The 55,190-nt window shown below is 67.7% G+C and carries 58 protein-coding genes (2 of these 58 only partly in view); 28 read left to right on the top strand and 30 right to left on the bottom strand.

Going from position 1 to position 55,190, the window contains the following annotated elements:
• Positions 1-394, top strand: the 3' portion of a protein-coding gene (locus tag ABGB19_RS08535) for a sensor domain-containing protein (protein ID WP_347685427.1). The gene continues 248 nt to the left of window position 1, outside the view; the window shows 394 of its 642 coding nt (coding positions 249-642); the start codon falls outside the window, past its left edge; it ends in the stop codon at positions 392-394.
• Between the two features lie 3 nt (positions 395-397).
• Here ABGB19_RS08535 and ABGB19_RS08540 read toward each other — a convergent pair whose 3' ends face one another.
• The 3 genes from ABGB19_RS08540 to ABGB19_RS08550 are packed head-to-tail and all read right to left on the bottom strand — an operon-like array spanning position 398 to position 3,452.
• The gene (locus tag ABGB19_RS08540; RefSeq protein WP_347685428.1) at positions 398-1,543 is read right to left on the bottom strand and encodes a sulfotransferase; all 1,146 of its coding nucleotides are present in this window, start codon (positions 1,541-1,543) and stop codon (positions 398-400) included.
• On the bottom strand, positions 1,540-2,322 hold the full coding sequence (locus tag ABGB19_RS08545; RefSeq protein ID WP_347685429.1) for an SDR family oxidoreductase: 783 nt from the start codon (positions 2,320-2,322) through the stop codon (positions 1,540-1,542). The genes ABGB19_RS08540 and ABGB19_RS08545 overlap by 4 nt, the downstream gene beginning before the upstream one ends.
• 2 nt (positions 2,323-2,324) lie before the next feature.
• Positions 2,325-3,452 carry a hypothetical protein gene (locus ABGB19_RS08550; protein WP_347685430.1) on the bottom strand — a complete coding sequence of 376 codons (1,128 nt, stop codon included), beginning with the start codon at positions 3,450-3,452 and terminating at the stop codon, positions 2,325-2,327.
• An 83-nt stretch (positions 3,453-3,535) separates the two neighbouring features.
• On the opposite strand from ABGB19_RS08550, the gene ABGB19_RS08555 reads away from it, so the two are divergent.
• The 3 genes from ABGB19_RS08555 to ABGB19_RS08565 all read left to right on the top strand — a co-directional run bounded on the left by ABGB19_RS08555 (position 3,536) and on the right by ABGB19_RS08565 (position 6,371).
• A complete protein-coding gene (locus ABGB19_RS08555; protein WP_347685431.1) occupies positions 3,536-4,465 on the top strand; it encodes a helix-turn-helix domain-containing protein in 930 nt (309 codons plus the stop codon).
• A gap of 161 nt (positions 4,466-4,626) precedes the next feature.
• The gene (locus ABGB19_RS08560) at positions 4,627-5,010 is read left to right on the top strand and encodes a hypothetical protein (RefSeq protein ID WP_347685432.1); all 384 of its coding nucleotides are present in this window, start codon (positions 4,627-4,629) and stop codon (positions 5,008-5,010) included.
• Positions 5,011-5,174: 164 nt separating this feature from the next.
• Entirely contained in the window at positions 5,175-6,371 is a 1,197-nt protein-coding gene (locus tag ABGB19_RS08565; RefSeq protein WP_347685433.1) for a glycosyltransferase, read from the top strand.
• 58 nt (positions 6,372-6,429) lie between these two features.
• On the opposite strand, the gene ABGB19_RS08570 is transcribed toward ABGB19_RS08565, so the two are convergent.
• Both ABGB19_RS08570 and ABGB19_RS08575 read right to left on the bottom strand, forming a co-directional pair.
• Positions 6,430-6,852: a hemophore-related protein gene (locus ABGB19_RS08570; protein ID WP_347685434.1), complete on the bottom strand. Its 423-nt coding sequence runs from the start codon at positions 6,850-6,852 to the stop codon at positions 6,430-6,432.
• A 94-nt stretch (positions 6,853-6,946) separates the two neighbouring features.
• On the bottom strand, positions 6,947-9,034 hold the full coding sequence (locus tag ABGB19_RS08575) for a RecQ family ATP-dependent DNA helicase (protein WP_347685435.1): 2,088 nt from the start codon (positions 9,032-9,034) through the stop codon (positions 6,947-6,949).
• Positions 9,035-9,077: 43 nt separating this feature from the next.
• Between ABGB19_RS08575 and ABGB19_RS08580 the strand changes: the two genes are divergently transcribed.
• On the top strand, positions 9,078-10,034 hold the full coding sequence (locus ABGB19_RS08580; protein WP_347685436.1) for a glycosyl hydrolase: 957 nt from the start codon (positions 9,078-9,080) through the stop codon (positions 10,032-10,034).
• Positions 10,035-10,037: 3 nt separating this feature from the next.
• On the opposite strand, the gene dmpG is transcribed toward ABGB19_RS08580, so the two are convergent.
• Genes dmpG through ABGB19_RS08595 form a run of 3 tightly spaced genes read right to left on the bottom strand, consistent with a single transcriptional unit; the run spans position 10,038 to position 12,832 of the window.
• Positions 10,038-11,093, bottom strand: a complete 1,056-nt coding sequence (gene dmpG, locus ABGB19_RS08585; RefSeq protein WP_347685437.1) for a 4-hydroxy-2-oxovalerate aldolase — start codon at positions 11,091-11,093, stop codon at positions 10,038-10,040.
• Positions 11,090-12,034 (bottom strand): acetaldehyde dehydrogenase (acetylating), encoded by a 945-nt coding sequence (locus tag ABGB19_RS08590; RefSeq protein ID WP_347685438.1) that lies wholly within the window; start codon positions 12,032-12,034, stop codon positions 11,090-11,092. Before ABGB19_RS08590 ends, dmpG begins: the two co-directional genes overlap by 4 nt.
• Positions 12,035-12,046: 12 nt before the next feature.
• Positions 12,047-12,832, bottom strand: a complete 786-nt coding sequence (locus ABGB19_RS08595) for a 2-keto-4-pentenoate hydratase (protein WP_347685439.1) — start codon at positions 12,830-12,832, stop codon at positions 12,047-12,049.
• 83 nt (positions 12,833-12,915) lie between these two features.
• On the opposite strand from ABGB19_RS08595, the gene kstD reads away from it, so the two are divergent.
• Both kstD and ABGB19_RS08605 read left to right on the top strand, forming a co-directional pair.
• The gene (gene kstD / locus ABGB19_RS08600) at positions 12,916-14,607 is read left to right on the top strand and encodes a 3-oxosteroid 1-dehydrogenase (protein ID WP_347685440.1); all 1,692 of its coding nucleotides are present in this window, start codon (positions 12,916-12,918) and stop codon (positions 14,605-14,607) included.
• The gene (locus ABGB19_RS08605; RefSeq protein ID WP_347685441.1) at positions 14,607-15,467 is read left to right on the top strand and encodes a MaoC/PaaZ C-terminal domain-containing protein; all 861 of its coding nucleotides are present in this window, start codon (positions 14,607-14,609) and stop codon (positions 15,465-15,467) included. The genes kstD and ABGB19_RS08605 overlap by 1 nt, the downstream gene beginning before the upstream one ends.
• A 21-nt stretch (positions 15,468-15,488) precedes the next feature.
• On the opposite strand, the gene ABGB19_RS08610 is transcribed toward ABGB19_RS08605, so the two are convergent.
• On the bottom strand, positions 15,489-15,839 hold the full coding sequence (locus ABGB19_RS08610; protein WP_347685442.1) for a hypothetical protein: 351 nt from the start codon (positions 15,837-15,839) through the stop codon (positions 15,489-15,491).
• A 126-nt stretch (positions 15,840-15,965) separates the two neighbouring features.
• Here ABGB19_RS08610 and ABGB19_RS08615 point away from each other — a divergent pair, with 126 nt between their 5' ends.
• Positions 15,966-16,100: a hypothetical protein gene (locus ABGB19_RS08615; protein WP_347685443.1), complete on the top strand. Its 135-nt coding sequence runs from the start codon at positions 15,966-15,968 to the stop codon at positions 16,098-16,100.
• 285 nt (positions 16,101-16,385) lie between these two features.
• Here ABGB19_RS08615 and ABGB19_RS08620 read toward each other — a convergent pair whose 3' ends face one another.
• From ABGB19_RS08620 to ABGB19_RS08645, 6 genes are read right to left on the bottom strand one after another with little or no spacing between them, the layout of a single operon-like run.
• Positions 16,386-17,552 carry a lipid-transfer protein gene (locus ABGB19_RS08620; RefSeq protein ID WP_347685444.1) on the bottom strand — a complete coding sequence of 389 codons (1,167 nt, stop codon included), beginning with the start codon at positions 17,550-17,552 and terminating at the stop codon, positions 16,386-16,388.
• Positions 17,552-17,947 (bottom strand): MaoC family dehydratase, encoded by a 396-nt coding sequence (locus tag ABGB19_RS08625; RefSeq protein WP_347685668.1) that lies wholly within the window; start codon positions 17,945-17,947, stop codon positions 17,552-17,554. The genes ABGB19_RS08620 and ABGB19_RS08625 overlap by 1 nt, the downstream gene beginning before the upstream one ends.
• Before the next feature lie 17 nt (positions 17,948-17,964).
• Positions 17,965-18,930 carry a bifunctional MaoC family dehydratase N-terminal/OB-fold nucleic acid binding domain-containing protein gene (locus ABGB19_RS08630; protein ID WP_347685669.1) on the bottom strand — a complete coding sequence of 322 codons (966 nt, stop codon included), beginning with the start codon at positions 18,928-18,930 and terminating at the stop codon, positions 17,965-17,967.
• Positions 18,931-18,959: 29 nt separating this feature from the next.
• Positions 18,960-20,123 (bottom strand): acyl-CoA dehydrogenase FadE29, encoded by a 1,164-nt coding sequence (fadE29, locus tag ABGB19_RS08635; RefSeq protein ID WP_347685445.1) that lies wholly within the window; start codon positions 20,121-20,123, stop codon positions 18,960-18,962.
• On the bottom strand, positions 20,114-21,121 hold the full coding sequence (locus tag ABGB19_RS08640; RefSeq protein WP_347685446.1) for an acyl-CoA dehydrogenase family protein: 1,008 nt from the start codon (positions 21,119-21,121) through the stop codon (positions 20,114-20,116). Before ABGB19_RS08640 ends, fadE29 begins: the two co-directional genes overlap by 10 nt.
• A gap of 24 nt (positions 21,122-21,145) precedes the next feature.
• The gene (locus tag ABGB19_RS08645; RefSeq protein ID WP_347685447.1) at positions 21,146-22,411 is read right to left on the bottom strand and encodes a cytochrome P450; all 1,266 of its coding nucleotides are present in this window, start codon (positions 22,409-22,411) and stop codon (positions 21,146-21,148) included.
• 129 nt (positions 22,412-22,540) lie between these two features.
• On the opposite strand from ABGB19_RS08645, the gene ABGB19_RS08650 reads away from it, so the two are divergent.
• Complete coding sequence (locus tag ABGB19_RS08650) at positions 22,541-23,704, top strand: steroid 3-ketoacyl-CoA thiolase (RefSeq protein WP_347685448.1); 1,164 nt, start codon at positions 22,541-22,543, stop codon at positions 23,702-23,704.
• A 17-nt stretch (positions 23,705-23,721) separates the two neighbouring features.
• On the opposite strand, the gene ABGB19_RS08655 is transcribed toward ABGB19_RS08650, so the two are convergent.
• Entirely contained in the window at positions 23,722-24,105 is a 384-nt protein-coding gene (locus ABGB19_RS08655) for a hypothetical protein (RefSeq protein ID WP_347685670.1), read from the bottom strand.
• A 55-nt stretch (positions 24,106-24,160) separates the two neighbouring features.
• Here ABGB19_RS08655 and ABGB19_RS08660 point away from each other — a divergent pair, with 55 nt between their 5' ends.
• The 4 genes from ABGB19_RS08660 to ABGB19_RS08675 all read left to right on the top strand — a co-directional run bounded on the left by ABGB19_RS08660 (position 24,161) and on the right by ABGB19_RS08675 (position 27,203).
• A complete protein-coding gene (locus tag ABGB19_RS08660; protein ID WP_347685449.1) occupies positions 24,161-24,616 on the top strand; it encodes a nitroreductase family deazaflavin-dependent oxidoreductase in 456 nt (151 codons plus the stop codon).
• Positions 24,613-25,338 (top strand): hypothetical protein, encoded by a 726-nt coding sequence (locus ABGB19_RS08665; protein WP_347685450.1) that lies wholly within the window; start codon positions 24,613-24,615, stop codon positions 25,336-25,338. The genes ABGB19_RS08660 and ABGB19_RS08665 overlap by 4 nt, the downstream gene beginning before the upstream one ends.
• A 36-nt stretch (positions 25,339-25,374) precedes the next feature.
• Complete coding sequence (locus ABGB19_RS08670) at positions 25,375-25,824, top strand: nitroreductase family deazaflavin-dependent oxidoreductase (RefSeq protein ID WP_347685451.1); 450 nt, start codon at positions 25,375-25,377, stop codon at positions 25,822-25,824.
• Positions 25,825-25,916: 92 nt separating this feature from the next.
• Positions 25,917-27,203, top strand: coding sequence for a histidine phosphatase family protein (locus ABGB19_RS08675; protein ID WP_347685452.1), 1,287 nt, complete (start codon positions 25,917-25,919; stop codon positions 27,201-27,203).
• Between the two features lie 8 nt (positions 27,204-27,211).
• Here the strand turns inward: ABGB19_RS08675 and ABGB19_RS08680 are convergent, their stop codons facing one another.
• Positions 27,212-28,117: an SDR family oxidoreductase gene (locus ABGB19_RS08680; RefSeq protein WP_347685453.1), complete on the bottom strand. Its 906-nt coding sequence runs from the start codon at positions 28,115-28,117 to the stop codon at positions 27,212-27,214.
• Positions 28,118-28,134: 17 nt separating this feature from the next.
• On the bottom strand, positions 28,135-28,875 hold the full coding sequence (locus ABGB19_RS08685; protein WP_347685671.1) for an SDR family oxidoreductase: 741 nt from the start codon (positions 28,873-28,875) through the stop codon (positions 28,135-28,137).
• 109 nt (positions 28,876-28,984) lie between these two features.
• Here ABGB19_RS08685 and echA20 point away from each other — a divergent pair, with 109 nt between their 5' ends.
• The 7 genes from echA20 to ABGB19_RS08720 are packed head-to-tail and all read left to right on the top strand — an operon-like array spanning position 28,985 to position 35,017.
• The gene (gene echA20 / locus ABGB19_RS08690; protein ID WP_347685454.1) at positions 28,985-29,740 is read left to right on the top strand and encodes a (7aS)-7a-methyl-1,5-dioxo-2,3,5,6,7,7a-hexahydro-1H-indene-carboxyl-CoA hydrolase; all 756 of its coding nucleotides are present in this window, start codon (positions 28,985-28,987) and stop codon (positions 29,738-29,740) included.
• Positions 29,737-30,612: a cholesterol ring-cleaving hydrolase subunit IpdA gene (ipdA, locus tag ABGB19_RS08695; protein ID WP_347685455.1), complete on the top strand. Its 876-nt coding sequence runs from the start codon at positions 29,737-29,739 to the stop codon at positions 30,610-30,612. The genes echA20 and ipdA overlap by 4 nt, the downstream gene beginning before the upstream one ends.
• Positions 30,612-31,358 (top strand): cholesterol ring-cleaving hydrolase subunit IpdB, encoded by a 747-nt coding sequence (gene ipdB, locus ABGB19_RS08700; protein ID WP_347685456.1) that lies wholly within the window; start codon positions 30,612-30,614, stop codon positions 31,356-31,358. The genes ipdA and ipdB overlap by 1 nt, the downstream gene beginning before the upstream one ends.
• A complete protein-coding gene (gene ipdC, locus ABGB19_RS08705; RefSeq protein ID WP_347685457.1) occupies positions 31,355-32,425 on the top strand; it encodes a (3aS,4S,5R,7aS)-5-hydroxy-7a-methyl-1-oxo-octahydro-1H-indene-4-carboxyl-CoA dehydrogenase in 1,071 nt (356 codons plus the stop codon). Before ipdB ends, ipdC begins: the two co-directional genes overlap by 4 nt.
• Positions 32,426-32,468: 43 nt before the next feature.
• The gene (locus ABGB19_RS08710; protein WP_347685458.1) at positions 32,469-33,122 is read left to right on the top strand and encodes a SatD family protein; all 654 of its coding nucleotides are present in this window, start codon (positions 32,469-32,471) and stop codon (positions 33,120-33,122) included.
• Positions 33,119-33,844, top strand: a complete 726-nt coding sequence (locus tag ABGB19_RS08715; protein WP_347685459.1) for a hypothetical protein — start codon at positions 33,119-33,121, stop codon at positions 33,842-33,844. The genes ABGB19_RS08710 and ABGB19_RS08715 overlap by 4 nt, the downstream gene beginning before the upstream one ends.
• A gap of 57 nt (positions 33,845-33,901) precedes the next feature.
• Positions 33,902-35,017, top strand: coding sequence for an NDMA-dependent alcohol dehydrogenase (locus tag ABGB19_RS08720; protein ID WP_347685460.1), 1,116 nt, complete (start codon positions 33,902-33,904; stop codon positions 35,015-35,017).
• Between the two features lie 15 nt (positions 35,018-35,032).
• Here ABGB19_RS08720 and fadA6 read toward each other — a convergent pair whose 3' ends face one another.
• Genes fadA6 through ipdE1 form a run of 4 tightly spaced genes read right to left on the bottom strand, consistent with a single transcriptional unit; the run spans position 35,033 to position 38,757 of the window.
• On the bottom strand, positions 35,033-36,205 hold the full coding sequence (gene fadA6 / locus ABGB19_RS08725) for a steroid 3-ketoacyl-CoA thiolase FadA6 (protein WP_347685461.1): 1,173 nt from the start codon (positions 36,203-36,205) through the stop codon (positions 35,033-35,035).
• 7 nt (positions 36,206-36,212) lie between these two features.
• Positions 36,213-36,812, bottom strand: a complete 600-nt coding sequence (gene kstR2, locus ABGB19_RS08730; protein WP_347685462.1) for a TetR family transcriptional regulator KstR2 — start codon at positions 36,810-36,812, stop codon at positions 36,213-36,215.
• On the bottom strand, positions 36,809-37,597 hold the full coding sequence (gene ipdF / locus ABGB19_RS08735; RefSeq protein ID WP_347685463.1) for a (5R,7aS)-5-hydroxy-7a-methyl-1-oxo-2,3,5,6,7,7a-hexahydro-1H-indene-carboxyl-CoA reductase: 789 nt from the start codon (positions 37,595-37,597) through the stop codon (positions 36,809-36,811). Before ipdF ends, kstR2 begins: the two co-directional genes overlap by 4 nt.
• Positions 37,594-38,757, bottom strand: a complete 1,164-nt coding sequence (gene ipdE1 / locus ABGB19_RS08740) for an acyl-CoA dehydrogenase IpdE1 (RefSeq protein WP_347685464.1) — start codon at positions 38,755-38,757, stop codon at positions 37,594-37,596. The genes ipdF and ipdE1 overlap by 4 nt, the downstream gene beginning before the upstream one ends.
• 47 nt (positions 38,758-38,804) lie before the next feature.
• Here ipdE1 and fadD3 point away from each other — a divergent pair, with 47 nt between their 5' ends.
• Genes fadD3 through ABGB19_RS08765 form a run of 5 tightly spaced genes read left to right on the top strand, consistent with a single transcriptional unit; the run spans position 38,805 to position 44,551 of the window.
• Positions 38,805-40,361, top strand: coding sequence for a 3-((3aS,4S,7aS)-7a-methyl-1,5-dioxo-octahydro-1H-inden-4-yl)propanoate--CoA ligase FadD3 (fadD3, locus tag ABGB19_RS08745; RefSeq protein ID WP_347685465.1), 1,557 nt, complete (start codon positions 38,805-38,807; stop codon positions 40,359-40,361).
• Between the two features lies 1 nt (position 40,362).
• The gene (locus ABGB19_RS08750; RefSeq protein ID WP_347685466.1) at positions 40,363-41,487 is read left to right on the top strand and encodes an acyl-CoA dehydrogenase family protein; all 1,125 of its coding nucleotides are present in this window, start codon (positions 40,363-40,365) and stop codon (positions 41,485-41,487) included.
• Positions 41,488-41,491: 4 nt separating this feature from the next.
• Entirely contained in the window at positions 41,492-42,448 is a 957-nt protein-coding gene (locus ABGB19_RS08755; protein WP_347685467.1) for an acyl-CoA dehydrogenase family protein, read from the top strand.
• Positions 42,445-43,386 carry an acyl-CoA dehydrogenase family protein gene (locus ABGB19_RS08760; protein WP_347685468.1) on the top strand — a complete coding sequence of 314 codons (942 nt, stop codon included), beginning with the start codon at positions 42,445-42,447 and terminating at the stop codon, positions 43,384-43,386. The genes ABGB19_RS08755 and ABGB19_RS08760 overlap by 4 nt, the downstream gene beginning before the upstream one ends.
• Positions 43,387-43,438: 52 nt before the next feature.
• Entirely contained in the window at positions 43,439-44,551 is a 1,113-nt protein-coding gene (locus ABGB19_RS08765; protein WP_347685672.1) for a pyridoxal phosphate-dependent aminotransferase, read from the top strand.
• A 5-nt stretch (positions 44,552-44,556) separates the two neighbouring features.
• Here ABGB19_RS08765 and ABGB19_RS08770 read toward each other — a convergent pair whose 3' ends face one another.
• The 4 genes from ABGB19_RS08770 to ABGB19_RS08785 form a co-directional block, all read right to left on the bottom strand.
• On the bottom strand, positions 44,557-45,984 hold the full coding sequence (locus ABGB19_RS08770) for a DUF222 domain-containing protein (RefSeq protein WP_347685469.1): 1,428 nt from the start codon (positions 45,982-45,984) through the stop codon (positions 44,557-44,559).
• Positions 45,985-46,047: 63 nt separating this feature from the next.
• Positions 46,048-47,946, bottom strand: coding sequence for an acetoacetate--CoA ligase (locus ABGB19_RS08775; RefSeq protein WP_347685470.1), 1,899 nt, complete (start codon positions 47,944-47,946; stop codon positions 46,048-46,050).
• A complete protein-coding gene (locus tag ABGB19_RS08780) occupies positions 47,943-48,689 on the bottom strand; it encodes a 3-hydroxybutyrate dehydrogenase (RefSeq protein ID WP_347685471.1) in 747 nt (248 codons plus the stop codon). The genes ABGB19_RS08775 and ABGB19_RS08780 overlap by 4 nt, the downstream gene beginning before the upstream one ends.
• A complete protein-coding gene (locus ABGB19_RS08785) occupies positions 48,686-50,056 on the bottom strand; it encodes an MFS transporter (RefSeq protein ID WP_347685472.1) in 1,371 nt (456 codons plus the stop codon). Before ABGB19_RS08785 ends, ABGB19_RS08780 begins: the two co-directional genes overlap by 4 nt.
• Before the next feature lie 122 nt (positions 50,057-50,178).
• Here ABGB19_RS08785 and ABGB19_RS08790 point away from each other — a divergent pair, with 122 nt between their 5' ends.
• Complete coding sequence (locus ABGB19_RS08790) at positions 50,179-51,093, top strand: LysR family transcriptional regulator (RefSeq protein ID WP_347685473.1); 915 nt, start codon at positions 50,179-50,181, stop codon at positions 51,091-51,093.
• 9 nt (positions 51,094-51,102) lie between these two features.
• Positions 51,103-51,858 carry an alpha/beta fold hydrolase gene (locus tag ABGB19_RS08795; protein ID WP_347685474.1) on the top strand — a complete coding sequence of 252 codons (756 nt, stop codon included), beginning with the start codon at positions 51,103-51,105 and terminating at the stop codon, positions 51,856-51,858.
• Between the two features lie 42 nt (positions 51,859-51,900).
• Here ABGB19_RS08795 and ABGB19_RS08800 read toward each other — a convergent pair whose 3' ends face one another.
• Positions 51,901-52,794, bottom strand: a complete 894-nt coding sequence (locus ABGB19_RS08800; RefSeq protein ID WP_347685475.1) for a lysophospholipid acyltransferase family protein — start codon at positions 52,792-52,794, stop codon at positions 51,901-51,903.
• 140 nt (positions 52,795-52,934) lie between these two features.
• Here ABGB19_RS08800 and ABGB19_RS08805 point away from each other — a divergent pair, with 140 nt between their 5' ends.
• Complete coding sequence (locus ABGB19_RS08805; protein WP_347685476.1) at positions 52,935-53,642, top strand: helix-turn-helix domain-containing protein; 708 nt, start codon at positions 52,935-52,937, stop codon at positions 53,640-53,642.
• Between the two features lie 5 nt (positions 53,643-53,647).
• On the opposite strand, the gene hsaB is transcribed toward ABGB19_RS08805, so the two are convergent.
• The 3 genes in view from hsaB to hsaD are tightly spaced (each overlapping or abutting the next) and all read right to left on the bottom strand, a layout consistent with a single transcriptional unit that may run on beyond the window.
• Complete coding sequence (gene hsaB, locus ABGB19_RS08810) at positions 53,648-54,214, bottom strand: 3-hydroxy-9,10-secoandrosta-1,3,5(10)-triene-9,17-dione monooxygenase reductase subunit (RefSeq protein ID WP_347685477.1); 567 nt, start codon at positions 54,212-54,214, stop codon at positions 53,648-53,650.
• Positions 54,214-55,119, bottom strand: coding sequence for an iron-dependent extradiol dioxygenase HsaC (gene hsaC, locus ABGB19_RS08815; protein ID WP_347685478.1), 906 nt, complete (start codon positions 55,117-55,119; stop codon positions 54,214-54,216). Before hsaC ends, hsaB begins: the two co-directional genes overlap by 1 nt.
• On the bottom strand, positions 55,116-55,190 hold the end of the coding sequence (gene hsaD / locus ABGB19_RS08820) for a 4,5:9,10-diseco-3-hydroxy-5,9,17-trioxoandrosta-1(10),2-diene-4-oate hydrolase (RefSeq protein ID WP_347685479.1). It continues 816 nt past the right edge of the window; the window shows 75 of its 891 coding nt (coding positions 817-891); the start codon falls outside the window, past its right edge — the gene reads right to left on this strand; it ends in the stop codon at positions 55,116-55,118. Before hsaD ends, hsaC begins: the two co-directional genes overlap by 4 nt.

Consider the following 55,190-nt stretch of genomic DNA (forward strand, 5'->3'; position numbering starts at 1 on the left):
CACCGACGGTGGCCACTGGCGCGGCGAGTACGACGGTCGGGAAATGTACGTCGAGGAGATGGTCGGCGTCTACCGCGCAGACTTCGACGCCCAGGACGCGTTGGCTCACGCCCGCCAATCCATCGAATCCTGCCGCGGCACGCCGTTTTCGGTGCGGAGCATGGCCGAGCGGAAGTACCTCTTCGAGCTCCTGCCACCTGTGGAATCGGGCTCCCCCGACATCGTGCTGTGGTCGTTCAGGGGCGACGACTGGGCGTGCGACAGCGCCTACGTCGCCGCTCACAACGCGGCGATCGAGATCTCCACATGCGGGCCCGCCAACGGCTACGACGTCGACAAGCTCGCGCCAGACGCGCTCAAACGCATTCAGGCGCTGGCCAACACGACGGCCTGAGGGTCACAGGTCTTTGAAGCGCTCCTTGACCTGCTCGTCGGTCAAGCCGTAGTCGGCAAGCGAGTAGGTGTGCTTGGGCGCGCGCGGGCCCAGCTTGCTCTCCTCGTGGCTGCGCTCCATCGCGAGTCGGGCCCCGTCGGTGAAGTCGATGCCGAAGTGCCGGTACACGTTCTCGACCATGGCGACCGGGTTCTTCACGAACTCGAAGTAGTCCAGGTCGTAGAACTGCGCCGGATCATGCTCGGCGCGAACCCGATTGAACAGTTCCAGCCCCCGTGACCAGGTCTCCATCGCATCGTGCCCGATGACCTCACCGGTGAAGCGGTTCGACCAGCCCGCCGTGGTGTGCTGAGCCAGCGAGCACATCGACGCCATGATGGTCTCGACCGGGCGGTGGCACTGGATCACCAACGCGTCCGGGTAGGTGCGCAACAGCGCGTCGAGCGCGAACAAGTGGCTGGGGTTCTTGAGCACCCAACGCTTCTCGGCTTCGTTGAGTCCGATCAGCTGCAGATTCTTGCGGTGCCGCTGATAGGGCTTCGTCCAGTCCTGCTGCGCCAGCCACTGCGCATACGTCGGGATGTGGGCCAGCGTCTCGTAGGACACCGAGTGCAACGACTGTCGCAGCAGTTGCCAGCACTCCTCCACCTCGTCGGCGGTCATGTAGTGCAGGCCGGTGTAGTCCGGGTTCTCCTCGTGGGCCTTCTTGAACCGGGCGTCGAGCTCACTGAAAACCGGGTTGTCGGGCCAGGTTTCGCGCGGCGGGCGCGGCTGCGGGAACTCCGCCAACCACAACTCGAGGCCCTGGTGGCGCGGGTCGGCGGCCAGCAATCGGTGGATGGCGGTGGTGCCGGTGCGAGGCAGGCCCGTGACGAAGATCGGCTTCTCGATCGCCACGTCGGCATGCTGGGGATACTGCTTGAACGCCGCCTCGCTGACCAGCCTCGCCACCAACGCGTTGCGCACAAAGAACCGTTGCATCTTGCTGCCGAACTCGGTGAGGTCGGCGTCCGTGCGGTAGGCGTCCAGCAGCACGGCGAGCGCCTCGCGGTAGTTGTCGTCGTCGCTGCCGAAGTCGTCCAGCCCGCACGCCTTGGTGGCCGAGGCGTGCAGGTCCTCGACGGTGCCGACGTCGGTGCGGGCCGTCACGCCTTGTACTCCCCGCAGTTGACGTCCAGGGCCTGTCCGGTGATACCGCTCGACAGGTCGCTGGCCATGAACAGGATCGCCGAGGCCACCTCGTCCTCGGTGGGCAACCGCTTGAGATCCGATGCCGCGGCCGTGGCCCGGTAGATCTCGTCGACCGTCGTACCGTACTTGCCGGCCTGGTGCTTGAAGTAACTCTCCAGTGTGCCGCCCCAGATATAGCCGGGCAGAACCGAATTGACGCGGATGCCCTGCTCACCCAGCTCGGTGGCTAACGACTGCGACATCGCCAACAACGCGGACTTGGCCATCTTGTAGGCGCCGTACTTGGCTTGCGAGTGGCGCACCACCATCGAGTTGACGTTGACCACCGACCCGTTGGCCTCGGCGAGCGCGGGCGTGAAGCCCTGGATCAACCGCAGCGCGCCGAACACGGTCAGCTCGATCGCGTCGCGCATGTGCTCGAACGTGGTGTCGGCCAACGGCTTCATCGACGGCACCCGGAATGCGTTGTTGATCAGCACGTCGACGCGGCCGTACGCCTTCATCGTTTCCTCGACGAGGTTGCCGACCTGAGCCCCGTCGGTGATGTCGGTGCCGATCGAGACGGCGCGCCTGCCGAGGTCGGTCACCTGCTTGGCAACGTCCTCCAACCGTTCGACGGTGCGGGCGGCGAGCACCAGATCGGCCCCGTCCTGGGCGCATCTCCGCGCAAGCGTCGTGCCCAGCGCGGGTCCGACGCCGCTGATCACGACGACCTTGCCGTCGAGCAGTCCACCCATGGTCAGCCCACCATCCTGTCTTGAATCTGCTTCTGTCGCAGTGTGATCCGCGCCCGCCAGTCTTCATCGGAGATCTTGTTCGATGCGTAGTGCGGAAGCGCGGCGGCGACCTTGTCGATGTCGACGACCTCGACCGTCGGCCCGTCGGCTTCGGTCAGCTCGCGCGACAACCGCTGCCAGCGGAACTGCAGGTAACCCTTGCGGTGACCGAGCGTCTCGCACCAGTTCGTCACACCGGGATTGGCGTCGGACACCACGATGCGGATCATGCCGTCCGGATCGGCCTGCGCCTGAGTGCCGTTGAGCGACGTCTGGTGGTTGATGTAGTCCAGCGAGATGTACCAGAGGCTGCCCAATTGGAACCCGACGTACGGCGCGTCGCTGACCGGCACGGTGATGATCATCGCCTGATCGGACCTCAGGTCGAAGTGCCCGACCGACGAGTACTGAGTGGCCAGCCCGCCGGGGGTGAGCCGCGGCGCCACCATGGTGTTGACCGGCAGGTTGTTGTAGAACCACTGGGGAAATTGCAGCCACGTCCTGACCCGCTGCACCAGTTGCTTTCCGGCGACGGCGTAGCGCTTCTCGATGAGTTCGCGCGTCGGCGGCGGCGGTGCGGTGCCCGCGGTGTCGGTGCGCGCGATGCTGATGTAGCCGCGCTGCGCCGACCAGTCGTTGTAGACCTCGCGAACCAGCAACTGCGAGGGGCTGTTCGGGGTGACCCGCCATTCGAACGTGCCGTCGTCGGCGATGTCGAGTTCGCGGTCGTCGAACGCCGCTTGGCTGACCGGCACGTTGTCGTCGGTGTACTCGCCGCCGAGCATCTGGAACGACAGGTCGGTGGTGGTGCCGCGGCGTCCCGTGACGACGTATTCGTGGCCGGGTCGCACGCGGGTGCCGAAGTAGAGCGTGTCCGGGTTGTCGAGGCCCATCTTGGTGAACGGCCCGGTGCCGGACTGCATGAACGGGTGGTCCCGGTCGTAGTCGAACGCCAGGTGCATGCATCCGGCGACGCAGCCGGCCAGGTACTGCAGACCTTCGAGCAGGTCGGCCTCGGACTCGATGAACGGTGCGGCGGCGACGAGGCGTTCGGCTTCGTGGATCGCGTCGGTCAGTGGCTGCGAGTACACGCCTCGAAACTAGAACGCGTTCTAGCGGGAGTCAATATACTGACCACTGTGTTCCATATATGTACCGGATGTAGTCTGCTGCCATGTCCAGCCCCGACTCGTCCGGCCGAGCGTCGCCGCCGACCGAGCGAGTCGTGCGCGTCCTCGACTTTCTGGCCGGCCGCCCCGACCAGCGGTTCGGCGTCTCCGAGCTCGCACGTCGCATCGAGGTAAGCAAGCCGACCTGCCTTGGCATCGTCACCACGCTGACCGAGACGGGGTATCTGGTGCGCGACCCGGCGGACAAGACGTACCGGCTGGGACCGTCACTCATCACGCTGGGCCACAAGGCACAGGAGTCGATGCGCGTCAACCCCGCGGCGCGCGAGGAGTTGCGCCGGTTGTCAGCGCGATTCGACGTGACCGCCGCGCTGTCCGCGGTCGTCGACGACCGGATCACGCTGCTGGACCTCGTCGCGCCCGCCGGCGCCAGGCCGGGGGTCGAGGTCGGCCAGAGTTACCCGTTCGCGCCGCCGGTGGGATTGATGTTCGTGCTCTGGGACGACGAGGCCGAGCGCAACTGGCTGGCCAAGGAACCCACGATCCCGCTGCGCACCGACAGCGCACGGCTCGCTCGCGTGATCGCCGAATGCCGCGCCGACGGCTACCTCGTCGAGCGGCTGACCCCGGGCGGGCGCCGGCTGTACGCGTTGATGGCAGGCATGTCCAGCAAACTTCCTGACGAGCTGCGCGCATTGTTGGGCGAGCTGGTCTCCGACATCGGCGAGCGCGTGTACCTGCGCAGCGAGAACGCCGGCGCGCGCAAGCGGCATGACATCAGCGTGATCTCGGCGCCGGTGTTTGACCACTATCAACGTCAGGTGATGGTCGTCTCAATGCACATCGGCAGGGCGTTGTCCGACAGCGAGATAACCGAGCGGGCCCGGGCCCTGGTCAGCACCGCCGATTCGGTCACCGCACAGTTGGGCGGGGCCAAGCCCACCCAAGGGGCATTTAGAACAGCAAACCAATAGGCGGACGACCGGCGCGGTTTCGCGTAACGGCGGGTGGGGTAGTCCTCGATATACGTCGGGGGGTCTTCATGAACCGCCGTCAAGCATTTGGCGGGCAGACATGAACAACAAGTCGATGTAGCGCCGCCGTTGCGGCGCCATCACCGGACAAGGAGTTCATTGTGAGAATCAAGAAGATCGCAGCGACGACCGCGATGGCCGGCGCGCTGGGATTCGCAGCGTTCGGCGTGGGTAGTGGATTCGCGCAGGCCGACCCGAAGTGGCCCGTTCCCAACCCGCCGGGGCCCGGTAACGGCGACATCTGGCTTCCTGGTGATCCGCCGGGTCACAACCCGTTCGGTCCGCCCGGACAGGTCAAGAAGGATCTGCTCTTCAACGTCCCGCCGGGGCACTGGGGCGATCCGGCCTACGTCGGACTTCCCACGGTCTGGCTGCCGCCCGGCATTCCCGGCTTGACCGGACCGCTGCCGCTCGTGTTCAACCCCGCCGCCCCGGCGTGGGGCGTGTGGCTCAGCAACGGCGTGTTCGTTCCGTACCCGGTGTAAGAGCCTCCACACAGCAGCCGCCCTGCCGTTTCGGCAGGGCGGCTGTTCATGTGGAGCATCTCTCACCTTCAATCTATAGCGCACCCGGGGGCTTGCGGCAAGACCGGGGTAGTGCCTCAAAATTGCTGGCCTGGAACGAAACCGGCGAGATTGGGGATGGTCGAATGCGAGTGTGTCTGTCGACGTGGGGATCACGCGGCGATGTGGAACCGATGGCCGCGCTGGCCTTGCGGCTGCGTGAATCCGGTGCGCAGGTACGCCTGTGCGCCCCGCCTGACTTCACCGACCTGGCTGCCAGGGCCGGCGTCCCGCTGATCCCGCTGGGCGAGCCGATCCGCGAGTTCCTGCACGGCGCGAAACCGGCCACCCCCGCGGATGCACCGCGCACCGCGGCGAACCTGATCGCCATGCAATTCGAAACCGTCGCAGCTGCGGCCGAGGACTGCGACGCGGTGGTGGCGAGTGGCCTGATGCCCGCCGGTGTGCGCTCGATCGCGGAGAGTAACGGCATGCGGTACGCCTGTGTGGCATTCCAGCCGGGAAGCATCCCGTCGCCACACCAGACGCCTTTGCCGCGGCCGGGTAAGCCGTTCCCGGCCGGCGAGACCGACAGCCGAGTGCTGTGGGACGTCGACGCCGAGCGGGTCGACGCGCTGTACCGCGACCCGCTCAACGCCCACCGCGCCGAGCTCGGGCTGCCACCCGTGCACAACGTCCGCGACCACGTGTTCACCGACCGGCCCTGGCTGGCCGCCGATCCGACGCTGGCGCCCTGGCCGGGTTCGCCCGACTTCGACGTCGTGCGCACCGCCGCCTGGATTCTGCCCGACGCGCGCCCGCTTCCCGACCACGTGCTCGCGTTCCTCGACACGGGACCGCCGCCGGTGTACGTCGGCACCGGCAGTGTGCGAGCTCCGGGGGAGCTGGCCCGGAGCGCCGTGGAGGCGGTCCGCGCGCATGGCGGCCGGACAGTCGTCGCCCGCAGCTGGGCCGGTCACGCGCCGATCGACGACGGGGCCGACTGCATCGCGGTCGACGAGGTCAACCACCAGGCGCTGTTCCCCCGGATGGCCGCCGTCGTCCATCACGGTGGGGCGGGCACCACGACCACGGCGGCTCGGGCGGGCGTGCCGCAGGTGGTGGTGCCGCAGTACGCCGATCAGCCGTACTGGGCGGGCCGGGTGGCCGCGCTGGGCATCGGCGCCGCCCACGACGGACCGGTGCCGACGGTCGAGTCCCTCTCGGTCGCGCTGCAATCCGCCCTGACGAGCGAGACCCGCGCCCGGGCTCGGGCGCTCGCGCCCACGATCCGCACCGACGGCGCCGCCGACGCCGCGCGACTACTTGGTGCCCTGGCCTGAAACGCACTCATCGCGCCGGCCGTCAGGCCGGCGCGATGAGCTCCAGGTAACTACCGGATCACAGGTCGGTCAGTGCCGCCGAGATCGGGGTCGGCGTCACCTCGATGCCACACTGGCTCGACAGCTGGGCGGCCGGCTCGTTGATGGCCTTCAGCTCCGACTCGACCTGCGGATTCTGCGCGAAGTACACGCGGAACGCGTCCGTGGCCCGCTCCTGCGGCTGCATAGCGATCTCCGTGAGCGCCTCGTTGGCCTGCGGGTTCGCGGCCAGGTAGGTGCTCATGGAGGCGGACACCGTGCTGGAGGTGCCGGCAATCGCGCTCACACTGCAGGTGGTGCCCGGCTCCGGCGTCGGCGCCGGCTCGGCCATGGCGACCGGGGCGACGATCGCGGCGGATCCGAATGCGAGCAGGCCGCCGGCGAACATGCCGTACAGGCCGCGTCGCACGGTCGTTGCGGACCAGTTCTTCTTCGGGTTCATCTGACCCTCCCTTCGGTCTGCGACCACTCGGCCGCAGCCCAGGGCGTAGCCGAGGACCGCGCGGGCCTAAACAAACCCCAGCGCAGCAGGCGTGTCAGCCGGTGCTGGCCACGGCGAACGGAAGAACCTCGGGCGCGCCCGCCGCGCGCAGGACACGGGCCGCCATCGTCATCGTCCATCCGGTGTCGAACACGTCGTCGATCAGCAGTACCGGGCCGTCCGCGGCAGCGATCGGACCCGGGTCGGGCGCGAGCCACGAACCGGTCAGCGCCGCGACCCGAAACGCCGAGTTCGCCGCCGTCACCGGTCGACGGCCGGGCGCGTACTGCAGGGTGCCGAGGTTCGTCAGCCGCCCGAGACGGCTCAGTTCGGTGGCCAGCGACGTGAGCAGCAGCCGATGGCGCTCGGAGTCGAGCGCCATCACCGCGGTCGGTCGCCTCGTCCAGTCCCACGACGCCAACACCTTCACCGCTGATTGCACGACGTCGTCGGAGACCTCGCCGTCGGGTTCGTCGAGCAGACGCCGTAACCGGGCGCCCCAGCCCAGGTCGGTCAACCGGCCGATGGCCCGGCCCGGAGCGGAGCCGTCGGTGATCTTGCCGCTCAGGTTCAGCCCGAGCTTTCCCAGTCCCGACGGCCACTGCTTGCGCGCCGCGAGGTCCACCCCGGGCCGCATCAGCCGTTGCCGCGTCTCCTCGGCCGCGCTCGCGTCGACATGGCCGCTGGCGCGGACCCCGGTGCAGTTGTCACAGCGACCGCAGCGCTCCCCTTCGCGCAGCGACGGGTCATCGAGTTGGCCGCGCAGAAAAGCCATCCGGCAGGCGTCGGTGGACTGGTAGTCGAGCATGGCCTGTTGTTCGCGCTCGCGGGCCTCGTCGAGCTTGCGGTAGCGCGCCTCGTCGTACTCCCACGGCTCACCCGTGCTGACCCAGCCACCCTTCACCCGCCGTACCGCACCGTCGACGTCGAGCACCTTCAGCACCATCTCCAACCGGGACCGCCCGATGTCGACGAGAGGCTCCAGCGCGGGCGTGGACTGCGGCCGCTCCGGCTCCAGCGCGCGAATCACGTTGCGCACCAGCGCTTCCGGCGGGAAGGCCACGGAGGCGAAATAGCGCCAGACGTCGGCGTCCTCATGGCCCGGCAACAGGATGACCTGCGCGCTGTCCGTCGACCGGCCCGCTCGGCCGACCTGTTGGTAGTAGGCGATGGGCGAGGACGGAGCACCCAGGTGGACGACGAAGCCGAGGTCGGGCTTGTCGAAACCCATACCGAGCGCCGAGGTGGCGATGAGCGCCTTGACGCGGTTGGCGAGCAGGTCCGCCTCGAGCTGTTCGCGTTCGGCCGCTTCCGTGGCGCCGGTGTACGCCGCGACCGCGTGTCCACGCTCGCGGAGCAGCGACGCGACGTCGTGCGCCTGGGCGACGGTCAGCGTGTAGACGATTCCCGAGCCCGGCAGCGCATCGATGTTCGCCGCAAGCCACGCCGCCCGTTGGGCCGGGTTGCCCGCCTTGACCACCGACAGCCGCAGCGACTCCCGGTCGAGCCCGCCGCGCAGCACCACCGTGTCCTGGCCTCCGACACCCAGCTGCGTCGCGACGTCGTCGACGACCCGGTCGTTGGCGGTCGCCGTGGTGGCAAGCACCGGGACATCGCTGCCCAGTTCGGCGATGAGGGTGCGGATTCGCCGGTAGTCCGGCCGGAAGTCGTGGCCCCAGTCGGACACACAATGCGCCTCGTCCACCACCACGAGGCCGGCATCGCGGGCCAGCGCGGGCAGAACCTGATCGCGGAAGTCGGGGTTGTTCAACCGTTCCGGGCTGACCAACAGCACGTCGAGGTCGCCCCGTCGTACGCGCTCGTGGATCTCGTCCCAATCGGCGACGTTGCTCGAATTGATGGTGGCGGCGTGCACGCCCGCCCGCTCCGCGGCCGCCACCTGGTTGCGCATCAGTGCCAGCAGCGGGGACACGATGACCGTGGCGCCGCGACCGGCCGCGCGGAGCAGCTTGGCGGCGATGAAGTACACCGCCGACTTACCCCAACCCGTGCGCTGTACGACGAGTGCCCGACGGCGGTGCACCACCAGCGCCTCGATCGCCGTCCACTGATCCTCACGCAGCGTGGCCGCCGGGCCCGCCAACTGTTCGAGGATCGATTGCGCGTCAGCCCGGGTCGCCATGGCCCCTATGGTGCCGGTCGGGTCCGACGGGGAATGCTGGGGTGTGCCCCGGAGATCGGTCGCCCGCCTGCTGGTCGTCGCTCTATTGCTGGCGGCCTGTACTCCTCAACCGGCGGCCCGCCACGACGGCGTCACCGCACCGCACCGACTCGACTGGGGCGTGTTCGTCCCGGACGACTTCTCGGGCTCCAGCGACCTGTCGGTGGTGACGCAGATGGCCGGTGCGCCACCGCGCTACGTGCTGCGGTTCGCGGCGATCAACGATCAGGTGCCGATCGGACAGCTGGCCGCCATCGCCACGAGCGGGGCGGCGCCGATACTGACCCTGGAGTTGTGGCAGCCCGGCGCGGGCGCCGAACAACCGGAGTATGCGCTGCGTCGCATCCTGGCCGGTGACTTCGACAGCCGGCTCGACGCCTGGGCACGAATCCTGGCGGACTGGGAGCAACCCCTGATCCTGCGGACGGGTCACGAGATGAACAGCCCCTACTACCCGTGGTCGATCGGGGTCAACGGCAACACCGCCGCGGAATCGGCCCAGGCGTGGCGCCACATCCGCGATCTGTTCCGCCGCGCGGGAGCCGACAACGTCGCGTTCATGTGGTGCCCGGACGCGTCCTCCGACCGCGTCGACGACATGGCCGCGGCATTTCCCGGCGCCGATGCCGTCGACCTACTCGGCCTGGACGGCTACAACTGGGGCGACGGTGACGGCAAGAGCTGGCGCAGTGGGGCCGACATCTTCGGCGACAGCCTCACGCAGCTTCGCCGGCTCGACCCGCGCCACGACATCCTCATCTCCGAGACGGCAAGCGTGGAGGGGCCCCGCTGCGGCACGGACAAGGCCGACTGGATCTACGGGCTCTTCGACTTCCTGGCCACCCAGGAGCGGGTGACCGGCCTGGTGTGGTTCCAGGCGGTCAAGGAGCGCGACTGGCGGTTCAACTCCTCACCGCAGGCGCAGGAGGCGTTCAAGCAGTCGGTGGCCAAACAACAGTGACCGTCAGCCGGCGGACGCCGCTTCCTGCTCGCGCTTGATCTCCAGCGCGATGTCGATGAGCTGGTCCTCCTGGCCGCCGATCAGCTTGCGCTGGCCGGCACGGTGCAGCAGCTTGTGCGCGGGCACGCCGTACCGTTCGGACTGACGGATGGCGTGCTTGAGGAAGCTCGAGTACACCCCCGAATAGCCCATGATCAGCGCGTTGCGATCGAGTAGGCACTCGGCGGGCATCGCGGGGGCGACGACCTCCTCGGCCGCATCGGCGATGTCGAAGAAGTCGATCCCGGTCTTGACGCCGATCTTGTCGAAGACGCCGATCAGCGCCTCGACCGGCGCATTGCCCGCACCCGCGCCGAACCGACGACAGCTGCCGTCGATCTGCTTGGCACCCGCACGCACCGCCTCGATGGAATTGGCAACGCCGAGGCCGAGGTTCTCGTGGCCGTGGAAGCCAACCTGCGCATCGTCGCCGAGTTCGGCGACCAACGCCGCGACGCGGTCCCGCACGCCCTCGAGCACCAGCGCTCCGGCGGAGTCGACGACGTACACGCACTGGCAGCCGGCGTCGGCCATGATGCGGGCCTGCGCGGCGAGCTTCTCCGGTGGAATGGTGTGGCTCATCATCAGGAAGCCGACGGTCTCAAGGCCGAGCTCGCGGGCCAGGCCGAAGTGCTGGATCGAGACGTCGGCCTCGGTGCAGTGGGTGGCGATGCGACAGATCGACCCGCCGTTGTTCTGCGCCTCCTTGATGTCTTCCTTGGTGCCCACACCCGGCAGCATCAGGAAGGCGATCTTGGATTCCTTGGCGGTTTCGGCGGCGAGCTTGATCAGCTCCTGTTCCGGGGTCTTGGAGAAGCCGTAGTTGAAGCTCGACCCGCCCAGCCCGTCGCCGTGGGTCACCTCGATGACCGGCACCCCCGCGGCGTCCAGCGCGGAGACGATCGCGTGGACCTCGTCCTTGGTGAACTGGTGGCGTTTGTGGTGACTGCCGTCGCGCAGCGACGTGTCGGTCATCCGGACGTCCCAGATCGGGTTGAAGTAGATGCCGTCGGTGCTCATGATTGGCCTCCTGATGACGCGGACAGGGACGCCCCGGCCATTTCCTTGGCGATCTCCTCGCCGACCTTGGTCGCCGCCGCGGTCATGATGTCCAGGTTTCCAGCGTAGGGCGGAAGGTAGTCGCCCGCACCCTCCACCTCGACGAACGTGGTGACGACGTGGTTGCCGCCGTTGACGACGGACGGTTCGTCGAACTGCGGCTCGTTGAGCAGCCGATAACCCGGCACGTAGGTCTGCACCTCGGCGACGACGTCCTTGATGGACTGGGTGATGGCCTCGCGGTCGGCGTCCTCGGGAATCGCGCAGAAGATGGTGTCGCGCATGATCATCGGCGGTTCGGCCGGGTTCAGGATGATGATCGCCTTGCCGCGCTGGGCACCGCCGATGTTCTGCACGCCGGCAGCGGTGGTCTTGGTGAACTCGTCGATGTTGGCCCGGGTGCCGGGGCCGGCCGACGCCGAGGACACCGACGCCACGATCTCGGCATACGGCACGACTCCGCCCTGTCTGGCGACTGCGGCTGACACGGCGTACACCATTGGGATGGTGGCCTGTCCGCCGCAGGTGACCATGTTGATGTTCTGCGCGTCGAGGTGCTCGCGCAGGTTGGCCGGCGGAATGACACCGGGGCCGACCGCCGCCGGCGTGAGGTCGATGGCACGGATGCCCGCGTCGGCGTACCGCGGCGCCGCGTCGCGGTGCACGTAGGCGCTGGTGGCCTCGAACACCATGTCGGGCTTCTCACTCTGCGCCAGCAGCCAGTCGACGCCCTCGTGCGACGTCTCCAGGCCGAGCTTGCGGGCGCGGGCGAGCCCTTCGCTCTCGGGGTCGATGCCGATCATCCAGCGCGGCTCGAGCCACTCCGAGCGCAGCAGCTTGTACAACAGGTCGGTGCTGATGTTGCCCGACCCGACGATTGCGACCGATGCCTTGTCCGGCATGTCTGCTCCTAGCTATTCGAAACTCAGGTGGACTGAACCTAACCCGGTGAAGTCCGCGACGAAATCGCTGCCCGGGGGTGCATCTATCGCACGCGTGCAGGAGCCCGGCAACACGATGTCCCCGGCCTTGAGCCGCACCCCGAAACTCTCGACCTTGCGGGCCAGCCACGCCACCGCGGTGACCGGGTTGCCCAGCACCGCGTCGCTGCGACCCTTCGCGACGACTTCGCCGTTGTTGGTCAACACGGCGTCGATGGTGCGGATGTCGATGTCCTTGGGCGACACGCGCGCCTCGCCGAGCACCCAGCCCGCCGACGAGGCGTTGTCGGCGATGGTGTCGCACAACTTGATCTGCCAGTTGGTGATGCGAGTGTCGATCAACTCGATGGCGGGGGCGAAGGCGGCCGTCGCGGCCAGCACGTCGTCCTCGGTGCAGCCCGCCCCCGGCAGGTCGTCGGCCAGGATGAAGCCCACCTCCACCTCGACCCGCGGGTAGAGGTAGTCGGCGGACTTGACGGGCTTGTCTTCGAAGACGGCCATCTCGTCGAGCAGGTGCCCGTAGTCGGGCTCGTCGACGTTCATCATCTTCTGCATGGCCTCGGACGACAGGCCGACCTTGTGGCCGATCACCTTCGCACCCTCGGCGACGCGCTGGCGGATGTTGATCAACTGGATCTCGTAGGCATCCACGACATCGATGTCGGGGTGCCCGTCGGTCAGCGGGGAGATCGGCACCCGGCTGCGCTCGGCCTGCGCGAGGTCGGCGGCCAACTCCTGGCGCACCTGGTCACTGAGCATCCTTGCTAGGCCCTCTCTTGTCCGCTTGTTCCGTCGACCGGCGCGGTTGTGGGTCGGCCGGGCAATTCTATAACGTGTTCTACATGACTGGTCAGGAGTATGACGTCGTCGTGGTGGGCAGCGGCGCGGCCGGCATGGTCGCTGCGCTCACCGCGGCCCACCAGGGACTTTCCACAGTAGTCGTCGAGAAGGCTCCGCACTACGGTGGTTCCACGGCGCGGTCAGGTGGCGGCGTCTGGATTCCGAACAACGAGGTGCTCAAGCGCGACGGCGTCAAGGACACCGCCGAAGCCGCCCGCACCTACCTGCACGCGATCATCGGCGACGTCGTCCCGGCAGAGAAGATCGACACGTACCTCGAGCGCGGCCCGGAGATGCTGTCGTTCGTGCTGAAGCAATCGCCGCTGAAGCTGTGCTGGGTGCCGGGCTACTCCGACTACTACCCCGAGACGCCGGGCGGCAAGCCGACGGGCCGCTCGGTCGAACCCAAACCGTTCGATGCCAAGAAACTCGGCGCCGACCTGCCGGGCTTGGAGCCGCCGTACGGCAAGGTGCCGCTCAACGTGGTCGTCATGCAGCAGGACTACGTGCGGCTCAACCAGCTCAAGCGTCATCCTCGCGGCGTGCTGCGCAGCCTCAAGGTCGGCGCGCGCACGATGTGGGCCAAGGCCACCGGCAAGAATCTGGTCGGCATGGGCCGCGCGTTGATCGCGCCGCTGCGCCTCGGGCTGCGCGACGCCGGTGTGCCCGTGCGTCTGAACACCGCGCTGACCGACCTCTACGTCGAGGACGGCGTCGTCCGCGGGATCTATGTAGTGGACACCACCGCCCAAACGGGCACCGAATCGGCTGAGCCCGAACTGATCCGGGCCCGGCGCGGGGTGATCCTGGGCTCCGGCGGCTTCGAACACAACGAGCAGATGAGGGTGAAGTACCAGCGCGCCCCCATCACCACGGAGTGGACCGTCGGCGCGAAGGCCAACACCGGCGACGGCATCATCGCCGCCGAGAAGCTGGGCGCCGCGCTGGACATCATGGAGGACGCCTGGTGGGGCCCGACGGTGCCACTGGTCGGTGCGCCGTGGTTCGCACTGTCGGAACGCAATTCGCCGGGCTCGATCATCGTCAACATGGCCGGCAAGCGGTTCATGAACGAGTCGATGCCGTATGTCGAGGCGTGCCATCACATGTACGGCGGCCAATACGGACAGGGACCGGGGCCCGGCGAGAACATCCCCGCCTGGCTGGTCTTCGATCAGCGGTACCGCGACCGCTACATCTTCGCCGGACTTCAACCCGGACAACGTATTCCGAAGAAGTGGCTGGAGTCGGGCGTGATCGTGTCGGCCGCCACGCTCGAGGAGTTGGCCGACAAGACCGGCCTTCCGGTCGACGCGTTCACGGCCACGGTCGAGCGGTTCAACGGATTCGCCCGGTCCGGCGTCGACGAAGACTTCAGGCGTGGTGAGAGCGCTTACGACCGCTACTACGGCGATCCGACCAACAAGCCCAATCCCAACCTCGGCGAGATCAGCCACCCGCCGTACTACGCGGCCAAGATGGTGCCCGGCGACCTGGGCACCAAGGGTGGCGTGCGCACCGACGTACAGGGCCGCGCCCTGCGCGACGACGGGTCGATCATCGAGGGCCTGTACGCTGCGGGCAACGTCAGCGCTCCGGTGATGGGCCACACCTATCCCGGACCCGGCGGGACCATCGGTCCGGCGATGACGTTCGGATACCTTGCGGCACTGCACCTGGCGGGGAAGAACTGATGCCCATCAATCTCGCCGAAGCTCTCGGCGCCGAGCTCCCGGCCGCTGAGTTCTCCTGGACCAGTAGCGATATCCAGCTGTATCACCTGGGGCTGGGCGCAGGCACCGATCCCATGGACAAGCGTGAGCTGCGCTATCTGACCGACGGCACACCGCAGGTGTTGCCGACGTTCGGCAACGTGGCGCAAAGCTTCCACATGACCGAGGCACCCACCGTCAAGTTCCCCGGCATCGACATCGAACTGAGCAAAGTGCTGCACGCCAGCGAGGCCGTTTCGGTTCCCGGGCCCATCCCGCCGTCGGGAACCGGGCGCGCCGTCACCCGGTTCACCGATATCTGGGACAAGGGCAAGGCCGCGGTGATCTGGTCGGAGACGACGGTGACCGCACCCGACGGCGCGCTGCTGTGGACGCAGAAGCGGTCGATCTTTGCCCGCGGCGAAGGGGGATTCGGCGGCGAGCGGGGTCCGTCGACGTCGTCGGAGCCGCCCCAGCGGGCCGCCGATTACGAACTGGCGATTCCGGTGTCGCCGCAGCAGGCGCTGCTGTACCGGATGTGCGGCGATCGCAATCCGCTGCACTCGGACCCGGATTTCGCCGCCGCCGCAGGCTTTCCGAAGCCGATCCTGCACGGCCTGTGCACCTACGGCATGACGTGCAAGGCGATGGTCGACACGCTGCTCGACGGGGACACCTCCCGGCTCGCCAGTTACGGCGCCCGCTTCGCCGGGGTGGTGTTTCCCGGCGAGACGCTCAAGGCGAGCATCTGGAAGGACGGCGACGGATTCGTCGCGGTGGTCACTGCGCCCGAGCGCGACGACGCCGTGGCGCTGGCCGGCGTGGAGTTCGTCCCCGCCTGACGTAGGCGGCCGAGCCAACGGCTAGGAGGCCGAACCGGGAGCGCCGTTCCCGCCGGTACCACCCTGGCCGCCGGCTCCGCCCGTGGTACCCGACGACTCATTGCCGGGATTGCCCGCGTTGCCCGGATTACCAGGCGAGAACCCGTTGCCTTCTGAGGTGTAGGACCGGCCGCCGTTGTCGCCGTTGCCGCCGGAACCACCGGTGCCCCCTGTCCCGTCGACGCCGTCGCTGCCTGTGCCGCCGCGTGTGCCGAAGATCCCCCCGGCACCGCCCGAGGCGCCGCTGGCACCGACACCGCCGTCACCGCCCTTGCCTCCGTTGCCGCCCGTGCCGCCGACAGCGGACCGCCAGCGTCCGTGTTTCTCTCGCAATCCACTTGTGCGACAACACCTTCGGACAGGGTGCCGGGTGAGCACGCGTCCACCGCATATCCTCGCGGCAGTTGGCGCTGCAGCCGCGCCCGGTCCTCGGCGTCGGAGGTGGGTTCCGGTGCCGACGTGGCCGTCTCGGTAGCGGGGGCCTGGGCACTGTCGGACGACGGCCGCGTCGTCAACCAGAAGATCAGGCCGCCCACCACGGCCAGCACTCCGACCGCGGCGCCGGTGACCAGGACCGGTTTCACATCGCGCTGACGCCGGCGCGTCTGCCGCGGGTTGACGGTCAGCGGTTCGTCGAACCTGCCGGTCCAGGTGTCCTGCCTGGCAGGCGGTTCGGCCCGCTGCGGGCCCGGTTGCCATCCGTCGTCGAAGCGCTCGTCCGGCGAAATCGCCTGCAGCGGGCCGGTGTCCGTGTCATCGGGCGCCGGATCGTGGATGTCGTCGTCAAGTGGGGCGGCGGGCTCCAGCCATGGGTCCGATGGCGTCGACGAACTCACCCCACAAAAGGTAGTCGCCGGGCAACGGTCGGCGCACCGGTCGTCAGCCCAGGATCAACCCCGACGTGGGAACGCCGGTACCCGCGGTGACGAGCACGTGCTCGACGTCCGGCACCGGATTGACCGACGTGCCGCGCAATTGGCGCACGCCTTCGGCAATCCCGTTCATGCCGTGGATGTACGCCTCGCCCAGCTGGCCGCCGTGGGTGTTGATCGGCAGCCGTCCGCCCAGCTCGATCGCGCCGTCTTTGACGTAGTCCTTCGCGTCGCCCTTGTCGCAGAAGCCGAGCTCTTCGAGTTGGATCAGCGTGAACGGCGTGAAGTGGTCGTAGAGGATCGCGGTCTGGATGTCGGTCGGCTTCAGCCCCGACTGCTCCCACAGCTGCCGGCCGACCAGACCCATCTCCGGCAGGCCCAGTTCCGGCCGGTAGTAACTGGTCATCGAGTACTGGTCCGGGCTGGAGCCCTGCGACGCCGCCTCGATGATCGCCGGGCGGTGCTTGAGATCCTTGGCCCGCTCGGCCGACGTGATCACCAGCGCGACCCCGCCGTCGGTCTCCTGGCAGCAGTCCAGCAACCGCAGCGGTTCGGCGATCCATCGCGAATTCTGGTGATCCTCGATGGTGATCGGCTTTTCGTAGAAGTACGCCTTCGGGTTGTTGGCCGCGTGTCGACGGTCGGCCACCGACACCGCGCCGAAATCCTTGCTGGTCGCCCCGGACAGGTGCATGTAGCGCCGGGCGATCATCGCGACCTGCGCTGCGGGCGTGGACAGCCCGTGCGGATAGGAGAACGAGTTGTCGACGCCGGTCGAATCGGCGTTCTCCACCAGCCGCATCTGCACCTGGCCGAACCGCATGCCCGAGCGCTCGTTGAAAGCCCGGTAAGCCACCACGCAGTCCGCGACTCCGGTTGCCACCGCGATCGCCGCCTGCTGGACCGTGGCGCATGCCGCGCCGCCGCCGTGGTGGATCTTGGAGAAGAACTTCAGCTCACCGATGCCCGTGGCCCGCGCGATGGCGACCTCGGTGTTGGAGTCCATGGTGAAGGTGACCATGCCGTCGACGTCGGCAGGCGTCAGGCCGGCGTCGTCGAGCGCGTCGAGCACGGCCTCGGACGCGAGGCGTAACTCGCTGCGGCCGGAGTTCTTCGAGAAGTCGGTGGCACCGATGCCGACGATCGCCGCCTTCCCGGACAGCTCACCGGGCATCAGGCTGGTCCTCCGAGGGTCAGGGTCGCGGTGGCGATCACGTGATCGCCGAGGCTGTTGCTGCCAACGACTTTCAGGGTTATCACGTCGTCCTCGATGGCGGTGACCTCGCCGTTGAACGTCACGGTGTCGTAGGCGTACCACGGCACGCCGAGCCGCAGCGAGATCGACTTGATGACCGCGGTCGGTCCGGCCCAGTCGGTGATGTAACGCTGCACCAGGCCCGTGTCGGTGAGGATGTTGACGAAAATGTCCTTGGAGCCCTTGGCCTGCGCCTTGTCGCGATCGTGGTGCACGTCCTGATAGTCGCGCGTCGCGATGGCCGTCGACACGATGAACGTCGGATCGCCGTACAGGGCCAGTTCGGGCAGCTTCGTGCCGACCTGCGGGCTCATCGGGCTGGTGGGGGCGCTCATGAGGCGGGCTCCCACGCGTACAGGGTCCACGCCGGACCGGAGTCTCCCTCTGGGAAGTCGATATACGTTGCGCGAACGGGCATTCCGATGTCCACAGTGGCCGGGTCGACGTTGCGGAGCTGTCCGAGCATCCGCACGCCCTCCTCGAGTTCGACGAGGGCGATGACGAACGGGAGTGTGCGGCCGGGCACCTTGGGCGCATGGTGCACCACGAAGCTGAACACCGTGCCCTTACCGCTGGCGACGACGTACTCCGTGGGCGTCTCCCTGTCCTGCCACAGCGCAGGCACCGGGGGATGGACCAGCGTGCCGTCGGGACGCTTCTGGATCCGCAGCTCGTGGGCGTTCACCCCGTCCCAGAAGAACTTGGTGTCGCGTGAGGACGCCGGCCGCATCATCGAGTCGGCATCGAGGTCGTCCGGCACCGCCGACCCGGCGGCGGCCTCGTCTTCGCCGGCGGGCCGGAACTTCATGATCCGCCACATCATCTCGGCGACGTCTTCGTCGCCCACCTGCCAGGTGATGCGCTGCGTGATGAAGAAGCCCTCGCCGAGCGCCGTCTTCTTCGGGCCGACCACATCGGTCAGTTCGGCCGCGACACTGACCTCCTCGCCGACGCGCAGATACCGGTGATAGGTCTGCTCGCAGTTCGTCGCGACAACGCCGATATAGCCTGCCTCGTCGAACAACTCGAGGATCTTGCCGAGCGGGTCGTCGTCGGGACGGACTCCGCCGAGGCCCATCATCGTCCAGACCTGGATCATGGCGGGCGGTGCGACGGCACCGGGATGGCCGGCCGCCTTGGCCGCCGAATCGTCGACGTAGATCGGGTTCTTGTCGCCCATCGCGTCGAGCCAGTGGTCGATCATCGGCTGGTTGACCGGGTGCCGGCCGACCCTGGGCTTGCTCTTGCCCTCGGCCTTGACGCGCTCGGCGGCCGCCTTGATGTCCTCGATGGTCATTTGCTCTTCGCGCAAGCGCTCATCGACGCTCACCGGGGAACCCTCGGGACCTTCAGGCCCGCCGCCGCGATCATCTCCCGCATCACCTCGTTGACACCTCCGCCGAACGTGATCACCAGATTGCGTTTGGTCTGCGAGTCCAACCACTCGAGCAGTTCGGCGGTGTCGGGCTCGGCGGGATTGCCGTACTTGCCGACGATCTCCTCTGCGAGGCGGCCCGCGTACTGAATCCGCTCGGTGCCGAACACCTTGGTCGCCGCCGCATCGGCGACGTCGATGGTCTCCCCCGCCGCCGCCACCTGCCAGTTGAGCAGTTCGTTGACCCGCCACATCGCCTTGAGCTCACCGAGCGAGCGCTTGACGTCGTCGTGATCGAGCGGGATGTCGCCGTTGCCACCGGGTTTCGACGCCCACGCGTGCACCCGGTCGTAGAGCATGGCGACGCGGCCCGCCGGGCCCAGCATCACGCGCTCGTTGTTGAGCTGGGTGGTGATCAGCTTCCAGCCACCGTTCTCCTCGCCGACGAGCATGTCGGCGGGTACCCGGACGTCGTTGTAATAGGTGGCATTGGTGTGGTGCGCGCCGTCGGACAGGATGACCGGCGTCCAGGAATACCCGGGGTCCTTGGTGTCGACGATGAGGATCGAGATGCCCTTGTGCTTGACCGCTTCCGGATCGGTGCGGCAGGCCAGCCAGATGTAGTCGGCGTCGTGCCCGCCGGTGGTCCACATCTTCTGGCCGTTGACGATGTACTCGTCGCCCTGGCGAACCGCTGCGGTGCGCAACGACGCCAAGTCCGTGCCCGCCTCCGGCTCGGAGTATCCGATCGCGAAATGGATGTCACCCGAGAGGATTCCGGGCAGAAACTTCTTCTTCTGCTCATCGCTGCCGTACTGCTGCAAGGTCGGCCCGACGGTCTGCAGGGTGACGGCGGGCAAGGGCACATCGGCGCGATGGGCCTCGTTGACGAAGATCGACTGCTCGATCGGGCCGTAGCCGAGACCGCCGAACTCCTTGGGCCAGCCGACGCCGAGCTTGCCGTCCGAGCCCATCCGTTTGATGACCGCGCGATACGCCTTGCCGTGCCGGTTCTTCTCCATCTCCTCGGCCTCTTCGGGCGAGATGAGATTCGAGAAGTATTGCCGCAGTTCGGCTTGCAGCTGCTTCTGCTCGGGTGTCAGGTCTATGAACATTGCGCTCCTACCAGGTCGAGCCGGTGCGCTTGCCCGCCCACCAGCCGGGCGAGGTCCTTGATCGTGGAGTAGTACCGGTCCATGGGATAGGTGATGTCCATCCCCATGCCGCCGTGCAGGTGATGGCACAGCTGCATCACCGGGGGAGCCTGCGAGGCGAGCCAATAGCCGAGGATGTCGATGTCGTCGTCGGCGTCACGGCCCTCCGACAACCGCCAGGCCACCGACGAGGCGATCAACGTCAGTGTGCGCGAGGCGATGTAGATCTCCGCGAGCTGGGCGGCGACCGTCTGGAACGTCGACAGCGGCTTGCCGAACTGCTCGCGGTTGGCCACGTAGTCGGCGGTGAGCCGCAGCGCTCCCGCGACCAGCCCCGACGCGAACGCGCCGATCGCGGCCAGCGCCAGCTGGTTGACCCGTCGGGCGGACGCGCCGTCGAGCACACCGTCGACCGCGGCGTCGGTGAAGGTGACCGAGTATTCGTCGCCGTGGTTGGACGTCGGGGTCCTCGTCATCTCGACACCGTCGGCCGTCGGCGAGATCACCGCCACTGCGCTGTCGGCCGTGACCAGCAGCCAGTCCGCCTGCTCGGCGTAGGGCACCGCGACCTTGGTGCCGTTGAGTCTGTCGTCGGAGAGCGTCACCGCGGCCCGGTCGGGCATCGGCGCGCCCGGTTCATTGAGCGCGGCGGTCAGCACGGCGCCCTTCGGCACGCCGGCGAGGTAGCGATCCTGCTGTTCCTCCGATGCCAGGTCGAGCAGGGGCAACAGCCCGAGGCCGAGCGTGGCCAACGCCGGGCTGACGGTGCCGTGCCTGCCGATCTCGGTCAGCGCCGTCGCCACTTCGGGCAGCCCGACGCCGTCGCCACCGAGCCGCTCGGGGACCGCCAGCGCGGTCACCCCACCGGAAACCAGCGCGTCCCAGCTGTTGTCGCGAGTCAGCACCGACGTCACCACGTCGGCGACAGCCCGCTGCCCTTCGTCTGGACTGAAGTCCACCCGAATCCTCCTCGATCCAAAAGGTCAGTGCGAGACGGGGCACTTGCCGGTGTAGTCCACCTGCCAGTGCTTGATGCCGTTGAGCCAGCCCGACTTCAGCCGCTCGGGCTCACCGATCGGCTTGAGGTCGGGCATGGTGTCGGCGATCGCGTTGAAGATCAGGTTGATGGTCATCTTCGCGAGGTTGGCGCCGATGCAGTAGTGGGCGCCGGTTCCGCCGAAGCCGACGTGAGGATTGGGGCTGCGCAGGATGTTGAACGTGTGCGGGTCGTCGAAGACTTCATCGTCGAAGTTGGCCGACCGGTAGGACATCACCACCCGCTGGCCCTTCTTGATCTGCACGCCGCCCAACTCGACGTCCTCGAGGGCGGTGCGCTGGAACGCCGAAACCGGAGTGGCCCAGCGCACGATCTCGTCGGCAGCCGTCTCCGGGCGCTCGCGCTTGTAAAGCTCCCACTGGTCGGGGTTCTGGGAGAAGGCGACCATGCCGTGGGTGATGGAGTTGCGGGTCGTCTCGTTGCCCGCCACCGCCAGCATCACCACGAAGAAGCCGAACTCGTCATCGGAGAGCTTCTCGCCCTCGATATCGGCCTCGATCAGTTGTGTGACGATGTCGTCGGTCGGGTTCTTGCTCCGCTCGTCGGCCATCTTCATCGCGTACATGATCAGTTCCATCGAGGACTGCGCGGGATCGATGTGGGCGTACTCCGGGTCCTCGCCTGCGGTCATCTCATTGGACCAGCGGAACAGCTTGTCGCGATCCTCCTGCGGGACGCCGAGCAGACCGGCGATGGCTTGAAGCGGGAGCTCGCAGGACACCTGCTCGACGAAGTCGCCCGTCTCCTGCGCGGCGGCCGTCTCGGCGATCTTCTGGGCGCGGAGCCGCAACTCCTCCTCCAGTCGCCCGACGGCGCGCGGCGTGAAACCACGCGAGATGATCTTGCGCAGCCGCGTGTGCTGCGGTGCGTCCATGTTGAGCAGCACGTTGCGCTGCAAGTCGATGGCATCACGGGTCATGTCCTGCGGCCACACCGGGATCGCGCCGTCCGGCGAGCTGCCGAAGATGTCGTTGCGTTTGGAGACCTCTTTGACGTCGGCGTGCTTGGTGACCAGCCAGTAGCCCTTGTCACCGAAGCCCCCCGTGCCGCCGGGCACGTCGACCCAGTGCACGGGCTCGGACTTACGCAACTCGGCGAGTTCCTCGACGGGCAGTCCCGCGAGGTTGACGTCGGGGTCGAGGAAGTCGAAGTCGGCCGGGATGTTAGGGGGGTTCCCATGTGGGGACGACACAGTGTGAGCTCCTCTGGAACGTGAATTGCAACGTGTTCTAGTGCCAGTAAAACATGCCTTCTGCGCAGATAAAAGGCAGGTCACCATCCTTGCTTGTCAGAGTAATGAAACGTGTTCTAGCCTGACGGAATGGGTAACCCTGTCATCGTTGAAGCCACTCGCAGCCCCATCGGAAAGCGCAACGGCTGGCTGTCCGGCATGCACGCCACCGAGTTGCTCGGCGCGACGCAGAAGGCTCTGGTCGAGAAGGCCGGCATCGACGCCGGAGACGTCGAGCAGGTCATCGGCGGCTGCGTCACACAGTACGGCGAGCAGTCCAACAACATCACCCGGGTGAGCTGGCTGGTTGCCGGCCTGCCCGACCACGTCGGCGCGATGACCGTCGACTGCCAGTGCGGCAGCGGGCAGCAGGCCAACGGCCTGATCGCCGGCCTCATCGCCGCGGGTGCCATCGACATCGGCATCGCCTGCGGCATCGAGGCGATGAGCCGGGTCGGCCTGGGGGCCAACGCCGGGCCCGACCGCGGCATCCTGCGGCCCGCCTCGTGGGACATCGACCTGCCCGACCAGTTCACCGCCGCCGAGCGAATCGCCAAGCGGCGCGGCATCACTCGCGCAGACATCGACGAGCTCGGCTTCGAGTCGCAGCGTAAAGCCAAGCAGGCGTGGGCCGAAGCCCGGTTCGACCGCGAGATCAGCGGGATCGAGGCGCCGGTACTCGACGAGCAGAAGCAGCCGACCAGCGAGCGGCACGTCGTCACCCGCGATCAGGGTCTGCGCGACACGACGATGGAAGGTCTCGCCTCGCTCAAGCCGGTGATCGAGGACGGCATCCACACCGCGGGCACCTCGTCGCAGATCTCCGACGGCGCCGCGGCGGTGCTGTGGATGGACGAGGACAAGGCTCGCGCGCTCGGCCTGCGGCCCCGGGCCCGGATCGTCAGCCAGGCGTTGGTCGGCGCCGAGCCGTACTACCACCTCGACGGACCCGTGCAGTCCACCGCGAAGGTGCTCGAGAAGGCCGGAATGAAGATGGGCGACATCGACATCACCGAGATCAACGAGGCGTTCGCGTCGGTGGTGCTGTCGTGGGCGCGGGTGCACAACCCCGACATGGACAAGGTCAACGTCAACGGCGGCGCGATCGCGCTCGGTCACCCCGTGGGCAGCACCGGCAGCCGGCTCATCACCACCGCGCTGCACGAGTTGGAGCGCACCGACCAGAGCACCGCGCTCATCACGATGTGCGCGGGTGGTGCGCTGTCCACCGGCACGATCATCGAGCGCATCTAGCCTGCTTCTGCTCGCGGTCAGGACTCGCGCCGCAGGGCCGGGCGGATGCGGGCCCGGATGTGGTGGATGCGACCGTCGTCGGCCGGGATGAGGAACGTCTCGTCGACGTAGGCCACCACCCGGCGGCCGGCGATCTTGGTCTTGGTCTCGACGGTGAAGGTGGCGTGCACGTGGTCACCCTCGACGCGGAAATCGCGGTCGGTGGTCGCGGCGATCACCCGGTACTGCGGGCCGCGGTTGAGACTGCGGCGCAGATGGTAGCCGGAGAAGCCCGTCTTCAGGCCCACCTCGATCCGGACGCAGTCGGGCGCGAACGGAACCTCCTCGGCACTGTGGCTGGCCAGCGCATCGATGTAGGCGTCTGCAGCGGCGATGCGGGCGGTATCCGGGATCTGCGGGATTGAAGCCACGGCCGAAGCATAGGGCCGCAGCGCCGCGCTGCCTAGGATGATCGGCATGCCGAAGTCCCGCCCGCGCTTCATGGACACCAAGGCCGCCGACTTCTTCATCAAGTGGATGTCACGGCTGAACACCTACATGTACCGCCGCAGCGGCGGTGAAGGGTTCGGCAGTGACTTCCAGGGCATCCCCGTCGCACTGTTGACGACGACCGGGCGCAAGACCGGCGAGCCGCGGGTGAGCCCGCTGTACTTTCACCGCGACGGCGACACCGTCGTGGTGGCCGCGTCCAAGGGCGGCAGCGACAAGCACCCCATGTGGTACCTGAACCTCAAGGCCGACCCCAAGGTTCAGGTGCAGATCAAGAGCGAAGTGCTCGACCTGACCGCGCGCGACGCCACCGAAGAGGAACGCGCGAAGTACTGGCCCCGACTGGTCGAGATGTATCCGACCTACGAGAACTACCAGTCGTGGACGGATCGCGTGATCCCGCTGGTGGTCTGCGAACCGTGACCGCGGACGCCGACCTGCACTTCTACTTCGATCCGGTGTGTCCGTTCGCCTGGCTCACCAGCAAATGGGTGCGCATCGTCGCCGACCAGCGCGGCTACCGCGTCGACTGGCGGTTCATCTCGCTGCGCATCGTCAACGCCGACGTCGACTACGCGACGCACTTCCCGCCGGACTACGAAGCCGGGCATACCGCCGGCCTGAGGTTGCTGCGCGTCGCTGCGCGGACGCGTGCCGAGCGGGGTCGCGAGGCCGTCGGACCGCTGTATGCGGCCATCGGAACCCGCCTGTTCGACGAGCGCGGGGCCAGCGCCAGGCCGGCCGACGCACAAGCCGCGCGTGCCCTGGTCGAGTCCGCCCTGCAGGACGCGGGCCTGCCGAGCGAACTGGCCGATGCGCTCGACGACACCTCGCTCGACGACGAGATCCGTACCGAGACCGACGAGGCGCTGGCACTGACGGGTCGCGACGTCGGCACCCCGATCCTGCACTTCCAGCCGCCGGGTGGGACGGCGTTTTTCGGCCCGGTCATCAGCCGACTGCCCGCCGCGGACGCCGCCGCGGACCTGTGGGACCACGTCGTCGCGCTGGCCGCGTTCCCCGGTTTCGCCGAACTCAAGCGCAGCCTGCGTGAACGTCCGCAACTAGTCGGACTGGGCGCCGACCCGGATTCCATTGGCGTCGAGGCGGACTGGCACGGCGGTAGCCGCCGCACCAAGAAGTAGTGTTTGCGCTTCGCCTCGCGCGGTAAGTAACCGACCATGGCAGACGTTCGCAACTCGGGCGTGCTCGCGCTGGCACTCAAGTACTTCTCGCGCGCGCACATCGCCGTCTATCAGAGGACCGGCGGCAAACTCGGTTCGCGGCTGCTGTGGTTCCCCGCCGCGTTGTTGACCACCGAAGGACGCAAGAGCGGTCAACCGCGGACGACCCCGACGCTCTACTTGCGGGACGGCGACCGGGTGATGCTGCCCGCGTCGTTCGGCGGGCGTGACCACAACCCGCTGTGGTACCGCAACCTGAAGGCCAACCCTCAGGTGCATCTCCAGATCCGCGGCGAGCACCTGGACATGACCGCTCGCGACGCCACCGTCGAAGAGCGAAAGCAGTACTGGCCCAGGCTGATCAGGATGTACCCGCCGTATCGCAACTACCGCGAGACGGCGGACCGGGTGATCCCCCTGGTGGTGTGCGAACCGCGGGCGTCCTAGCCCCGGGGCATTTCCGGGATTTGACCCCACCGCCATATCCGGCGACGTACCGTGTGCGGGCAGGCACGGGGGGGCGACGGACGGAGTTCGTGATGCGGCGATCCCTTCGAATCATTGTTGCGGCCATCTGCGCCGCGCTGATCTTCTTCGTCGCGGCGGTTCCGGCCTGGGCGATGACGCTGACCTTCGTGCGCCATGCCGAATCCCAATCCAACGCCGACGGGGTCATCGACACGTCGGTGCCCGGTCCCGGGCTCAGCCCGCTGGGCCAACAGCATGCGGAGGCGCTGGCCCCGGTGTTGGCGGCCAACGGTTACGACGGCTTCTATGTGTCCTCGATGCTGCGAACCCAGCAGACGGCACAGCCGTTGATGGACCTACTGGGAACGCAGTACGAGATCCTGCCCGGCCTGCGGGAGATCTCGGCCGGCATTTTCGAGGGCTCGTCGGAGGACGAGGGCTTGGGCCGCCTCGGCTATGCACTGGCGCCGATCGCATGGCTGCTGGGCGCCCGCTTCGTGCCGATACTGGGCGGGGAGGACGGCAACGCGTTCGACGCCCGCGTGGACGGGGCCTTACAACACATCTACGCCAACGGCGACGAGAATGCCGTGGCGTTCTCGCACGGGGCGACGATCATGTTCTGGACGATGATGAACGTCGACAACCCCGATCTCGGGCTTCTGCTTTCCCACCAGTTGGGCAACACCGAGCAGGTGGTGATCGAGGGAAGTCCCGAGGACGGCTGGACGCTGGTGAGCTGGGCCGGCATTCCCGTCGCAGCCGAACCGTCGCTGCCGATCGAGTTGTTCGTCAACGTCCGAAACCTGATGGTCGCGCCGCAGACCGCGCTCTACGACATCGGGCAGGCATTCGCCACCGGCGACATCGGGGCGCTGGCGAATGCCGTGCGCGACGGCATCATCAACGTCGCGCGGACCGTCATCGGTTTCGTGCCCGACATGGTGACCGACATCGTCGATTCGGTCGGCGGGGCCGACACCGTCACGGTGGATCAGCAGCCACCCGCCGGCGCGCTGACCGGCCCAGCCGAGCACGGGTCGGCCGACGACGAGCCCACCGTGACACGTCAGGCCGACGACGCCGGTGAAACCGAGACGACCACCGTCACCACCATGACGTCGAGAAGTCAAAAGTCCAACGGTGCAACAGATCTGACCGATGGCAACAAGGCCGAACCCGGCGAGAAGCCGACGGGCACCGAGAACCGGTCCGCTGACACCGCCGACGACGAAGCCGCCGACGACGTCACCGAGGCCACCGAGGACGCCGCCGACTCCTCGGTGGACAACGAGGAACCGACGGACGGCGGTGGCACCGAAACCGGTACCACCGCTTCACAACAGGAAGCCGCGTGAGCTAGCGATCAGGCGCCGTAGACGGGCACCGGCGGGCGCGCCTTGCCCAGCAGATCTCGCACCACCGGTCCGAGTTCGGCCGGGTCCCAGCGCGCACCCTTGTCGATCTGCGGACCGTGTGCCCACCCTTCGGCCACCCGGACGATGCCGCCCTCGACCTCGAACATCCGGCCGGTGACGTCCTTGGACTCGACGCTGCCGAGCCATACCACCAGCGGCGAGATGTTCTCCGGCGCCATCGCGTCGAAGTCCTTGTCCTGGGTCGACATCATCTCGGCGAACACCGTCTCGGTCATCCTGGTGCGCGCCGACGGCGCGATCGCGTTGACGGTGACGCCGTAGCGGCCCATCTCGGCCGCGGCGACCAGCGTCATCGCCGCGATGCCCGCCTTGGCGGCGCTGTAATTCGCCTGTCCCACACTGCCCTGCAGCCCCGCACCGGAACTGGTGTTGACGATGCGGGCGTCCACGGTGTTGCCCGCCTTGGACTGAGCGCGCCAGTACGTCGCGGCGTGCCGCATGGTCGCGAAGTGCCCCTTGAGGTGGACGGCGACGACGGCGTCGAACTCCTCTTCGCTGGTGTTGGCGAACATCCGGTCGCGCACGATGCCCGCGTTGTTGACCAGTACGTCGAGCCCGCCGAAAGTGTCGACCGCGGCCTGGATCAGCCCCTCGGCCTGCGCCCAGTCGGCGACGTTCGCCCCGTTGGCAACGGCTTCGCCTCCTGCGGCGGTGATCTCGTCGACCACGCTCTGCGCAGCGCTGCCGCCGCCGGCGGGCGACCCGTCCAATCCGACACCGATGTCGTTGACCACGACTCGGGCGCCTTCGGCGGCGAAGGCCAGCGCATGGGCGCGACCGATTCCGCCACCCGAACCCGTGACGATGACCACGCGGCCGTCGAGCAGTCCCATATTCGTTGTCTCCTTGGCTAGTTGATCGCGGTGGTGGTTGCGAGGTAGTGCGGTGGCTCGCCGCCGCCGTGCACTTCCAGCGAGGCACCACTGATGTAGGAGGCCGCGTCGGAGGCGAGGAAGGCTACCGCCCAGCCGATGTCCTGCGGCTTGGCCAGCCGCCCGAGTGGCACATTGCGGGAGATCGCCGCGATCGAATCGGCGTCTCCGTAGAACAACTCGGACTGTTCGGTCTCGACCATGCCGACCACGACGGAGTTGACCCTGACCTTGGGCGCCCACTCCACCGCCAGGGTGCTGGTAATGCTCTCCATACCGGCCTTGGCGGCGCCGTAGGCGACGGTGCCCGGGGTGGGTCGCCTGCCGCTGACGCTGGTGATGTTGACTATCGACCCGCCGGCCGCCTGGTTCTGCATGACGGCGTTGGCATGCGTCGAAACCGACAACGCCCCAAGTAGATTCAACTCGACGATCTTTCGGCTGAACTTCGCCGACGCCTCGGCGGCGAGGACGTACGGCGAGCCGCCCGCATTGTTGACCACGACGTCGAGGCGACCGTGATCGGCGACGATCCCGCCGACCATCGCCTCGACGGCCTCGTCGTCACGGATGTCGCACGGCCGGAACTCGTACGGCAGGCCCTCGACCGGTCGGCGCGCACACGTCACGACGATCGCCCCCTGGTCGGCGAAGACCTTGCTGATACCGGCCCCCACACCGCGCACGCCCCCGGTGATGAGGACGATGCGACCCTGCAACGCGAAACGGATGGCCCGAGAGGCAGCCCCGGAGGCACTGTCGACGGCGTCAGTCACTGTGCTAGCGTACCAAGCAAGTGCTTGCTTAGGTAGCGACCCAGGAGTTTGCATGCCGATCACCACAGAGACCGTGGAACCGGGCATCGTCTCGGTGACCGTCGACTACCCGCCCGTCAACGCGATCCCGTCGCGCGGGTGGTTCGAACTCGCCGATGCGCTCATCGCGGCCGGACGCGACATGAGCACGCACGCGGTCATCCTGCGGGCCGAGGGCCGCGGCTTCAACGCCGGTGTGGACATCAAGGAGATGCAGAAGACCGAGGGCTTCACCGCGCTGATCGACGCCAATCGCGGCTGCTATGAAGCGTTCCGCGCGGTGTACGAGTGCGCGGTGCCCGTCATCGCCGCCGTCAACGGCTTCTGCGTCGGCGGTGGCATCGGCCTGGTGGGCAACGCCGACGTCATCGTCGCCTCCGACGATGCCACGTTCGGTCTGCCCGAAGTCGAGCGCGGCGCGCTCGGCGCGGCGACGCACCTGTCGCGGCTGGTGCCGCAGCACATGATGCGGCGCCTGTTCTTCACCGCCGCCACCGTCGACGCCGCGACCCTGCACCACTTCGGCTCGGTGCACGAGGTGGTCCCGCGCGGGGACCTCGACGAGGCCGCCCTGCGGGTGGCGCGCGACATCGCCGCCAAGGACACGCGGGTGATCCGCGCGGCGAAGGAGGCACTGAACCTCATCGACGTCCAGAAGGTGAACTCGAGTTACCGCATGGAGCAGGGCTTCACGTTCGAGCTGAACCTCGCCGGGGTGTCCGACGAGCATCGCGACGCGTTCGCCGGCACGAAAAAGGGCACCAAATGAGCGACAAGCGAACGATTCTCGACGACGCCGTCGCGCAGATCCGCAGCGGGATGACCATTGGCATCGGCGGCTGGGGATCGCGCCGCAAGCCGATGGCGTTGGTGCGGGCCCTGCTGCGCACCGACGTCACCGACCTCACGGTGGTCACCTACGGCGGGCCCGATCTCGGGCTTCTGTGTTCGGCGGGCAAGGTCAAGCGCGCCTACTACGGCTTCGTGTCGCTGGACTCGCCGCCGTTCTACGACCCGTGGTTCGCCAAGGCGCGCACGTCCGGCGCGATCGAGGCCCGCGAGATGGACGAGGGCATGCTGCGCTGCGGGTTGCAGGCCGCCGCACAACGGCTGCCGTTCCTGCCGATCCGGGCCGGACTGGGCAGCGATGTGCGGACCTTCTGGGGCGACGAGCTCAAGACCGTGACGTCGCCCTACCCCACCGGCGACGGGTACGAGGAGCTCGTGGCGATGCCCGCCCTGACGTTGGACGCCGCGTTCGTGCACATGAATCTCGGTGACACACAGGGCAACGCGGCCTACACCGGCATCGACCCCTACTTCGACGATCTGTACCTGATGGCCGCCGAGCGGCGGTTCCTCTCGGTGGAGCGGGTGGTCTCGACCGACGAACTGGTCAAGGCGGTGCCGCCGCAGGCACTGCTGGTGAACCGGATGATGGTCGACACCGTCGTCGAGGCCCCGAACGGCGCACACTTCACCACCGCCGAGCCGGACTACCGCCGCGACGAGAAGTTCCAGCGGCACTACGCCGAGGCCGCGGGCTCCGCGGAGACGTGGCAGCAGTTCGTCGACACCTATCTGTCCGGCAGCGAGGCCGATTACCAAGCGGCCGTGCGCAAATTCCAGGAGCAACAGTGATGTCGGTGACCCGCGCCGAGGTATGCGCCGTCGCGTGCGCGGAGCTGTTCCGCGACGCCGGTGAGATCATGGTCAGCCCGATGGCCACCATGGTGTCGATCGGCGCCCGACTGGCCCGTCTGACGTTCTCCCCCGACATCCTGCTCACCGACGGTGAGGCGCGGCTGCTCGCCGACACGCCGGCGCTCGGGGTGGCCGGCGCCATCGAAGGCTGGATGCCGTTCGGCCGCGTCTTCGAGACACTGGCCTGGGGCCGCCGCCATGTCGTCATGGGCGCCAACCAGATTGACCGCTACGGCAATCAGAATCTCTCGGCGTTCGGTCCGTTGCAGCACCCGACCCGCCAGATGTTCGGTGTGCGCGGAGCGCCGGGCAACACCATCAACCACGCCACCAGCTACTGGGTCGGCAACCACTCCAAGCGGGTGTTCGGCAATGAAGTCGACATCGTGTCGGGCATCGGCTGGGACAAGGTCGACCCGGCCAATCCGGCCTATCGGTTCGTCAACGTCTCCCGGGTGGTGACCAACCTCGGCGTGTTCGACTTCAACGGGCCCGACCATCAGATGCGCGCGGTCTCGCTGCATCCGGGGGTCGAGGCCGAGCACGTCGCCGAGAACACCTCGTTCGAGGTGCACGGCCTGGACGCGGCCCAGGAGACACGGCTGCCCACCGAGGAGGAGCAGCGGCTGATCCGCGAAGTGATCGATCCGAAAAGCCTGCGCGACAGGGAAGTACGGGCATGAGCAGGCTGCGCACCCCGCTGACCGACCTCATCGGTATCGAGCATCCGGTGGTGCAGACCGGCATGGGCTGGGTCGCAGGCGCGCGGCTGGTGTCGGCGACGTCGAACGCCGGCGGCCTGGGCATCCTGGCGTCGGCGACCATGACGCTCGACGAACTGCAGACCGCCGTCACCAGGGTCAAGAGCGCGACCGACAAGCCCTTCGGCATCAACATCCGCGCCGACGCCGGCGACGCGAACGAGCGCGTCGCCCTCCTGATCCGCGAGGGAGTCAAAGTCGCCTCCTTCGCCCTTGCCCCCAAGCCGGATCTGATCGCGAAGCTCAAAGACGCCGGCGTCGTGGTCATCCCGTCGGTCGGCTTGGCCAAGCATGCGAAGAAGGTCGCCGGCTGGGGCGCGGATGCCGTCATCGTGCAGGGCGGCGAAGGCGGCGGGCACACCGGCCCGATCGCCACCACCCTGCTGCTGCCGTCGGTGCTCGACGCGGTCGCCGACTCCGGCATGCCGGTCGTCGCCGCGGGCGGCTTCTTCGACGGTCGCGGTCTCGCGGCGGCGCTGTCCTACGGCGCGGCGGGTGTCGCGATGGGCACCCGGTTCCTGTTGACCTCCGATTCCACGGTGCCCGAGGCGGTCAAGCGCCGCTACCTGGAGGCAGGCCTGGACGGCACCGTCGTCTCCACGCGCGTCGACGGCATGCCGCACCGGGTGCTGCGAACCGGGCTGGTGGAGAAGCTGGAGAGCGGCTCGCGGCTGCGCGGCTTCTCGGCGGCGGTCCGCAACGCGCAGAAGTTCAAGAAGATGTCCGGTATGACGTGGCGGTCGATGATCAGCGACGGCCTCGAGATGCGGCACGGTAAAGAGCTGACATGGTCGCAGGTCGTGATGGCCGCGAACACTCCGATGCTGTTGAAAGCCGGGCTGGTCGAGGGCAACACCGACGCGGGCGTGCTCGCCTCCGGGCAGGTCGCGGGCATCCTGGACGACCTGCCGTCATGCGAGGAGCTGGTCGAGTCGATCGTCGCCGATGCGGTCAAGCATCTGCAGGCGGCCGCCGGGCTGATCGAGTGAAGGCTTCTGCTTAATTTTCGCAATATGAAGCTATACTCTTCATATGTCGAAGGTGAAGCCAAGAGCTTCATCACATGCTCGCGCCACGCTGATCGGCGACGTGGTGGGCTCGCGCCGTGTCGCCGACCGCGCCTCGGCCCACCGCACACTCGACCGCGCGCTCGGTAACGTCGGCGCCCGCGCGATCGACCCGCCGGCGTTCACCGTCGGCGACGAGTTCCAGGGCAGTTACCCGTCCGTCGGCGAGGCGATCGACGCGGCGCTGACGATCCGGTTGGCGGTCACGCCGGACCTCGACGTGCGGTTCGGCCTCGGCTGGGGGGCGGTGACGGTACTCGATCCGGATTCGGGCATCCAGGACGGACCGGGATGGTGGGCGGCCCGCGAGGCGATCGAGTGGACCGCCGCGGCCCAACGCCAGCCTGGCTTGGCGCTGGTGCGCACCGCGTTCCGGGCCGCTCCCGCGACTCGGCAGGACACCGACGCCATCAACGCGGCCCTGGTGTGTCGGGACCATCTGCTTGGATCACTCGATGACCGATCCCTGCGAATCGTGAAGGGCCTGTTGACCGATCAGACGAAGAAGGACATCGCGGCGGCCGAGGGCGTCAGCGCCTCGGCCGTCTCCCAGCGCGCCGGGCGCGACGGGTTGGACCTGATCGTCGTGGCTTCGCGCTACCTGCGGAGCGTGCCGTGAGCGCGCTGGCGGTGATGCTGATCGCGATGGGCGCCGCCGACATCATCCGGCGGTTGACCGACCGGGTGTGGGTGCCCGCAGTGGTGGGCCCGGCCGTTGTCGTCGGGTGCGCGGCACTGGCCGGCCTGTGGCGTCTCGGCGACATCGTGTTGTTGGTCGTCGCGGCGGTGGCCGGCGTCGGCTGGGTGATGCTGTGTGCGCGCGCCGAGCGCACGGGTCGGGGCCAACTGGCCCCGCTGATGGTGTTCGGCGTTGCGGTCGCGGTGCTGGTCCTGTTGTCGGGCTGGGGCTCTGACGTCGCGGCGCTGGTGGGTCGGTGGCCGTCGTGGGTCGGTATCGACGTGTCCGGCGACCGGCTGCTGATGATCGTCGGCGTGATGCTGATGCAGCTGGTGACGGGCAACCAGTTGGTGCGGCTGGTGCTCGCCTCGGTCGGGGCGGTGAAGCCGGCGGGCGAACCCCAGCCGTCGGACCGGCTGAAGGGCGGCCGGCTGCTCGGGCCCATGGAGCGGGTGCTGATCCTCGGGCTGGGCCTGGCCGGTCAGCTCGCGGCGGCAACGGCCGTCGTCGCGGCCAAGAGCATCATCCGGTTCCCGGAGATCAACGCGTCGAAGGCCCGGGAGAACGGGCACATCGGCATCGATGACGTCACGGAGTACTTCCTGGTCGGCAGCTTCGCAAGCTGGATCGTCGCTCTCGGCGGCCTCGTTCTCGCACACTAAACAGTAAGCCTTTCGATTCGCCGGAATCCGGGCCTGCTTTTTCCTACACTCGCGGCCATGAAGACGAACGCCGCCGTGCTGTGGGGACTCAACGAACAGTGGAGCATCGAGGAGGTCGACCTCGACGGGCCGAAGGAGGGTGAGGTACTCATCTCGTTCGAGGCCACCGGTCTGTGCCATTCGGATCACCATGTCGTCACCGGCGATTTCGCCGGCGTGCCGCTGCCCATCATCGGCGGCCATGAGGGCGCGGGCGTCGTGCAGGAGGTCGGGCCCGGCGTTCGGGACCTCACGGTCGGCGACCACGTCGTCACGTCGTTTCTGCCGGCCTGCGGCCGCTGCCGCTGGTGCGCCAGCGGGCATCAGAACCTCTGCGACCTGGGCGCCTTGATACTCATCGGCGTCCAGTCCGACGGCACGTACCGGCGCAAGGTCCGTGGCAAGGACGTCGGCATCCTGTCGGGCGTCGGCAGCTTCTCGCAGTACGGCACGCTGTCGGAGGCGTCCGTCGTCAAGGTCGACGACGACCTACCGCTGGCGCGGGCGTGCCTGCTGGGCTGCGGCGTGATGACCGGATGGGGCTCGGCGGTCAACACCGCCGACGTGAGCCCGGGCGACACCGTGGTGATCATCGGTTGCGGCGGTATCGGCAGCGGAGCCATTCAGGGCGCGCGGCTGGCGGGCGCCGAGCACATCGTCGTCGTGGAGCTCGTCGAGGCCAAGCGGGACAAGGCTTTCCAGTTCGGCGCCACGCACTTCGTCACATCGATGGAGGAGGCGACGGCTCTGGTCGCCGAACTGACGCGCGGCGTGATGGCCGACTCGGCGATGTTGACCATGGGTGTGCTCGAGGGCCGGATGATCGACGAGTCGCTCAACATCATCCGCAAGGGCGGCGCGGTCGTGATGACCGCGATCGCCTCGATGGCCGACGTGACGCCCACCCTGTCGATGGCGATGATGACGCTGTTCCAGAAGCGACTGCTCGGCAGCCTCTACGGAGAGGCCAACCCGCGCGCGGACATCCCGCGATTGCTCAACCTCTACCGCGACGGCAAGCTGCTGCTCGACGAGACCGTCACCGCGGAATACAAGCTGAACGACATCAACGACGCCTACGACGACATGCTCGCCGGCCGCAACATCCGCGGCGTGGTCATCCACGACCACTAGCGTCCGTGTCCGCGACTATTGGAGCCGCTCGATGATCGTGACGTTGGCCGTACCGCCGCCCTCGCACATCGTCTGCAGGCCGTAGCGGCCGCCGGTGCGCTCCAGGGTGTTCAGCATGGTGGCGAACAGCTTGGCGCCGGTGGCGCCCAGCGGGTGGCCGAGGGCGATCGCGCCGCCGGAAGGGTTGACCTTCGCGGGGTCGGCGCCGGTCTCCTTGAGCCACGCCATCACGACGGGCGCGAACGCCTCGTTGATCTCGACGGTGTCGATGTCGTCGATCGACAGTCCGGTCTTCTTCAGCGCGTACTCGGTGGCGGGAATCGGACCGGTCAGCATGAACACCGGGTCGGCGCCGCGGGCGCTGATGTGGTGGATGCGGGCGCGCGGCTTGAGATTGTGCGCCTGCACCGCGCTTTCCGAGGCGAGCAGCACCGCGCTGGCGCCGTCGGAGATCTGGCTCGCCATCGCCGCGGTCAACCGGCCGCCGTCGACCAGCGTCTTGAGCCCGGCCATCTTCTCCAGAGAGGTATCGCGCGGACCCTCGTCGGTGATGAAACCAGTCCCATCGACCGGGACTCCGATGATCTCGTTCTCGAAGTGGCCGGAGCGGATCGCCTCCTGCGCGCGCTGATGGCTGGTCAGTGCGTACTGCTCCATCTCCTCACGTGACAGGTCCCACTTCTCGGCGATCAGCTCGGACCCCCGGAACTGGGAGATCTCCTGATCGCCGTAGCGGTGCAGCCAGCTCTTGGATTCGTTTGTCGGAGAGGTGAAACCGAACTGCTCACCGACGATCATCGCCGAGGAAATCGGGATCTGGCTCATGTTCTGCATACCGCCCGCGACGATCAGGTCGGCGGTGCCGGACATGATCGCCTGCGCACCGAACGAGATGGCCTGCTGGCTGGAGCCGCACTGCCGGTCGACGGTGACGCCGGGCACCTCTTCGGGGTAGCCGGCGGCCAGCCACGACAGCCTGGCGATGTTGCCGGCTTGGCCTCCGATGGCGTCGACACAGCCGGCGATGACGTCGTCGACCGCGCCCGGGTCGACGTCGACACGCTCGAACAGCCCGCGCCACACAGTGGCGCCGAGGTCGACGGGGTGCACACCCGCCAGTGATCCGTTGCGCTTGCCGACGGCGGTGCGCACGGCGTCGATGACGTAGGCCTGTGATGTTGCAGTCATGGGTTCCTCATTCCCTCGTGATGCCGCCGAGAACGATCGACAGATATTGGCTGCCGACTTGCTCGGCTGTCAGCGGCCCGCCCGGTTGATACCAGCGGACCGAAACCCAGGTGGTGTCGCGGATGAACCGGTAGACCAGGTCGACGTCGATGTCGGGCCGGAAGTAGCCCTCCTCGATGCCCTGGTTGAGCAGGTCCAGCCACATCTTGCGTTGCTCTTGATTGCGCTGCTCGACGTAGGAGAAGCGCTCCTGGCCCGCGAGTCGCTTGGCCTCGTCCTGGTAGATGACGACCTGTGCGTGCCGGTGCTCGATCGCCTCGAACGACGCCATGAACAGCCCCTTGAGGCGTTCGAGGGGGTTGGGTTCGGTGTCGACGATCTGCTGGTAGCGCGCGAACAGCCAGTCCAGGAACCCGCGCAGCACCTCGTCGACCATCTCCTCCTTGGAGGCGAAGTGGTGATACAGGCTGCCGGACAGGATCCCCGCCGAGTCGGCGATGTCGCGCACCGTGGTCGCCCGCAGCCCGCGCTCGGCGAACATCGCCGCGGCAAGCTCGAGAAGCTCGTCGCGTCGACTGGCCGGCTGGCTCGTTGCGGGTGAGGTCATGGGTGCTGGCTCGACACCGAGATCACTTCTCCGGTCAGGTAGCTGGAGTATTCGCTGGCCAGGAATGCGATGGTGGCCGCGACCTCCCACGGCTCCGCCGCCCGGCCGAAGGCCTCGCCCTCGGAAAGCCGGTCCAGCAGGTCGGAGCTGCTGGTCTTCTCGAGGAACTTGTGCCTGGCGATGCTGGGCGACACCGCGTTGATCCGCACGCCGTGCTCGACGGCCTCGATCGCGCTGCACCGTGTCAGAGCCATCACGCCGGCCTTGGCCGCCGCGTAATGAGACTGCGAATGCTGTGCGCGCCAACCCAACACGCTGGCGTTGTTGACGATGACGCCGCCGTGGTCGGCCTCGCGGAAGTAACGCAGCGCCGCGCGTGTCGCGCGCATCACCGACGTCAGCGTCACGTTGAGGACGCGGTCCCACTCTTCGTCGGTCATGTCGACGACGGGTGTCTGCCCGCCGAGACCGGCGTTGTTGACCAACACGTCCAACCGGCCCATCCGCGCCGTGGTCGACGCGATGAGCGCATCCACCTGAGCGGTGGACGTCACGTCGCACACCACGCTCTCGACGCGACCCAACCCGAGTTCTGCCAACTGGTCGCGGGTCTCACCGAGCCGCCGTTCGTGATGGTCGGAGACGACGACGTCGGCCCCTTCGGCCAGTGCCCGCCGCGCCACCGCCGAGCCGATCCCGGTCCCGGCGGCCGCCGTCACGACGACGACCTTGCCGGTCAGAAGGCCGTGTCCGTCAATCTCTTTCGGTGCTTCAGAAAGACTCAACCCTTGACCTCTCGCGGTAGGCCGAGCACTCGCTCGGCGATGATGTTGCGCTGCACCTCGTTCGAACCGCCGTAGATGGTGTCGGCCCGCGAGAACAGATACAACCGCTGCCACTCGTCGAACTCGCCGTCGTCCAGCGTCAGACCCTCGCGACCGAGCACCTCCATCGCGATCTCACCCAGTTCACGATGCCAGTTGGCCCACAACAGCTTCGAGACTGAGTCTTTTCCGGCGGCCGTGCCGCCTCGTTGCTCCACATCCATGGTCGCCAGCGCGTACGACCGCATGGTGCGCAGCCCCGCCCATGACCGCGTCAACCTCTCGCGGATCAGCGGATCGTCCACGGCGCCGGTACGTTTCGCCAACTCCGCGACACCGGACAATTCGCGGGCGTACTCGATCTGCTGTCCGAGCGTCGAGACGCCGCGCTCGAACGTCAACAGCCCCATCGCCACGCGCCAGCCGTCACCGGGCTCGCCGACCACCAGCGAGGCGTCGGTGCGGGCGTCGTCGAAGAACACCTCGTTGAACTCCGAGTCACCGGTCAGTTGCACGATCGGGCGGATCTCCACCCCGGGCTGATCCAGCGGGACCAACAGGAACGACAGCCCCGCGTGCCGTTTGCTCCCCTTCTCACTGCGCGCGACGACGAAACACCACTGCGCCCAGTGCGCCAGCGACGTCCACACCTTCTGCCCGTTGATGACCCACTGGTCGCCGTCGAGTTCGGCGGTCGTCGCCACATTCGCCAGGTCGCTGCCGGCGCCGGGCTCGGAATAGCCCTGGCACCACAGTTCGGTGACGTCGAGGATTTTCGGCAGGAAGCGCTGCTGCTGCTCGGGCGTGCCGTAGGCGATCAGGGTCGGGCCGAGCAGTTCCTCGCCGAAGTGGTTGACCTTCGCCGGGGCGTTCGCGATCGCGTACTCCTCATAGAACGCCACCCGGTGCGCGACCGACAACCCGCGCCCGCCGTGTTCCTCGGGCCAGCCCAGGCACGTCAGCCCGGCCGCCGCCAGATGCTGATTCCACGCCCGCCGTTCCTCGAACGCCTCGTGCTCGCGCCCGGGTCCGCCGAGGCCCTTCAGCGCGGCGTACTCGCCGACGAGGTTGTCGGCGAGCCAGTCACGGACCTCGGCCCGGAACTCCTCGACCTCAATCACCCCTGTAGGCTAACCTACCAAGCACTTGCTTTGTTAGAGGAGCAGCGATGAGGGACGATCCGCGGACCACTCCTGGGGTCCTGGACCGGATCGCCGACCGGTTTTCCGACCACAAAGCGCTGGTCACCGACCATCGCAGCATCACTTACGCGGAACTGCGCGACGAGGTCCGCCGCGCGGCCGCGGCGATGGTCGGCAGCGGGATCAACGCGGGCGACCGCGTCGCGATCTGGTCGCCCAACACCTGGCACTGGGTGGTGGCATGCCTCGCCACGCACTACGCCGGCGGCGTGGTCGTGCCGCTCAACACCCGCTACACCGCGAGCGAGGCCACCGACATCCTGGCCCGGACCGGTGCGCCGCTGTTGTTCGCCTCGGGCGAGTTCCTCGGCGCCGACAAGGCCGCGTCCGTCGACCGTGACGCGCTGCCGGATCTGCGGCACATCGTGCGCGTCCCGATCGAGAAGGACGACGGCACCTGGGATGAGTTCATCGCCGCGGGCACAGACCTCCACGCGGTCGATGCCCGCGCCGGAGCCGTCCAACCCGACGACGTGTCCGACATCCTGTTCACCTCGGGCACCACGGGCCGCAGCAAGGGTGTGCTGTGCGCGCACCGGCAGTCGCTCGACGCGTCGGCCGCCTGGGCGGCCTGCGGACAACTCACCAGCGACGACCGCTACCTGTGCATCAACCCGTTCTTCCACAACTTCGGCTTCAAGGCCGGCATCCTGGCCTGCCTGCAGACCGGCGCCACGCTCATCCCGCAGCTGACGTTCGACCCAGAGCAGGCGATGGCGACGGTGGCCGAACACCGCATCACCGTGCTGCCGGGTCCGCCGACGATCTACCAGACGCTGCTGGACCACCCCAAGCGCGCCGACTACGACCTGTCCTCGCTGCGCTTCGCGGTCACCGGTGCGGCGACGATCCCGGTGGTGCTGATCGAACGGATGCAGACCGAACTGGACATCGATGTCGTGCTGACTGCCTACGGCCTGACCGAGGCCAGCGGGTTCGGCACCATGTGCCGGGCCGACGACGACGCGGTCACTGTCGCCACCACCTGCGGCCGGCCCATAGCGGAATTCGAACTGCGCATAGCCGGAGCCGGGCCGGGCGGTGATGAGACGAGCGTGGGCGAGGTGTTGCTGCGCGGCCCGAACGTGATGCTGGGTTACCTCGACGACCCGGAGGCCACCGCGGCGGCGATCGACACCGACGGCTGGCTGCACACCGGCGATGTCGGCACGCTCGACGAGCACGGCAACCTGCGCATCACCGACCGGCTCAAGGACATGTACATCTGCGGTGGCTTCAACGTCTATCCCGCCGAGATCGAACAGGTGCTGGCCCGGTTGGACGGTGTGGCCGAGTCCGCGGTGATCGGGGTGCCCGACGAACGGCTCGGCGAAGTGGGCAAGGCGTTCATCGTGACCAAGCCGGGCGCCGAACTGAATGAAGAAGCGGTAATCGCTTACACCCGGCAGCATCTGGCGAACTTCAAGACGCCACGCTCGGTCGAGTTCCTCGACGCGCTGCCGCGTAATCCGGGCGGCAAGGTGGTCAAGCCCCTCTTGCGCCAACACAGTGAGAGGGCCTGACATGGACCTGACTTTCGACGACGTCACGTGTGATTTTCAGGCCGAGGTGCGCGAGTTCCTGGCGAAGAACACCGACGCGTTTCCGACGAAGTCCTACGACACCGCCGAGGGTTTCGAACAGCACCGCCGCTGGGACAGGGTGCTGTTCGACGCCGGACTGTCGGTGATCACCTGGCCCGAGAAGTACGGCGGCCGCGACGCCACCCTGCTGCAGTGGGTGGTCTACGAGGAGGAGTACTTCCGGGCGGGTGCACCGGGCCGCGCCAGCGCCAACGGCACCTCGATGCTGGCGCCGACGCTGTTCACGCACGGCACCCAGGAACAACTCGACCGCGTGCTGCCGAAAATGGCCAGCGGCGAGGAGATCTGGGCGCAGGCGTGGTCGGAGCCGGAGTCGGGTAGCGACCTGGCCTCGCTGCGGTCGACTGCCACCAAGACCGACGGCGGCTGGCTGCTCAACGGGCAGAAGATCTGGAGTTCACGCGCACCCTTCGGCGAACGGGCGTTCGGACTGTTCCGGTCGGACCCGGAGGCGCAGCGGCACAAGGGTCTGACGTATTTCATGTTCGACCTCAAGGCCGACGGCGTCACCGTGCGTCCCATCGCACAGTTGGGCGGCGACACCGGCTTTGGGGAAGTGTTCCTCGACGACGTCTTCGTGCCGGACAACGACGTCATCGGCGAGGTGCACGACGGGTGGCGCGCGGCGATGAGCACGTCGAGCAACGAGCGCGGCATGTCGCTGCGCAGCCCCGCCCGCTTCCTTGCCCCCGCCGAACGGCTGGTCGGCGAGTGGGCCGAAGACCGCAACCCCGCGTATGCCGAGCGCGTCGCCGACGCCTGGATCAAGGCGCAAGCGTACCGGTTACACACGTTCGGCACCGTCACCCGGGTCGCCGCAGGCGGTGAACTGGGCGCCGAGTCGTCGGTGACCAAGGTGTTCTGGTCCGACCTCGATGTCGCGATCCACCAGACCGCACTCGACCTGCGCGGCGTCGACGGCGAGCTCGTCGACATGTGGACCGACGGATTGCTCTTCGCGTTGGGAGGCCCGATCTACGCGGGCACCAACGAGATTCAGCGCAACATCATCGCCGAACGGCTTCTGGGACTTCCCCGAAAGTAGACTCATGAACTTCGAATTGGACGAACAGCAGCGTGACTTCGCGGCCAGCATCGACGCCGCGCTGGGCGCCGCCGATTTGCCGGGCGCGATCCGGGCCTGGGCGGCGGGCGACACCGCTCCCGGCCGCAAGGTGTGGGCACAACTGGCCGATCTCGGCGTGACCGCGCTCTCGGTGCCGGAGAGGTTCGACGGCATCGAGGCGCATCCCGTCGATCTGGTTGTAGCGATGGAGCGGCTCGGGCGCTGGTGCGTACCTGGCCCGGTGGTCGAATCCATCGCCGTCGCACCGGTGCTGCTCGCCGACGACGACCGCAGCGCCGCACTGGCTGCCGGTGACCTGATCGCGACGGTCGCCCTGCCACCGCACGCGCCGCGCGCGGTCGACGCGGATAGCGCGGGGCTGGTATTGGTGGGCGCCAACGGCGAAGTCCGCGACGGCACCGCGGGTGCGCGGCACGAGTCGGTCGACCCGAGCCGAAAACTGTTCGACGTCAATGCTTCCGGTGCGGCCAGGCCGGCCGATGTGGCGCGCGCCTACGAGTTCGGCGCGCTGGCCACGGCCGCCCAGCTGGTCGGCGCCGGCCAGGCGATGCTCGACGTGTCGGTCGAGTACGCCAAACAGCGCAGCCAGTTCGGCAACGTGATCGGCAGCTACCAGGCGATCAAGCACAAGCTCGCCGACGTGCACATCGCTGTCGAGCTGGCCCGTCCGCTGGTGTACGGCGCGGCGCTGTCACTGGCGGACGACTCGACGGATACCGCGCGCGATGTGAGCGCGGCCAAGGTCGCCGCCGCCGACGCTGCACTGCTGGCGGCGCGTTCGGCGCTGCAGACCCACGGCGCGATCGGGTTCACCCAGGAGCACGACCTGTCCCTGTGGCTGCTGCGCGTGCAGGCGCTGCATTCGGCATGGGGCGATCCCACCGTGCACCGGCAGCGGGTATTGGAGGCCCTCTCGTGAGCGAAGAACGTCAGCTGCTGCGCGAAACGGTCGCCGCGCTCGTCGACAAGCACGCGTCGCCTGCGACGGTTCGCGAGGCGATGGAGTCGGAGCGCGGATACGACGAGTCGCTATGGAAAATGCTGTGCGAGCAGGTCGGCGCCGCGGCGCTGGTCGTGCCCGAGGATCTCGGCGGCGCGGGTGGCGAACTCGCCGACGCGGCCGTCGTGCTCGCCGAACTCGGCAACGCGCTGGTGCCCACCCCGCTGTTCGGCACCATCCTGGCCGAGCTGGCGTTGCTGGCCGCCGACGAGCCCGACGCCGACGCTTTGGAGGCACTCGCTGAGGGCGTCAAGGTCGGGGCGGTCGTGTTCGACAGCAAGTTCGTCGTCAACGGCGATGTCGCCGACGTCGTGGTCGCCGCCGACGGTGAGCGGCTGCACCGTTGGACGGGGTTCACCGCCGAGCCCGTCGTCGCGATGGATCCCACCCGGCGGCTGGCCCGGCTTGACGGCGGCGACAGAACCGACATCGGCGCGGACCCCGGTCTGGCCGATACCGCCGCACTGCTGCTGGCCGCCGAGCAGATCGGCGCGGCCTCGCGATGCCTGGATCTGACCGTGCAGTACACCAAGGACCGCGTCCAGTTCGGCAGGCCGATCGGCAGCTTCCAGGCACTCAAACACCGCATGGCCGATCTGTACGTCGCGGTGCAGTCCGCGCGTGCTGTCGTCGACGAGGCAATCGCCAACCCGTCGCCCACATCGGCTGCGCTGGCGCGGTTCTCGGCCAGCGAGGCCTTCTCCAAGGTCGCCGGCGAGGCGGTCCAGTTGCACGGCGGCATCGCGATCACCTGGGAACACGACATTCAGCTGTACTTCAAGCGCGCACATGGCAGCGCGCAGCTCCTCGGGCCGCCGCGCGAGCACCTGCGCCGGCTCGAATCCGAGGTGCTCTAGCGTTGTCCATGTGAGCATCTCGCTGCGCGCGGGCATTCCGCCGTTCTATGTGATGGACGTGTGGCTGGCCGCCGCCGAGCGGCAGCGCAGCCACGGCGACCTGGTGAACCTCTCGGCGGGCCAGCCCAGCGCGGGCGCACCCGCGGCCGTGCGCGCCGCGGCCAGGAAAGCGCTCGACACCACCGTCCTCGGGTACACCGTGTCGCTCGGCATCCCGGAATTGCGGGCCGCGGTCGCGAACTCGTATCTCGACCGGCACGGGCTGATCGTCGCCCCGGCCGATGTGGTGATCACCACGGGTTCCTCGGGCGGGTTCCTGCTGACGTTCCTGGCCTGCTTCGACGTCGGCGACCGGGTCGCCATCGCCAGCCCGGGCTACCCCTGCTACCGCAACATCCTCTGGGCGCTTGGCTGCGAGGTCGTCGAGATCCCGTGCGGCCCGCAGACCCGCTTCCAGCCGACGGCGCAGATGCTCGCCGAACTGGATCCGCCGGTGCAGGGCGTCATCGTGGCGAGTCCCGCCAACCCCACCGGAACGGTGATCCCCCCGGACGAGCTCGCCGCGATCGCGTCGTGGTGTGCGTCGTCGGGGGTCCGGCTGATCAGCGACGAGGTGTATCACGGCCTGGTCTACGAGGGCGCGCCTGCGACCAGTTGCGCGTGGGCGACGTCGCGCGATGCCGTTGTGGTGAACAGCTTCTCGAAGTACTTCGCGATGACGGGGTGGCGTCTGGGCTGGCTGCTGGTACCGCAGGAACTGCAGCGCGCCGTCGACCGTCTGACCGGCAACTTCACCATCTGCCCGCCGAGCTTGTCGCAGCTGGCTGCGGTCGCGGCGTTCAGCCCGGAGTCAATCGCCGAATCGGATGCGCTGCTGCATCATTACGCCGCCAACCGGCGGTTGCTGCTCGACGGTCTGCGGGCCATCGGCATCGAGCGGCTGGCACCGACCGACGGCGCGTTCTACGTGTACGCCGACGTGTCGCACCTGACGACCGACTCGTTGTCGTTCTGCTCGAAGCTGCTCGACGACACCGGGGTCGCGATCGCACCGGGCATCGACTTCGACCCCGCACACGGCGGATCGTTCGTGCGACTGTCCTTCGCCGGGCCGACGAGCGACATCGAAGAGGCGCTGCGGCGGATCGGAGCCTGGCTGGGCTAGCGCCGTCACAACTGGAAGGGCGGCGGATCTGCATTGTTCTGTGCTCGTTCGCGTTTGATCCGCTGAGACCGATCAGTGGTGCGCAGTCGCTTCCGCACGGGCATCTTCACGCCGCGGTCGACACCATCGGGTGGCATATCCGGCACGGGCGGCAGTTCGGCGGTCGCGATGTCCCAGGTGGGGAAGATACTTCGACAGCCGGGGTGGGTGGTATAACTGTGCCCTGTCGGCGACGTCCAAGTCGCGGTGCCATCGGCGAGCAGGACCAGCAGCCAGTCGCCGGCCCAGAATGTCTTCAGCAAGTGGTGTTTTCGACACAGGCAAGCCAGATTCGACGGGTGCGTCGCACCGATCGGATGGGGAATGACGTGGTCGATGTCGCAGAACTCCGCGGGCATCGTGCAGCCGGGGAAACGGCACGTGAGGTCCCGGGCGCGCACGAAGCGCGCTAATTTGGCCGACGGGCGGTAGCCGGCTTCGGCATCCTCGCACGGCTGGCTGAGCGGCTGCAGCTTGGCACCGTTGCGAAGTAGTTCAGCCAGCATCGGCGTCGGCAGAATATCGGTACCGGACAAGATCGCGGTACCCGCATCCGCCGAGTTGCGGGTCTCGTTGAGGCTCTTGGCGGCGTCGACGGCGGTCCGGTCGGCGATTACGTTGACCACGACCGAAGACTTCGGCGCGACATTGGTTGCGGCTGCGCAGTCCGGCGATCCACACGCACACGGCAGGTGGTCGTTCCCGTTGCCGAGCGCCCCGAGCGCGTCAGATCTTCTTTGGGCGTGCGTGCGTGGGTCGTCGTCGCATACGCCGGCGGCGATCATCGACGAAAGCTTCCTGTCGAGGACAGCGGCATCAGGGGCGAGCAGCCTGCCCCGGACAGAGGTGAGGCCGGATTCGTCCTCGAAATCTCCGACCGTGAAGTCACGGCTGCGGGCGGTCGTGCGGCTTTCGATGAGCGCATCGCGGTCGAGGCGGTGCACCACGGCATCGACGGCCGCGGTGAGCTTTTCATCGGATAGAGGTCCGAAGGTCAGCACGCGTTCGGCCAGCGCGGCATCGATCTTGGCCCATACCTCGTCGTCGGTGACAAGGCGGGTGCGCCATGTGATCGCCGAGATCACCCGGCCGGTGATCAGCCCCTGCTGGAACATGTGCAAAACCTTCGGCAGGTGATCGCGCAATGTCTCGGCGATGCGCATCTGCCCGGAGGCCTTGCGGTGGCTGATGTTCATTGCGGCGGCGACTTCGGCCGCAGTCGAATCCCACAGGTCGCAGACCCACCACGCGCGCGGATCGTCTTGGTCGTCGCCAACACGGCGCGCAACCAGCTCACCGATCATCGCCGAGCGCATCGCCGCCGCAGCGGCCTCACTTCGAGTGGTCTCGGAGATCGCGGTGATCAATGCCGCGTCGTCGACGTTATCGAACATACATTCGATACTGTCACACTCCACTGACAGAACGCGATCGACCGATTCCCGATAGGGAGGAAATCACCGCTTCTGGTCGGCGTACCAGTCGAGCAGCCCCGGATCGTCGACGGCGCTGCGCTCCACCACTTTCGCGGGGTCGGCGCCCTGGAACAACTTCTTGATCGGCACCTCGAGCTTCTTGCCCGTGCGGGTGTGCGGGACGCCGGGGGCGGCAATGATCCTGTCGGGCACATGCCGCGGGGAGACCTCGTCGCGGATGGTCCTCTTGATGCGATCGCGCAGTTCGTCGGTCAGTTCGGCGCCCTCGCCGAGCACAACGAACAGCGGCATCCAGTACTCGCCGTCGGGTTGCTCGGCGCCGATGACCAACGCTTCGGTGACCTCGGGGATCCGCTCGACGGCCTGGTAGATATCGGCGCTGCCCATCCGGATGCCGTGGCGGTTGAGCGTCGAGTCCGACCGGCCGTGCACGATGACGCTGCCGCGGTCGGTGACGGTGATCCAGTCGCCGTGCCGCCATACCCCCGGAAACATCTCGAAATATGCCGAGCGGTAGCGGGATCCGTCGGCATCGTTCCAGAACGCCACCGGCATCGACGGCATCGGTTTGGTGACCACCAGCTCGCCGACCTCGTTGCGCACGGGGTGGCCGGACTCGTCCCACGAGTCGAGCGCGCAGCCCAGGTAGGGGGCCGACAGCTCGCCCGGCCACACCGGGACGGTCCGGACACCGCCGATGAACGCCGACACCACATCGGTCCCGCCGCTGATCGACGAGACCTGAACGTGCTCGCCGACGTTGTCGCGCAACCAGAGCGACGACGACGGCGGCAGTGACGATCCGGTGATGCCGACCGTCTTCAGCGCCGTCAGGTCGTATTCCTTGCGGGGCACCGCGCCCGCCTTCGCGCAGCCCAGAACGTAACCGGGACTGGTGCCCAGCACGGTGGCCTTGACCCGGGCGGCGATGTCCCACAACGCGTCCGGCCGCGGCGAGTTCGGGCTGCCGTCGTAGCAGACGATCGTCGCGCCCACCAGCAGGCCCGCGACCTGGAAGTTCCACATCATCCAGCTCGGGCTGGTGTACCAGAAGAAGGTGTCGTCGGATCCTATGTCGGATTGCAGCGCAATGGCTTTGAGATGTTCGAGCAGCACGCCGCCGTGGCCGTGCATGATGCCCTTCGGCAGCCCGGTGGTGCCGGAGGAGAACAGAATCCACAGTGGATGCGCGAAGTCGACGGCGGTGGTGGTCAGCGCCGCGCCGCCGGCTGCGCCGGTGAGTTCGGACGCCATGACGGTGGCCCGCAGCGTCGGCAGGCCGTCGCGCAGCGCCGCGATGTCGGCGGTCTTGTCGTGGTGCTTGCCGCCGTAGGTGTAGCCGTCGGCGGTGACCAGGACGGTGGGCTCGAGCTGGCCGAGCCGGTCGAGTGCGGCCTTGGCCGAGTAGTCCTGCCCGCAGGCACTCCAGATCGCGCCGATGCTGGCGGTCGCCAGGAACGCGATGACCGCTTCGGGGATGTTCGGCAGGTAACCGATCACCCGGTCACCCGGCGTCACGCCCAGTGTCTGCAGCTTCTGCGCGAAGGCCGCGGCGCGTCCGAGCAGTTCGGCCCAGGAGATCTCCGTCGTCGAACCGCCCTCGGCGACATGGAGGATCGCGGGCCGGTCGGTGCGGGCGTTGCGCACCACCTGGTCGACGTAGTTGAGACGGGTGCCCGGGAACCATTGCGCGCCGGGCATCTCGGTGGAGGAGAGCACGGTGTCGGGTCTGTCGCCGAGGTCGAAGTAGTCCCACAGCGCCGCCCAGAACGCGGCCGGGTCGTCGACCGACCACTGCCACAGCGACTGGTAGTCGCCGAAGCTTCGGCCCGCGCGGCCCTGCACGAACCGCGCGAAGTCGGTCACTCGCGCGTCGGCGACATCGGTGTCGGTGGGGGTCCACTGCGCGGCAGCGGTCATCGGGCGCTCCACCCGCCGTCCATGGTGTACGACGCGCCGGTCACCATGCCGGCTGCCGGCGAGGCGAGCCAACCGACCAGCGAGGCAACCTCTTCGGGTTCAACGAGCCGTTTGATCGCGCTTTCCTTCAACAGGATCTTCTCCACCACCTCGTCCTCACCGATGCCGTGCGTCCGCGCCTGGTCGGTGATCTGCTTGGTGACCAAGGCGGTTCGAACGTACCCCGGATCGACACAGTTGCTGGTGACGTCGTGCGGCCCACCTTCGAGGGCGGTCACCTTCGACAGCCCTTCCAGCCCGTGCTTCGCGGTGACATATGCGCTCTTGAATTCCGACGCGCGCAGACCGTGCACCGACGAGATGTTGATGATGCGACCGAACCTGTTGGCGTACATGTGCGGCAGCGCGGCGCGGATCAACAGGAACGGCGCCTCCACCATCAGCGCCAGGATGAAGCGGAACCGCTCGGGCGGGAAGTCGGGAATCGGGCTGACGTGTTGCACGCCGGCGTTGTTGACCAGGATGTCGGCCTCGAGCCGCAGCCCTTCCAACGCGGAGACGTCGGAAAGGTCCACCGCCCATGGCCTTCCGCTGATCTCGTCGGCGAGCGTCTTGGCGCCGACGTCGTCGAGGTCGGCCACGGTGACCGTCGCGCCGCGGGCGGCGAGCTCACGCGCGCAGGCGGCGCCGATCCCGCTCGCGCCGCCGGTGACCAGCGCGGTGCGGCCGGCCAGGTCGCTCATACCACTCCCGCCTTCGCGAGTTGCTCACGGTCGGCCTCGTCGAGCGTGGCGAGGTCGATGCCGTTGGTTTCCCGGGTGAACCACGCGGCCACCAGAGTGATCACCGAGGCGCCTGCGAGATAGAGGGCGATCGGCAGCCACGAGTCGAACCTGTCGAGCAGCCACGTCGCGATCGCCGGCGCCAATGATCCGGCGACGATCGAGGTCACCTGATAGCCAAGGGAGACACCGGAATACCGCATCCGGGTCGGGAACATCTCGGCCATGATCGCCGGCTGCGGTGCGTACATGATCGCGTGGATGATGAGGCCGAGAATGACCGCGCCCATGATGGGTAGGTAATTGCCGGTGTTCATCATCGGGAAGGCGAAGAACCCCCAGGTGGCGCCCGCGATGGCGCCGACGATGTACACCGGCCGTCGGCCGAACCGGTCGGACAGCCGGCCCACCTGCGGAATGACGAGGAAGTGCACCGCGTGTGCGGCCAGCAGCCACCACAGGATGTCGCTGGTGTCCGCGCCGACGTGGGTCTTGAGGTAGACGATCGAGAAGGTCACGACGAGGTAGTACATGATGTTCTCGGCGAAGCGCAGGCCCATCGCGGTGAAAACACCACGGGGATAACGCTTGAGCACCTCGACCACGCCGTAGGACACCGCCTTGACGCGCTCGACCTCTTCCTGCGCGGCCATGAAGATGGGTGCGTCCGACACCTTGGTCCGGATGTAGTAGCCGATCAGCACCACCACCGCGGACAACCAGAACGCGACACGCCAGCCCCATGACAGGAACGCCGATTCCGTCAGCACACCGGTCAGGATCAGCAGCACGAGGGTCGCGAGCATGTTGCCGACGGGCACCGCGGCCTGCGGCCAGCTGGCCCAGAATGCACGCTGCTTGTTCGGGCTGTGCTCAGCGACCAGCAGAACCGCGCCGCCCCACTCGCCGCCGACGGCGAAGCCCTGGAGAAACCGCAGCACCACGAGCAGGACGGGCGCCCACACGCCGATCTGGTTGTAGGTGGGCAGGCAGCCCATCAGGAACGTGACGGCGCCGACGAGCAGGATCGCGAACTGCAGCAGCTTCTTGCGGCCGTACTTGTCGCCGAAGTGTCCGAACACCACGCCGCCCAGCGGGCGTGCGACGAACCCGACCGCGTAGGTCAGCAGGGCCGCGATGAGACCCTGCGCCTCGCTGGTGCCCTCGGCGAAGAACACCTTGTTGAAGACGAGCGTGGCCGCGGTCGCGTAGAGGAAGAACTCGTACCATTCGACGACCGTGCCGGCCATCGAGGCGACCACGACGCGTTTGAGGCCGGTCGTGACGGGGGCCGATCCGTTGCCTACCGGCTCGTTTGAGGCACTCATCGGACGCTCCTTCGGCTGTGATGGCGGACACAGACGCCTGTGAGTATTCATGCAGGTACCCATTGCTCGCAATGGCCAAAACTGCAGGAGGTATCTGCAAAAATGCAGTTGTGCCGCCTCCCATGACTCAGCCGTCGGGGCGCCGTCCGAGTGCTGACGACCTGCTGGTTCTGCTCGCGGTCGGCCGCTCCGGCCGGTTCACCACCGCCGCGGAGGAACTGGGGCTCAACCACACGACGATCTCGCGCCGGATCGCCGCCCTCGAGGAGTCGATCGGCGGACGGGTGCTGGCCCGGGTCGGCGGCGCCTGGGAACTCACCGAGCTGGGACGCGACGCCCTCGCCGCGGCGGAGACGATCGAGTCCGCGGTGCGCTCGGTGACCGTCGACACCGGCGGCAACCGCACGCTCGAGGGCGTCGTGCGCATTTCGGCCACCGATGGGTTCTCCGCCTACATCGCCGCGCCCGCGGCCGCGCACGTGCAGCGCGAACACCCGAAGGTGGCGGTCGAGATCGTCGCCGCGACACGACGGGCCACGCAGCAACGCTCCGGCCTCGACGTCGAGGTCGTGGTCGGCGAACCGAAGGTGCACCGCGCCAAGGCGATCCGTCTGGGCGACTACTGCCTTGGCCTCTACGGTGCCCGCGACTATCTGGCCGAGCACGGGACGCCGACGGACATCGCCGACCTCGTCCGCCATCCGCTGGTCTACTTCATCGATTCCATGCTTCAGGTCGACGACCTCGACGTGGCGACCAGTTTCGCCCCCGCCATGCGGGAGTCGGTGACCTCGACGAACGTCTTCGTCCATGTGGAGGCCACGCGGGCCGCGGCGGGCATCGGGCTGCTGCCCTGTTTCATGGCCGACCGCCACGTCGATCTCGTGCGCGTTCTACCCGATGCGGTCGCCGTCCGATTGACGTACTGGCTCGTGACGCGCGCCGAAACGCTGCGTAGGCCGGAGGTCGCCGCCGTCGTCGACGCGATCCGCAGCCGGGTGCGCGATCACCACGACGTGCTGTTGGGCGCGCGCTAGCGTCGAGCCATGCCGTTCATCGACCATCCGAAGGGCCGCGCGTACTACCGCCACTGGGGGGCCGCAGATCCGCGCGCCGCGGTCATCTTCCTTCACGGCTTCGGTGAGCACACCGGCGCCTACCACCGTTACGGATTCGCACTCAACGCGGCCGGAATCGACCTGTGGGCCGTCGACCAGTTCGGCCACGGCCTGAGTCCCGGCACCCGCGGCGACTTCGGGACGATCGAGCAGAGCTCGGAGCTGGCCGACGCGCTGACCGATCTCGCCGCAGGGGAGATCCCGCTCATTGCGCAGGGCCATTCGTTCGGGTCGATCGTCACGCTGTTCCGGCTACTCGATCAGCCCGACCGCTACCGAGCCGCCGTCATCTCCGGCGCGCCGCTGGTACCGATCGCCGAAATGCTCGATGCAGACACGTCTTTCGACCTTGACCCGCGCTGGTTGTCCGACGATCCGTTCTATCTCGACCTGCTGGAGAACGACCCGCTGGCCTTCGTCGAGGCCGACAGTGCACCCTTGGCGCGTGAACTCGACAGGGCGTGGGACCGCTTCGGCGCCGACCTGGCGAAGCTGTCCGTACCGACGCTGGCCGTGCACGGCGTCAACGACCCGATCGCCCAGATCGGCGGCGTGCGGGCCTACGCCGACCAGATCGACGCGCTGCAACTCGCGGAGTTCCCTGGCCACCACGACATCCTCAACGAGACGGTGCACCGCGAGGTGGCGGCGACGATCGTCGAGTTCGTCGGCCAGCGTCTGTAGGCCGGTTCGCCGGCTGAGGGCCTGCCCCGCATCTGCACGAGATCACCGAGGTTGCAAGGCCTTACCCCACGCAAGCGGATTGAGGTTGCGGAACGGATCGCCTTCACGCAACTCCTGCAGTTCGGCAAGGGTCACTTCCAGCGCGCTGCGTGTTCGCCCCTTCACTGTGGTGATCCACGGCTCGGCGCCGACACGAGGTGGTCGTGAGGTGTTGATCGGCGAGGCGAATCGCAGATACATGCGCTGCGGTCGGGGCACGAAGGTCGGACCCCAACCGCGGATGAGCGGAATCCCGGCTCCCGCAACGCCGTGCAGGCGCCCACCGAGGCTCCGGCTCCTCCTCTCCCATGCCCCATTGCGTTCCGCCAGGCTGTGATAGACGTCGTCGCCGCCGACGAGTCCGACAGGAACGATCGGATAATCGTGCGCAATCGCCAGACGGGCGAAGCCGCTGCGGCGTTCCCACTGCAGCGTGTACTCCTCACCTTTGAACTTGAGCATGTCCCGGCCGCCTCCAGGGAACACAAGGAGGGTCTCGCCCTGTCGCATCAATTCTGCGCAGGTGGCCGGTTCGCCCGGAACCGCGCCGGCCGCCTCCAGCACGTCGCGGAAAAGGCCTCTCGCCTCTGACACCTGCCTGGTGGCGAGGCCGCGAACCCGTACACCGAGTTCGCGGTGCACGAAGTAGGGAATCAGAACCACCTCGGCAGAACCGGACATCGTGTGATTCCCGACAAGGAGGAACCTTCCGTCGCGCGGCAAGTTCTCCAATCCGTCGACGTAGACGCGACAGAGATCGACAACGGGAGCCAACCTGTCGGCGATCGCGAAGATCGCTTTCTCGAGAGCCTGCACCCGGGCGGGCTCATCGACGAGGCGGTGCACGTCGACGCCGAGTGAGTCGGTGGGCTTCAAAGATTGCGGCTGCGTCGTCATCGCGTTGGTTTCCGTTCTGTCGACCGTTGATCCCGCCGCCCTCGACTATAGCGCCCCACTGACCAACTGGCGATTTTGGTCAGTTCGTCTTATCGACTTCAAAGGCTGTGTCGAGCGGGTGCGCCGATATAGTCCGTCGGGTGGAGTCAGCCTTCGACGACCTCCCCGAACAGAGTTCCGCCACGGCGGCGCGGGTTCTGACGGCAGCCAACGACCTGCTGCTCGGTCGCGGCGCGAGGGGGTTCACCGTCGCGGATGTGGCCGCGCGAGCGCATGTCGGTAAGGGGACCGTGTACCTGTACTGGCCGACGAAGGAGGACTTGCTGATCGGACTTGTCGGCCGGGGATTTCTGCGCGTGCTGCACGATCTGATACTGAACTTCGAGAGCGATCCCGATCTAGTCCGTCCGTCGCGTTTCTGCCCGACGATGTTGCAGGTCGCGATCGGCCACCCGCTGATCGCCGCCCTGCAGCGCCACGACGACGATCTCCTCGGCGTGCTCGCCGACCATCCCCGCTCTGTGGCGCTCAACCAAGCACTGGGGCCGGGTGCGGTACTGCGCGCGGCACTCCCGCTGTGGCGGCGACACGGGCTGGCCCGGACCGACTGGGATATCGCGGATCAAGCGTTCGCCGTGGAAGCACTCCTCAGCGGTGTCACGATGTCGCTGCTCGCCGACCCGGCCGATACTGGTGATCGACTGGGGATTCTGGGCATCGCCGTCACCGCCTTGCTCGGGCCTGAGCGTCCCAACCAAAAGGGGCTTCGTGCCGCGGCGACGGGCATCGTGGCTTTCCTGCGCGACGGCCAGGCCGCCGCGCTGCGACTCATCGACGATCGAAATTGAATCGGCTAGAGCCAGGTGTCGTCGGTGGTGGCGGTGAGGAACGCCTCGAGGTCGTCGCGCCAGTGCGCGGGCGTGTTCTTGTCCGGCTCGATCCCGGTGTACTGCCCGCGGTAGAACAGCAGCGGGCGCGGCTTCTTGTGCGGCACATCCGACAACGAGTGCACGGCGCCGAACACCACATAGTGGTCACCGCCGTCGTGCACCGAGTGCACCGAGCAGTCGACGTGCGCCAGCGTGCCCTCGATGACGGGTGAACCCAACTTCGAGGCGTACCAGTCGATTCCGGCGAACTTGTCCGGTTCCCTGGAGCCGAATCGCGCCGAGACGTCCTGCTGCTTCTCGTGCAGGACGTTGACGCAGAAGCGGCCGCTGGCCTCGATCGCCTGCCACGATCGCGACACCTTGGTCGGGCAGAAGAGCACCAACGGCGGGTCCAGGGACAGCGCGGCGAAGGACTGGCACGCGAACCCGACAGGGGCACCGTCCTGCATCGTGGTGATCACCGTGATGCCGGTACAGAACTGCCCCATCACATTGCGGAATGTGCGCGGGTCGATCGGTTCGGCTGACACTAGCCTTTGAAACCGACGCTGAAATCGTGGCCCCACAGGCTGACCGCGGTGCTCTCCCGCGCCACCCAGTCGTTGTTGTCGTCGACCTGCAGTCCCTCGCAACCGAACTCGACGTCGAAGCCGCCGGGCGTCTTCATGTAGAACGACAGCATCTTGTCGTTGACGTGGCGCCCCAGCGTGGCCGACATCGGCACCTTGCGGCGCATTGCGCGGTCCAGGCACAGCCCGACGTCGTCGGCCTCGCCGACCTCGACCATCAGATGCACGATGCCGCTCGGCGTCTCGCCCGGCATGAACGCCAGGCTGTGATGACGCGGGTTCACCCCGAAGAACCGCAGCCACGCGGGCGCGCCGTCGGCGGGCCTGCCGACCAGCTGCGGCGGCAGACGCATCGAGTCACGCAGGTAGAAGCCGAGGACGTCGCGGTAGAAGTGCAGCGACTCGGCGTCGTCACGGGTGGTCAGCACCACGTGACCGAGGCCCTGCTCCTCGGTGACGAACCTGTGGCCGTACGGGCTCACGACGCGACGGTGTTCGAGCGCGACACCGTGGAACACCTCGAGGGTGTTGCCCGACGGGTCGTCGAAGGTGATCATCTCGTCGACGCGGCGTTCGGCGAGCTCGGCGGCCGAGGCCTCCTTGTACGGCACGCCCTCGGCGTCGAGCCGGTTGCGAATGTCCTGCAGCGCCGCGGCGTTGGCGGTCTCCCAGCCGGACTGCAGCAGGCGATCGTGCTCGCCCGGCACGATGACCAGCCGCGCGGGGAACTCGTCCATGCGCAGGTACAGCGCACCGTCGGTGTCACCGCGGCCCTCGACCATGCCGAGGACCTTCAGGCCGTACTCGCGCCAGGCCGCGACGTCGGTGGCCTCGATCCGAAGGTAGCCAAGGGATTTGATGGTCATCGTTGCCCTCCCAAGAAATCAATGGTGAGCTTGTTGAACTCGTCGAACTTCTCGACTTGCGCCCAATGACC

Source organism: Mycobacterium sp. B14F4 (genome assembly GCF_039871645.1).
In the GTDB taxonomy this organism is placed as follows: domain Bacteria; phylum Actinomycetota; class Actinomycetes; order Mycobacteriales; family Mycobacteriaceae; genus Mycobacterium.

Excerpts from the sequence above, each read along its gene's own strand:
- ABGB19_RS08545 (WP_347685429.1), bottom strand. The coding sequence starts at position 2,322 with ATGGGTGGACTGCTCGACGGCAAGGTCGTCGTGATCAGCGGCGTCGGA.
- ABGB19_RS08555 (WP_347685431.1), top strand. The coding sequence starts at position 3,536 with ATGTCCAGCCCCGACTCGTCCGGCCGAGCGTCGCCGCCGACCGAGCGA.
- ABGB19_RS08565 (WP_347685433.1), top strand. The coding sequence starts at position 5,175 with ATGCGAGTGTGTCTGTCGACGTGGGGATCACGCGGCGATGTGGAACCG.
- ABGB19_RS08570 (WP_347685434.1), bottom strand. The coding sequence starts at position 6,852 with ATGAACCCGAAGAAGAACTGGTCCGCAACGACCGTGCGACGCGGCCTG.
- ABGB19_RS08575 (WP_347685435.1), bottom strand. The coding sequence starts at position 9,034 with ATGGCGACCCGGGCTGACGCGCAATCGATCCTCGAACAGTTGGCGGGC.
- dmpG (WP_347685437.1), bottom strand. The coding sequence starts at position 11,093 with ATGAGCACCGACGGCATCTACTTCAACCCGATCTGGGACGTCCGGATG.
- ABGB19_RS08590 (WP_347685438.1), bottom strand. The coding sequence starts at position 12,034 with ATGCCGGACAAGGCATCGGTCGCAATCGTCGGGTCGGGCAACATCAGC.
- ABGB19_RS08595 (WP_347685439.1), bottom strand. The coding sequence starts at position 12,832 with ATGCTCAGTGACCAGGTGCGCCAGGAGTTGGCCGCCGACCTCGCGCAG.
- kstD (WP_347685440.1), top strand. The coding sequence starts at position 12,916 with ATGACTGGTCAGGAGTATGACGTCGTCGTGGTGGGCAGCGGCGCGGCC.
- ABGB19_RS08605 (WP_347685441.1), top strand. The coding sequence starts at position 14,607 with ATGCCCATCAATCTCGCCGAAGCTCTCGGCGCCGAGCTCCCGGCCGCT.
- ABGB19_RS08620 (WP_347685444.1), bottom strand. The coding sequence starts at position 17,552 with ATGCCCGGTGAGCTGTCCGGGAAGGCGGCGATCGTCGGCATCGGTGCC.
- ABGB19_RS08625 (WP_347685668.1), bottom strand. The coding sequence starts at position 17,947 with ATGAGCCCGCAGGTCGGCACGAAGCTGCCCGAACTGGCCCTGTACGGC.
- ABGB19_RS08630 (WP_347685669.1), bottom strand. The coding sequence starts at position 18,930 with ATGACCATCGAGGACATCAAGGCGGCCGCCGAGCGCGTCAAGGCCGAG.
- fadE29 (WP_347685445.1), bottom strand. The coding sequence starts at position 20,123 with ATGTTCATAGACCTGACACCCGAGCAGAAGCAGCTGCAAGCCGAACTG.
- ABGB19_RS08650 (WP_347685448.1), top strand. The coding sequence starts at position 22,541 with ATGGGTAACCCTGTCATCGTTGAAGCCACTCGCAGCCCCATCGGAAAG.
- ABGB19_RS08660 (WP_347685449.1), top strand. The coding sequence starts at position 24,161 with ATGCCGAAGTCCCGCCCGCGCTTCATGGACACCAAGGCCGCCGACTTC.
- ABGB19_RS08670 (WP_347685451.1), top strand. The coding sequence starts at position 25,375 with ATGGCAGACGTTCGCAACTCGGGCGTGCTCGCGCTGGCACTCAAGTAC.
- ABGB19_RS08675 (WP_347685452.1), top strand. The coding sequence starts at position 25,917 with ATGCGGCGATCCCTTCGAATCATTGTTGCGGCCATCTGCGCCGCGCTG.
- ABGB19_RS08680 (WP_347685453.1), bottom strand. The coding sequence starts at position 28,117 with ATGGGACTGCTCGACGGCCGCGTGGTCATCGTCACGGGTTCGGGTGGC.
- echA20 (WP_347685454.1), top strand. The coding sequence starts at position 28,985 with ATGCCGATCACCACAGAGACCGTGGAACCGGGCATCGTCTCGGTGACC.
- ipdA (WP_347685455.1), top strand. The coding sequence starts at position 29,737 with ATGAGCGACAAGCGAACGATTCTCGACGACGCCGTCGCGCAGATCCGC.
- ipdB (WP_347685456.1), top strand. The coding sequence starts at position 30,612 with ATGTCGGTGACCCGCGCCGAGGTATGCGCCGTCGCGTGCGCGGAGCTG.
- ipdC (WP_347685457.1), top strand. The coding sequence starts at position 31,355 with ATGAGCAGGCTGCGCACCCCGCTGACCGACCTCATCGGTATCGAGCAT.
- ABGB19_RS08710 (WP_347685458.1), top strand. The coding sequence starts at position 32,469 with ATGTCGAAGGTGAAGCCAAGAGCTTCATCACATGCTCGCGCCACGCTG.
- ABGB19_RS08720 (WP_347685460.1), top strand. The coding sequence starts at position 33,902 with ATGAAGACGAACGCCGCCGTGCTGTGGGGACTCAACGAACAGTGGAGC.
- fadA6 (WP_347685461.1), bottom strand. The coding sequence starts at position 36,205 with ATGACTGCAACATCACAGGCCTACGTCATCGACGCCGTGCGCACCGCC.
- kstR2 (WP_347685462.1), bottom strand. The coding sequence starts at position 36,812 with ATGACCTCACCCGCAACGAGCCAGCCGGCCAGTCGACGCGACGAGCTT.
- fadD3 (WP_347685465.1), top strand. The coding sequence starts at position 38,805 with ATGAGGGACGATCCGCGGACCACTCCTGGGGTCCTGGACCGGATCGCC.
- ABGB19_RS08750 (WP_347685466.1), top strand. The coding sequence starts at position 40,363 with ATGGACCTGACTTTCGACGACGTCACGTGTGATTTTCAGGCCGAGGTG.
- ABGB19_RS08755 (WP_347685467.1), top strand. The coding sequence starts at position 41,492 with ATGAACTTCGAATTGGACGAACAGCAGCGTGACTTCGCGGCCAGCATC.
- ABGB19_RS08765 (WP_347685672.1), top strand. The coding sequence starts at position 43,439 with ATGGACGTGTGGCTGGCCGCCGCCGAGCGGCAGCGCAGCCACGGCGAC.
- ABGB19_RS08770 (WP_347685469.1), bottom strand. The coding sequence starts at position 45,984 with ATGTTCGATAACGTCGACGACGCGGCATTGATCACCGCGATCTCCGAG.
- ABGB19_RS08775 (WP_347685470.1), bottom strand. The coding sequence starts at position 47,946 with ATGACCGCTGCCGCGCAGTGGACCCCCACCGACACCGATGTCGCCGAC.
- ABGB19_RS08780 (WP_347685471.1), bottom strand. The coding sequence starts at position 48,689 with ATGAGCGACCTGGCCGGCCGCACCGCGCTGGTCACCGGCGGCGCGAGC.
- ABGB19_RS08785 (WP_347685472.1), bottom strand. The coding sequence starts at position 50,056 with ATGAGTGCCTCAAACGAGCCGGTAGGCAACGGATCGGCCCCCGTCACG.
- ABGB19_RS08790 (WP_347685473.1), top strand. The coding sequence starts at position 50,179 with ATGACTCAGCCGTCGGGGCGCCGTCCGAGTGCTGACGACCTGCTGGTT.
- ABGB19_RS08795 (WP_347685474.1), top strand. The coding sequence starts at position 51,103 with ATGCCGTTCATCGACCATCCGAAGGGCCGCGCGTACTACCGCCACTGG.
- ABGB19_RS08800 (WP_347685475.1), bottom strand. The coding sequence starts at position 52,794 with ATGACGACGCAGCCGCAATCTTTGAAGCCCACCGACTCACTCGGCGTC.
- hsaC (WP_347685478.1), bottom strand. The coding sequence starts at position 55,119 with ATGACCATCAAATCCCTTGGCTACCTTCGGATCGAGGCCACCGACGTC.